Origin of the sequence: Methylophaga sp. UBA2689 (genome assembly GCA_002354555.1) — a bacterium.
Taxonomy (GTDB): domain Bacteria; phylum Pseudomonadota; class Gammaproteobacteria; order Nitrosococcales; family Methylophagaceae; genus Methylophaga.
This window is the reverse complement of the sequence record DELT01000094.1, coordinates 1-57,281: the sequence shown is the minus strand read 5'-3', so window position 1 is coordinate 57,281 and position 57,281 is coordinate 1. Positions and strand designations below refer to the sequence as shown.

The 57,281-nt window shown below is 44.6% G+C and carries 60 protein-coding genes, 1 tRNA gene and 1 pseudogene (1 of these 62 running past the window's edge); 38 read left to right on the top strand and 24 right to left on the bottom strand.

Annotated features, from left to right (window positions below; genetic code table 11):
- A protein-coding gene (gene folK / locus B3M51_RS11370) for a 2-amino-4-hydroxy-6-hydroxymethyldihydropteridine diphosphokinase (RefSeq protein ID WP_292483096.1) crosses the window boundary here: on the bottom strand, positions 1–383 show its 5' portion. The gene continues 145 nt to the left of window position 1, outside the view; only the first 383 of its 528 coding nucleotides appear in the window; the start codon lies at positions 381–383; the stop codon falls past the left edge of the window.
- Positions 380–733, bottom strand: a complete 354-nt coding sequence (gene folB, locus B3M51_RS11365; protein WP_292483098.1) for a dihydroneopterin aldolase — start codon at positions 731–733, stop codon at positions 380–382. The genes folK and folB overlap by 4 nt, the downstream gene beginning before the upstream one ends.
- 76 nt (positions 734–809) lie before the next feature.
- On the opposite strand from folB, the gene plsY reads away from it, so the two are divergent.
- Positions 810–1,406: a glycerol-3-phosphate 1-O-acyltransferase PlsY gene (gene plsY, locus B3M51_RS11360; RefSeq protein WP_292483100.1), complete on the top strand. Its 597-nt coding sequence runs from the start codon at positions 810–812 to the stop codon at positions 1,404–1,406.
- Here plsY and tsaD read toward each other — a convergent pair.
- A complete protein-coding gene (gene tsaD / locus B3M51_RS11355; protein WP_292483102.1) occupies positions 1,398–2,414 on the bottom strand; it encodes a tRNA (adenosine(37)-N6)-threonylcarbamoyltransferase complex transferase subunit TsaD in 1,017 nt (338 codons plus the stop codon). The genes plsY and tsaD overlap by 9 nt on opposite strands.
- Positions 2,415–2,566: 152 nt before the next feature.
- Between tsaD and rpsU the strand changes: the two genes are divergently transcribed.
- From rpsU to B3M51_RS11315, 8 genes are all read left to right on the top strand, one after another.
- Positions 2,567–2,782: a 30S ribosomal protein S21 gene (gene rpsU / locus B3M51_RS11350; RefSeq protein WP_014705573.1), complete on the top strand. Its 216-nt coding sequence runs from the start codon at positions 2,567–2,569 to the stop codon at positions 2,780–2,782.
- A gap of 23 nt (positions 2,783–2,805) precedes the next feature.
- Positions 2,806–3,267, top strand: a complete 462-nt coding sequence (locus B3M51_RS11345) for a GatB/YqeY domain-containing protein (protein WP_292483103.1) — start codon at positions 2,806–2,808, stop codon at positions 3,265–3,267.
- A gap of 68 nt (positions 3,268–3,335) precedes the next feature.
- Positions 3,336–5,060, top strand: a complete 1,725-nt coding sequence (dnaG, locus tag B3M51_RS11340) for a DNA primase (protein ID WP_292483105.1) — start codon at positions 3,336–3,338, stop codon at positions 5,058–5,060.
- A gap of 96 nt (positions 5,061–5,156) precedes the next feature.
- The gene (gene rpoD / locus B3M51_RS11335; protein WP_292483107.1) at positions 5,157–6,995 is read left to right on the top strand and encodes an RNA polymerase sigma factor RpoD; all 1,839 of its coding nucleotides are present in this window, start codon (positions 5,157–5,159) and stop codon (positions 6,993–6,995) included.
- Positions 6,996–7,005: 10 nt separating this feature from the next.
- Positions 7,006–7,082 (top strand) — tRNA-Ile (locus tag B3M51_RS11330).
- 146 nt (positions 7,083–7,228) lie between these two features.
- Positions 7,229–7,867: a hypothetical protein gene (locus B3M51_RS11325; RefSeq protein ID WP_292759306.1), complete on the top strand. Its 639-nt coding sequence runs from the start codon at positions 7,229–7,231 to the stop codon at positions 7,865–7,867.
- A gap of 26 nt (positions 7,868–7,893) precedes the next feature.
- Positions 7,894–8,109 carry a hypothetical protein gene (locus tag B3M51_RS11320; RefSeq protein WP_292759303.1) on the top strand — a complete coding sequence of 72 codons (216 nt, stop codon included), beginning with the start codon at positions 7,894–7,896 and terminating at the stop codon, positions 8,107–8,109.
- A 19-nt stretch (positions 8,110–8,128) separates the two neighbouring features.
- Positions 8,129–9,028, top strand: a complete 900-nt coding sequence (locus B3M51_RS11315) for a hypothetical protein (protein ID WP_292759300.1) — start codon at positions 8,129–8,131, stop codon at positions 9,026–9,028.
- A 119-nt stretch (positions 9,029–9,147) separates the two neighbouring features.
- On the opposite strand, the pseudogene B3M51_RS11310 reads toward B3M51_RS11315, so the two are convergent.
- From B3M51_RS11310 to B3M51_RS11280, 7 genes and pseudogenes are all read right to left on the bottom strand, one after another.
- A pseudogene (locus B3M51_RS11310) lies at positions 9,148–9,720 on the bottom strand (MvaI/BcnI family restriction endonuclease).
- Positions 9,638–10,042 carry a hypothetical protein gene (locus B3M51_RS11305; protein WP_292759488.1) on the bottom strand — a complete coding sequence of 135 codons (405 nt, stop codon included), beginning with the start codon at positions 10,040–10,042 and terminating at the stop codon, positions 9,638–9,640. The pseudogene B3M51_RS11310 and the gene B3M51_RS11305 overlap by 83 nt, the downstream one beginning before the upstream one ends.
- Before the next feature lie 211 nt (positions 10,043–10,253).
- Positions 10,254–11,330 carry an AAA family ATPase gene (locus B3M51_RS11300; protein WP_292759297.1) on the bottom strand — a complete coding sequence of 359 codons (1,077 nt, stop codon included), beginning with the start codon at positions 11,328–11,330 and terminating at the stop codon, positions 10,254–10,256.
- A 14-nt stretch (positions 11,331–11,344) separates the two neighbouring features.
- Positions 11,345–11,539 carry a helix-turn-helix domain-containing protein gene (locus B3M51_RS11295; protein ID WP_292759294.1) on the bottom strand — a complete coding sequence of 65 codons (195 nt, stop codon included), beginning with the start codon at positions 11,537–11,539 and terminating at the stop codon, positions 11,345–11,347.
- 146 nt (positions 11,540–11,685) lie between these two features.
- A complete protein-coding gene (locus B3M51_RS11290) occupies positions 11,686–12,375 on the bottom strand; it encodes a hypothetical protein (protein ID WP_292759291.1) in 690 nt (229 codons plus the stop codon).
- Positions 12,368–13,708, bottom strand: coding sequence for a tyrosine-type recombinase/integrase (locus tag B3M51_RS11285; RefSeq protein ID WP_292759288.1), 1,341 nt, complete (start codon positions 13,706–13,708; stop codon positions 12,368–12,370). Before B3M51_RS11285 ends, B3M51_RS11290 begins: the two co-directional genes overlap by 8 nt.
- A gap of 314 nt (positions 13,709–14,022) precedes the next feature.
- Complete coding sequence (locus B3M51_RS11280) at positions 14,023–14,907, bottom strand: LysR family transcriptional regulator (RefSeq protein ID WP_292483124.1); 885 nt, start codon at positions 14,905–14,907, stop codon at positions 14,023–14,025.
- A gap of 92 nt (positions 14,908–14,999) precedes the next feature.
- Here B3M51_RS11280 and B3M51_RS11275 point away from each other — a divergent pair, with 92 nt between their 5' ends.
- Genes B3M51_RS11275 through B3M51_RS11260 form a run of 4 tightly spaced genes read left to right on the top strand, consistent with a single transcriptional unit; the run spans position 15,000 to position 20,663 of the window.
- Positions 15,000–16,574, top strand: coding sequence for an NADH-quinone oxidoreductase subunit L (locus B3M51_RS11275; RefSeq protein WP_292759285.1), 1,575 nt, complete (start codon positions 15,000–15,002; stop codon positions 16,572–16,574).
- Positions 16,571–18,961 (top strand): YbcC family protein, encoded by a 2,391-nt coding sequence (locus B3M51_RS11270; protein ID WP_292759282.1) that lies wholly within the window; start codon positions 16,571–16,573, stop codon positions 18,959–18,961. The genes B3M51_RS11275 and B3M51_RS11270 overlap by 4 nt, the downstream gene beginning before the upstream one ends.
- Positions 18,958–19,878: a sulfate adenylyltransferase subunit CysD gene (gene cysD, locus B3M51_RS11265; protein ID WP_292759279.1), complete on the top strand. Its 921-nt coding sequence runs from the start codon at positions 18,958–18,960 to the stop codon at positions 19,876–19,878. Before B3M51_RS11270 ends, cysD begins: the two co-directional genes overlap by 4 nt.
- Positions 19,875–20,663, top strand: coding sequence for a DUF6671 family protein (locus B3M51_RS11260; protein ID WP_292759276.1), 789 nt, complete (start codon positions 19,875–19,877; stop codon positions 20,661–20,663). The genes cysD and B3M51_RS11260 overlap by 4 nt, the downstream gene beginning before the upstream one ends.
- A 134-nt stretch (positions 20,664–20,797) precedes the next feature.
- Here B3M51_RS11260 and tpiA read toward each other — a convergent pair whose 3' ends face one another.
- The 4 genes from tpiA to B3M51_RS11240 all read right to left on the bottom strand — a co-directional run bounded on the left by tpiA (position 20,798) and on the right by B3M51_RS11240 (position 24,648).
- Positions 20,798–21,673 carry a triose-phosphate isomerase gene (gene tpiA, locus B3M51_RS11255; RefSeq protein ID WP_292759273.1) on the bottom strand — a complete coding sequence of 292 codons (876 nt, stop codon included), beginning with the start codon at positions 21,671–21,673 and terminating at the stop codon, positions 20,798–20,800.
- 44 nt (positions 21,674–21,717) lie between these two features.
- Positions 21,718–22,722, bottom strand: coding sequence for a class 1 fructose-bisphosphatase (locus tag B3M51_RS11250; protein WP_292759270.1), 1,005 nt, complete (start codon positions 22,720–22,722; stop codon positions 21,718–21,720).
- Positions 22,723–22,802: 80 nt separating this feature from the next.
- Positions 22,803–23,873: a class II fructose-bisphosphate aldolase gene (gene fba / locus B3M51_RS11245; protein ID WP_292759267.1), complete on the bottom strand. Its 1,071-nt coding sequence runs from the start codon at positions 23,871–23,873 to the stop codon at positions 22,803–22,805.
- Between the two features lie 190 nt (positions 23,874–24,063).
- Positions 24,064–24,648 carry an ankyrin repeat domain-containing protein gene (locus B3M51_RS11240; protein WP_292759264.1) on the bottom strand — a complete coding sequence of 195 codons (585 nt, stop codon included), beginning with the start codon at positions 24,646–24,648 and terminating at the stop codon, positions 24,064–24,066.
- A 110-nt stretch (positions 24,649–24,758) separates the two neighbouring features.
- Between B3M51_RS11240 and B3M51_RS11235 the strand changes: the two genes are divergently transcribed.
- Entirely contained in the window at positions 24,759–24,932 is a 174-nt protein-coding gene (locus B3M51_RS11235) for a YqaE/Pmp3 family membrane protein (protein WP_014705602.1), read from the top strand.
- 94 nt (positions 24,933–25,026) lie between these two features.
- Here the strand turns inward: B3M51_RS11235 and B3M51_RS11230 are convergent, their stop codons facing one another.
- Positions 25,027–25,167, bottom strand: coding sequence for an entericidin A/B family lipoprotein (locus B3M51_RS11230; protein ID WP_292483142.1), 141 nt, complete (start codon positions 25,165–25,167; stop codon positions 25,027–25,029).
- 436 nt (positions 25,168–25,603) lie between these two features.
- Between B3M51_RS11230 and B3M51_RS11225 the strand changes: the two genes are divergently transcribed.
- From B3M51_RS11225 to B3M51_RS11215, 3 genes are read left to right on the top strand one after another with little or no spacing between them, the layout of a single operon-like run.
- On the top strand, positions 25,604–26,065 hold the full coding sequence (locus B3M51_RS11225) for a FecR domain-containing protein (RefSeq protein WP_292759261.1): 462 nt from the start codon (positions 25,604–25,606) through the stop codon (positions 26,063–26,065).
- Complete coding sequence (locus B3M51_RS11220; RefSeq protein WP_292483146.1) at positions 26,062–26,628, top strand: OmpA family protein; 567 nt, start codon at positions 26,062–26,064, stop codon at positions 26,626–26,628. The genes B3M51_RS11225 and B3M51_RS11220 overlap by 4 nt, the downstream gene beginning before the upstream one ends.
- A gap of 15 nt (positions 26,629–26,643) precedes the next feature.
- On the top strand, positions 26,644–27,990 hold the full coding sequence (locus tag B3M51_RS11215) for a TolC family outer membrane protein (RefSeq protein WP_292759258.1): 1,347 nt from the start codon (positions 26,644–26,646) through the stop codon (positions 27,988–27,990).
- Positions 27,991–28,301: 311 nt separating this feature from the next.
- Here B3M51_RS11215 and B3M51_RS11210 read toward each other — a convergent pair whose 3' ends face one another.
- Positions 28,302–30,425, bottom strand: coding sequence for a molybdopterin-containing oxidoreductase family protein (locus tag B3M51_RS11210; RefSeq protein ID WP_292759255.1), 2,124 nt, complete (start codon positions 30,423–30,425; stop codon positions 28,302–28,304).
- A gap of 451 nt (positions 30,426–30,876) precedes the next feature.
- Between B3M51_RS11210 and tpx the strand changes: the two genes are divergently transcribed.
- From tpx to B3M51_RS11180, 6 genes are all read left to right on the top strand, one after another.
- The gene (gene tpx, locus B3M51_RS11205) at positions 30,877–31,371 is read left to right on the top strand and encodes a thiol peroxidase (RefSeq protein WP_292483151.1); all 495 of its coding nucleotides are present in this window, start codon (positions 30,877–30,879) and stop codon (positions 31,369–31,371) included.
- Between the two features lie 133 nt (positions 31,372–31,504).
- On the top strand, positions 31,505–32,152 hold the full coding sequence (locus B3M51_RS11200; protein ID WP_292483153.1) for a hypothetical protein: 648 nt from the start codon (positions 31,505–31,507) through the stop codon (positions 32,150–32,152).
- Positions 32,153–32,309: 157 nt separating this feature from the next.
- A complete protein-coding gene (locus tag B3M51_RS11195) occupies positions 32,310–32,774 on the top strand; it encodes a (2Fe-2S)-binding protein (RefSeq protein ID WP_292483155.1) in 465 nt (154 codons plus the stop codon).
- The gene (locus B3M51_RS11190; RefSeq protein WP_292483156.1) at positions 32,771–35,089 is read left to right on the top strand and encodes a xanthine dehydrogenase family protein molybdopterin-binding subunit; all 2,319 of its coding nucleotides are present in this window, start codon (positions 32,771–32,773) and stop codon (positions 35,087–35,089) included. The genes B3M51_RS11195 and B3M51_RS11190 overlap by 4 nt, the downstream gene beginning before the upstream one ends.
- A gap of 2 nt (positions 35,090–35,091) precedes the next feature.
- Complete coding sequence (locus tag B3M51_RS11185; RefSeq protein WP_292483157.1) at positions 35,092–36,081, top strand: XdhC family protein; 990 nt, start codon at positions 35,092–35,094, stop codon at positions 36,079–36,081.
- Between the two features lie 4 nt (positions 36,082–36,085).
- Entirely contained in the window at positions 36,086–36,712 is a 627-nt protein-coding gene (locus B3M51_RS11180; RefSeq protein ID WP_292759250.1) for a nucleotidyltransferase family protein, read from the top strand.
- On the opposite strand, the gene B3M51_RS11175 is transcribed toward B3M51_RS11180, so the two are convergent.
- Both B3M51_RS11175 and B3M51_RS11170 read right to left on the bottom strand, forming a co-directional pair.
- Positions 36,709–37,440 carry a Crp/Fnr family transcriptional regulator gene (locus tag B3M51_RS11175; protein ID WP_292354283.1) on the bottom strand — a complete coding sequence of 244 codons (732 nt, stop codon included), beginning with the start codon at positions 37,438–37,440 and terminating at the stop codon, positions 36,709–36,711. The genes B3M51_RS11180 and B3M51_RS11175 overlap by 4 nt on opposite strands.
- A gap of 298 nt (positions 37,441–37,738) precedes the next feature.
- A complete protein-coding gene (locus tag B3M51_RS11170; RefSeq protein ID WP_292483160.1) occupies positions 37,739–37,903 on the bottom strand; it encodes a DUF1328 domain-containing protein in 165 nt (54 codons plus the stop codon).
- Between the two features lie 213 nt (positions 37,904–38,116).
- On the opposite strand from B3M51_RS11170, the gene B3M51_RS11165 reads away from it, so the two are divergent.
- From B3M51_RS11165 to B3M51_RS11115, 11 genes are all read left to right on the top strand, one after another.
- A complete protein-coding gene (locus tag B3M51_RS11165) occupies positions 38,117–38,302 on the top strand; it encodes a hypothetical protein (protein WP_292483162.1) in 186 nt (61 codons plus the stop codon).
- A 79-nt stretch (positions 38,303–38,381) separates the two neighbouring features.
- Positions 38,382–38,651: a DUF883 family protein gene (locus B3M51_RS11160; protein WP_292483163.1), complete on the top strand. Its 270-nt coding sequence runs from the start codon at positions 38,382–38,384 to the stop codon at positions 38,649–38,651.
- Positions 38,652–38,694: 43 nt separating this feature from the next.
- Positions 38,695–39,129 (top strand): phage holin family protein, encoded by a 435-nt coding sequence (locus tag B3M51_RS11155; protein ID WP_292483165.1) that lies wholly within the window; start codon positions 38,695–38,697, stop codon positions 39,127–39,129.
- Between the two features lie 75 nt (positions 39,130–39,204).
- Positions 39,205–39,561, top strand: coding sequence for a hypothetical protein (locus B3M51_RS11150; protein ID WP_292483167.1), 357 nt, complete (start codon positions 39,205–39,207; stop codon positions 39,559–39,561).
- 42 nt (positions 39,562–39,603) lie between these two features.
- Positions 39,604–39,795 (top strand): YjfB family protein, encoded by a 192-nt coding sequence (locus B3M51_RS11145; RefSeq protein WP_292354295.1) that lies wholly within the window; start codon positions 39,604–39,606, stop codon positions 39,793–39,795.
- 124 nt (positions 39,796–39,919) lie between these two features.
- Positions 39,920–41,308 carry a sodium:solute symporter family protein gene (locus B3M51_RS11140; RefSeq protein ID WP_292483169.1) on the top strand — a complete coding sequence of 463 codons (1,389 nt, stop codon included), beginning with the start codon at positions 39,920–39,922 and terminating at the stop codon, positions 41,306–41,308.
- 25 nt (positions 41,309–41,333) lie between these two features.
- Positions 41,334–41,594 carry a hypothetical protein gene (locus tag B3M51_RS11135; RefSeq protein WP_292483171.1) on the top strand — a complete coding sequence of 87 codons (261 nt, stop codon included), beginning with the start codon at positions 41,334–41,336 and terminating at the stop codon, positions 41,592–41,594.
- Between the two features lie 32 nt (positions 41,595–41,626).
- The gene (locus B3M51_RS11130; RefSeq protein WP_292759243.1) at positions 41,627–41,938 is read left to right on the top strand and encodes a hypothetical protein; all 312 of its coding nucleotides are present in this window, start codon (positions 41,627–41,629) and stop codon (positions 41,936–41,938) included.
- A gap of 111 nt (positions 41,939–42,049) precedes the next feature.
- Positions 42,050–43,345: a TolC family protein gene (locus tag B3M51_RS11125; protein WP_292483176.1), complete on the top strand. Its 1,296-nt coding sequence runs from the start codon at positions 42,050–42,052 to the stop codon at positions 43,343–43,345.
- Positions 43,346–43,349: 4 nt separating this feature from the next.
- A complete protein-coding gene (locus B3M51_RS11120; RefSeq protein WP_292483177.1) occupies positions 43,350–44,576 on the top strand; it encodes an efflux RND transporter periplasmic adaptor subunit in 1,227 nt (408 codons plus the stop codon).
- 9 nt (positions 44,577–44,585) lie between these two features.
- Complete coding sequence (locus B3M51_RS11115; RefSeq protein WP_292759239.1) at positions 44,586–47,708, top strand: efflux RND transporter permease subunit; 3,123 nt, start codon at positions 44,586–44,588, stop codon at positions 47,706–47,708.
- Between the two features lie 71 nt (positions 47,709–47,779).
- Here the strand turns inward: B3M51_RS11115 and B3M51_RS11110 are convergent, their stop codons facing one another.
- Positions 47,780–48,157: a DUF4168 domain-containing protein gene (locus B3M51_RS11110; RefSeq protein WP_292483180.1), complete on the bottom strand. Its 378-nt coding sequence runs from the start codon at positions 48,155–48,157 to the stop codon at positions 47,780–47,782.
- A gap of 205 nt (positions 48,158–48,362) precedes the next feature.
- Here B3M51_RS11110 and B3M51_RS11105 point away from each other — a divergent pair, with 205 nt between their 5' ends.
- A complete protein-coding gene (locus B3M51_RS11105) occupies positions 48,363–49,823 on the top strand; it encodes a sensor histidine kinase (protein ID WP_292483182.1) in 1,461 nt (486 codons plus the stop codon).
- Positions 49,820–51,247 carry a sigma-54-dependent transcriptional regulator gene (locus B3M51_RS11100; protein ID WP_292483184.1) on the top strand — a complete coding sequence of 476 codons (1,428 nt, stop codon included), beginning with the start codon at positions 49,820–49,822 and terminating at the stop codon, positions 51,245–51,247. The genes B3M51_RS11105 and B3M51_RS11100 overlap by 4 nt, the downstream gene beginning before the upstream one ends.
- On the opposite strand, the gene B3M51_RS11095 is transcribed toward B3M51_RS11100, so the two are convergent.
- Positions 51,244–52,377: a WG repeat-containing protein gene (locus tag B3M51_RS11095; protein WP_292483186.1), complete on the bottom strand. Its 1,134-nt coding sequence runs from the start codon at positions 52,375–52,377 to the stop codon at positions 51,244–51,246. The two genes, B3M51_RS11100 and B3M51_RS11095, sit on opposite strands and share 4 nt — an antisense overlap.
- Positions 52,378–52,526: 149 nt before the next feature.
- On the opposite strand from B3M51_RS11095, the gene B3M51_RS11090 reads away from it, so the two are divergent.
- Both B3M51_RS11090 and B3M51_RS11085 read left to right on the top strand, forming a co-directional pair.
- The gene (locus B3M51_RS11090; protein ID WP_292483188.1) at positions 52,527–52,934 is read left to right on the top strand and encodes a hypothetical protein; all 408 of its coding nucleotides are present in this window, start codon (positions 52,527–52,529) and stop codon (positions 52,932–52,934) included.
- A gap of 67 nt (positions 52,935–53,001) precedes the next feature.
- The gene (locus B3M51_RS11085; protein ID WP_292483190.1) at positions 53,002–53,868 is read left to right on the top strand and encodes an alpha/beta hydrolase; all 867 of its coding nucleotides are present in this window, start codon (positions 53,002–53,004) and stop codon (positions 53,866–53,868) included.
- Here B3M51_RS11085 and B3M51_RS11080 read toward each other — a convergent pair.
- The 4 genes from B3M51_RS11080 to B3M51_RS11065 all read right to left on the bottom strand — a co-directional run bounded on the left by B3M51_RS11080 (position 53,865) and on the right by B3M51_RS11065 (position 57,124).
- Positions 53,865–54,851, bottom strand: a complete 987-nt coding sequence (locus tag B3M51_RS11080) for an NAD(P)/FAD-dependent oxidoreductase (RefSeq protein ID WP_292483191.1) — start codon at positions 54,849–54,851, stop codon at positions 53,865–53,867. The two genes, B3M51_RS11085 and B3M51_RS11080, sit on opposite strands and share 4 nt — an antisense overlap.
- 121 nt (positions 54,852–54,972) lie before the next feature.
- Positions 54,973–55,044, bottom strand: coding sequence for a pyrroloquinoline quinone precursor peptide PqqA (gene pqqA / locus B3M51_RS11075; protein WP_081443609.1), 72 nt, complete (start codon positions 55,042–55,044; stop codon positions 54,973–54,975).
- A gap of 111 nt (positions 55,045–55,155) precedes the next feature.
- The gene (gene gorA, locus B3M51_RS11070; protein WP_292759232.1) at positions 55,156–56,511 is read right to left on the bottom strand and encodes a glutathione-disulfide reductase; all 1,356 of its coding nucleotides are present in this window, start codon (positions 56,509–56,511) and stop codon (positions 55,156–55,158) included.
- A gap of 88 nt (positions 56,512–56,599) precedes the next feature.
- Positions 56,600–57,124, bottom strand: coding sequence for a peroxiredoxin (locus B3M51_RS11065; protein WP_292354327.1), 525 nt, complete (start codon positions 57,122–57,124; stop codon positions 56,600–56,602).
- Positions 57,125–57,281: the final 157 nt, after the last annotated feature.

The window sequence follows — 57,281 nt, the reverse complement described above, 5'->3', positions numbered from 1 at the left end:
ATAATGGGGTAAAGAAAATACTCATCAGTAATACTGCTGACCGGGATATCAGCTTCTTCAGGCAAGCTCAGCTGTTTCAGAATATCGATATCGGCTGGTCGATCTTTGGTTTTGCTTAACGGATCATCCCGATCCCGGCCTAAACTAATTTCAATCTGATTGCAGAAGCGCTTTAATTCTATCTGGGACAAATCGGTTTCAACGAAGACGATGGTATTGAGGAAATCCCGATGACTATTCATGCCCACTGGCGGGATTTTTAATACTCGACTTAGTTTTAGCTCTTTAAACTCTTGCAGCAGCGCAATGACCATTTTTTCGGTATTTTGCTGAGGATTTATGTTGCTGCCTAAACCAAGCAGATAGCCTTGCCGCTGTTTCATTTGCTGGAGCGCTCAATCACAATTTGTGCTTGGTTTTCCCCATGCAATTGAACAGGTTTGGTTAAGGTGAGTTTGAGCCGCGGAATGTCAAAGGTCTTGAGTAAAAGTTGCGCGACCTCTTCAGCCAGGCTTTCAATTAACAGATATTGACTATTGCTGACAAACTCGACAACGACATTGGCAACCGCACCATAATCCAATGTATTGGTTATATCATCCGATGCAGCGGCTTTGCGGATATCCCAATCCATTTCAAAATCAAAGCGCAATGTCTGTAGTGTTTCGCGCTCCCAATCATAGATGCCGATAATCGTGTCAATTTTCAAATCATTTAGAAAAATTTTATCCATGATGTCGCTTCAATGTTGGCAAAAGTGGTAATGGTACTGAATAATACCGCTACATTTTCAAAGGTCGCATCATAACATGCCTGAATTAACTGCCATCGCGCTGCTTGCATTGCTCGGCGCCTACCTTATAGGCTCATTATCGAGCGCTGTCATGCTTTGCAAGGTCTCAGGTTTACCGGATCCAAGGACTCAGGGCTCAGGAAATCCCGGCGCGACCAATGTATTGCGGATGGGTAGCAAAAAGCTGGCGGCACTGGTCTTGCTCATCGATGTGCTAAAAGGCGTCATCCCGGTATTAATCGGACGAATACTAGGCTTTGATATCGATATCCTGGCTTTAATTGCTTTCTTTGCATTTCTTGGGCACTTATACCCTGTGTTTTTCCAGTTTAAAGGTGGCAAAGGTGTGGCAACGGCTTTGGGCGCGTTTCTGGCGCTGTCACCTGCGTTGGCTGGAGCGGCGTTACTGACTTGGATGGTGGTTTTTGCCATTACCCGGATTTCGTCTTTATCTGCCATTACCGCTGCGGCAATGACACCGGTTTATAGCTTATGGCTTATTGATACAGTGTTTGCACGTGCGGTTATTCTGTTAATTGCCCTGCTTTTGCTGTGGCGGCATCGTAGCAATATCCAGCGGTTGCTGGCCGGTGAAGAGAAGAAGTCAGGTTGAAGCTGGCGGCGTTAGCTCATCTAATGGCCAACGCGAACGCACATTAAATGTTGCTTCAGTTTCAGCAACCATGGCCTGGTGACGCATCGCTCCGGCAAACGCAATCATCGCTCCGTTATCGCTACAGAATTGTAATTGCGGGTAATAAACCTGCACTTTCGGTAATGCATCTAAAGCCGCGCGCAAAGATTTATTGGCACTGACGCCACCGGCCACGACCAAACGTTTATGACCACTTTGTTTTAATGCCCGGCGACATTTAATCACCAGGGTTTCCACCGCCGCTGTTTGAAATGCCAGCGCAATATCGGCTTTGGCCTGTTCACTCTGATCACTGTTATGCCAGGTGTTTAAAGCAAAGGTTTTCAAACCACTGAAACTGAAATCCAAACCCGGACGATTGGTCATCGGTCTGGGAAAGATATGGGCGCCCTCTTGGCCTTTTTCTGCTAAAGCCGCTAAGGCCGGGCCACCCGGATAACCCAGCCCCAACATTTTGGCGGTTTTATCAAATGCTTCACCCACCGCATCATCAATGGATTCGCCCATTAATTCATATTCACCCACGCCTTTAACATCAACCAGCAGGGTATGGCCGCCGGAAATCAATAAAGATACAAATGGAAATGCCGGTGGATTGGCTTCCAGTAATGGCGATAAAAGGTGCCCTTCCATATGATTGATTGGCAAAGCTGGAATATTTAACGCCCAGGCCAGACTGCGACCAATTGCGGCGCCCACCAGTAAAGCACCCACCAGACCTGGACCCGCTGTATAAGCCACCGCATCTATATCTTTACGCTGCAGACCCGCTTCATCCAAAACCTGTTGCATCAAGGGCAATGTTTTCTGAATATGATCGCGGGAAGCCAGTTCCGGCACCACACCGCCATATTCGGCATGCATTTCTATCTGACTGAAAAGTGCGTGAGCCAACAGCCCCTTTTCAGTATCATAGAGCGCAATACCGGTTTCATCGCAAGATGATTCAATTCCTAAAACACGCATAAATTTATTCTGACTGCATTAAATAAATGCCGATTATTATGCCTTGCCGGGGGTGGTCTCATCCAACTAATTAGCATTTAGTATTTTCTTTCCGAAATAGATCTCGTACAATTAAGGGCTTTTCCGTCATTGTCTGTTTAGGAATGTATTGAATGCCATCTGTTAAGGTTAAAGAAAACGAACCATTTGACGTAGCTTTACGTCGTTTCAAACGTGCTTGTGAAAAAGCAGGTACGGTTGCAGAAGCTCGCGCTCGCGAAGCTTATGAAAAACCAACAACTGTTCGCAAACGTGCTGCAGCAGCAGCTGTTAAGCGTCACCAGAAGAAACTGTCACGTGAAAACGCTAGCCGCGTTCGCATGTACTAATTGCTGATTAGAATCTTATTCTAATGCCTCAAGAAGCCAGTCCACTCAAAGCTCGAATTCAAGATAGCGTAAAAGACGCAATGCGCGCCAAAGACAAAGATCGTCTTGGCACATTGCGACAAATTACCGCTGCCATCAAGCAAGTTGAAGTCGATAATCGCCAGGATATGTCAGATGATGACATTGTCGTTGTGCTGACTAAAATGACTAAGCAACGCAAAGATGCCTTATCGCAGTTTGAGCAAGCTGGCCGTGATGACTTAGCCGTTATCGAAAAAGCTGAATTGGCGATTATTGAAGAATTCCTGCCAACAGCCTTGAGCGAAGCAGAATTGCAGGCAGCTATTGCTGATGCAATTCAACAGACAGGCGCTAGTACCCAGAAAGATATGGGTGCGGTGATGAATGTGTTGCGTCCGAAAGTTCAGGGGCGCGCTGATATGGGCGCAGTGAGCAGCCAGGTTAAGGCCGCGCTCAGTTCTTAAGCCAGCAATGCCAGGTCTTTTTTCAGACGTGGTTAACATTCAAGACAGACTTCGGCCATAATTGATTTATGGCCGGACAAATCCCTCCACAGTTCATTGACGAATTGCTCTCACGAGTCGATATCGTTGATATTATTGATGCGCGTGTACCGCTGAAAAAAGCCGGTAAAAACCTGCACGCCTGTTGCCCTTTCCACAACGAAAAAACTCCCTCATTTACTGTCAGTCCTGATAAACAGTTTTATCACTGTTTTGGCTGTGGTGCGCACGGCACGGCGATCGGTTTTCTGATGGAATACGACCAGCTCAGCTTTCCTGAATCAATTCAGGAGCTTGCGGACACAGTCGGTATGCAGGTGCCAGTCACGCAACAAGCTGCACTCACCCCCGCCAGACAAAACCTTTACGACCTGATGGATAAAGTCAGTCGCTACTACGTACATCAGTTGCAAAACCATCCGCAGCGCCAGGCTTTTCAGGATTATATCCAACAGCGAGGTCTTAGCGCTGAAACCGTAGCTGCTTTTGATATTGGTATGGCGCCGGATGGTTGGGACAATGTATTACGTACTTTTGGCAACAATCAGCAAAGTCAGGATCAATTGTTTGAAGCGGGGATGTTGATTAAAAACGATAAAGGTCGAACCTACGATCGTTTTCGTGATCGATTAATGTTCCCCATTCGTGATCGTCGGGGCCGCGTTATCGCTTTCGGTGGTCGTGTTATTGATGCCGACGGCACGCCAAAATACCTGAACTCTCCTGAAACCCCTATTTTTCACAAGGGGCAGGAGCTTTACGGTCTATATCAAGCTCGTAAAGCCAATCGTCGACTGGAACGCATCCTGATTGTGGAAGGTTATATGGATGTCATTGCGCTGGCTCAGTTTGGGATTAACAATGCAGTGGCAACGTTAGGTACGGCGACAACTTCAGAACACTTACGTCAGTTGATTCGCAGCGCACCGGAAATTATTTTTTGTTTTGATGGTGACCGTGCAGGAAAAGAAGCTGCATGGCGAGCCGCAGAAAATGCGATGCCGATACTCGGTGGTAATTTTGAACTGAAATTTATGTTTCTGCCGGAAGGTCAGGATCCCGACACCATGGTAAGGGAGCAGGGGGCTGCTACATTTCATCAGTTAGTCAGTCAGGCGCAAAGCTATTCGGATTTTTTCTTTGCGACATTACTTTCCCGGGTAGACAGTCAATCGATGGATGGCCGCGCCAGGCTGGTTGAAATTGCCAAACCCTATCTAAGACATATCCCTGCAGGCTTGTATCGCGATATGTTGGAGCAGCAGCTGGCAGATCATGCTAAAACCAATATTGCCACGTTAAACAAACATCTTGAAAAACCTGCGCCACCACCTCCAGCAAAAAACGCCAAGCAAAATGCAATGGCCAATATGACGCCCGTGCGCATGGCGGTGATGATTGTGTTACAGCATCCACAATTGTATGAGGCTGTTCCGGATACAGGTAATTTGCATCAGCTGGATATGCCAGGTTTGGCGATTTTAATTCAGCTACTTGAAACCATGCGTGAGCATCCCCATCTTAAAACCGCACAGCTTTTAGAGCGTTGGCGAGATACTCAACAAGCTCCCTATATGGAAAAACTCGCAATGCAACCGTTGAATTTGTCGCCAGAACAGCTGGAGCATGAACTCATCGGAATTGTAAGTCGTCTAAACAAACAAGCAAGAGATGAACGCTATACTTATTTGATAAATAAAGGACTCAGCAATTTAACTGAGTCTGAAAGAATTGAAATTAATTCCTATAAGTAGGTGTTTTGTAATCAAAAATGATGCAATAACGAAGTGCTTTCACTATAATATAGTGTTACCGCCAAAAATCAGCGTCACCATGCATAAAGAGGCCGAATGAAAGATCAGCAATCACGCGTTAAAGAACTTATCGCCCTTGGAAAGGAGCGCGGTTATCTCACCTACGGCGAGATCAATGACCACCTTCCGGAAGATTTGGTCGATGCGGATCAGGTCGAAGACATCGTTAGTATGTTCAGCGACCTGGGTATCATGGTCCATGAAGATGGCATGGATACCGATGAGATGGAACGTCTCGCCGAAGCTGTATCATCAAATGACGAAGTCTCTGATGAAGAAGCTGCTGCTGTCCTGGCAAGTTCCGATGGTGAGTTTGGTCGTACTACCGATCCTGTGCGCATGTACATGCGCGAGATGGGCTCTGTTGAATTATTGACTCGCGAAGGCGAGATCGTTATCGCTAAACGCATCGAAGCAGGCCTCCGTGAAAGTCTGCTAATGCTGTCAACTTACCCACCGGTTATTTCGTCATTCCTTGAATTTTACGATGCGGTTGAAGCTGGCGAAATGCGCCTGAATGAACTGATTCGTGGCTTTGTCGCGCCTGAAGAGCTGGTCGCCAGTGATGATGACGATGATGATGTTACCAGTAGCTCTGACTCTGATGATTCTGATAGCGACGGCGATGATGACGATGATGTTGATGGCGTAAGCGATGATGAAGATGATTCTGGAGAAATTGATCCAGAAGAAGCCCGCGCTCGCTTTACCGCATTGAAAGAAGCATACAAAACCGTTCTGGCCACCGAAGGTGATGCCATGATCGAATCTCGTGAACAGGCCAGTAACCTGTTTATGGAATTCAAACTGACACCAAAAACGCTGCTTTATTTAAATGGCTTGATGGCAGAAACCATCGCCGAAGTGCGTAAACAAGAAAAAATCATTATGGACATCGTTGTAGAGCAGGCGGGTATGAATCGCCGCGACTTTATCGATGCATTCCAGGGTAATGAAAGTAATCTTGAGTGGTCAGATAAATTCATTCGCGCTAAAAAACATTATTCATCCACCATCAAGAAAAATCTTGATGACATTCTGGCCGCACAAAGCAAATTAGCCGAAATTGCAGAAGATCGTGGACTGGATATTTCCGAGATTAAAGAAATCAGCCGTCAAATGTCGATTGCTGAAGCCAAAGCGCGTCGTGCCAAGAAAGAAATGGTCGAAGCCAACTTGCGTCTGGTTATCTCAATTGCCAAAAAATACACCAACCGTGGTTTGCAGTTCCTGGATCTGATTCAGGAAGGCAACATAGGTCTGATGAAAGCGGTTGATAAATTCGAATATCAACGTGGCTACAAATTCTCTACCTATGCAACATGGTGGATTCGTCAGGCAATTACCCGTTCTATTGCTGACCAGGCACGTACCATTCGTATTCCGGTACATATGATTGAAACCATCAACAAACTCAATCGTGTTGCCCGTCAAATGCTTCAGGAGATGGGGCGTGAACCGACTCCGGATGAATTGGCAGAACGCGTAGAAATGCCGGAAGACAAAGTACGTAAAGTACTGAAGATTTCCAAAGAACCTATTTCGATGGAAACACCGATCGGTGATGATGAAGATTCACATCTGGGCGATTTCGTTGAAGATATCAACGTAATGTCACCAGCAGACTCCGCTATCATCGAAGGCCTCAGAGAAGCCACTCAGGGCGTTCTGAACGGCCTGACCGAGCGAGAAGCCAAAGTACTGCGTATGCGATTTGGTATTGATATGAATACTGACCACACACTGGAAGAAGTCGGTAAACAATTTGATGTTACCCGTGAGCGTATTCGTCAGATCGAAGCCAAGGCGTTACGTAAGTTGCGTCACCCATCACGCTCGGATCAACTGAGAAGCTTCCTCGACTCAGACAGCTGATTACAAAATCGGGCCTATAGCTCAGTTGGTTAGAGCAGGGGACTCATAATCCCTTGGTCCCAGGTTCGAGTCCTGGTGGGCCCACCAATTAAATCAAAGCCTTAGCGGAATAATTGCTAGGGCTTTATTTTTATGTGCTACTTATGTGCTACTATTTAATAAAATAAGTAGTTTGAAGAATATTATTAGCTAGGCTATTCTCACTAATGTATAAAAATATGGATATGTATTAAATGCAGCCCATTAATAATGAATATTCGATCGTAGTCTTGGGTGCATGGAACCCATCGATATTTAGTCCTGAGTGGATTAAGAAATTTTTGGTAAATATCGAAGAAGGGGAAGAGATAGAGATTGCTTTCCCCCTGGATGACGCTACTGCACCAAGGAAAATATCATTTAAGGAAATAAGCATTTTTCCTGGCAGAAAAAAAATGGATTTAATTCCTATTGTGCCCAGTAAAGATAATTTAGAATTCTGTCAAAGCATCTTGGTTACGCTCTTTAATATTCTTCCTCATACACCAGTCTCAGGCTTTGGTATCAACTTTGGTTTTTTAGAGAGTAACTTATCTACAGAGTTGACAAATCTTTTTGAGTTGAGTGATGAAAACTCACTTATTGATAACTACGTCCCGAAGGGAACATCAATATCTCGTAATATTGTTAAGGAGGGGCAGAACTATATTATTAATTTAACTCTCTCAGAAGCAAACGGAAATGTATCTATAAAAATTAATTTTCACTTTAATATAGCTTCCACTGAGGAATGCAGAGAAATTCTCGAAACTGGTGCGGTAGAAAATTGTTTTAATGAGACATTAGAGCTTCTAGAAACTGTTTACGGTATTACTATAGAGCAAACTAATTGATTGACTCGTTCGTCAGGAGAATAATTATGAAGGATTCAGCTTCAACAACAAGCGACGTATCTAAAACTGATTACACTCACAGTTATTACAATGTCCAAGCTAGTACTGGAACGGAAGTGAAAAAGGATAAAATTGTGACTGCATACAGTACTTCTATGACTACTAAGTTTTCAAATAACCAGACTAGAAAAGAGAAAAATCTACAAAATTTGAATGCATTTTTGAGAAAAGCAGGACTTTAAAATATATACAGTCACTGACATGACGCATTTTACCTATGAAGAAAAGCCGAATTTATCTGCTTTGCAACAAGGAGATATCCTTGATAAGACAGATGAATTAATGGAGGTTATCAACGCCTACCATCCGCATTATGGCAATGATGGCTATACACATTTTCAGGTGCTTACACAAAGTTGTGATTTAGTCCGCAGAGGTAAAGAAAAGACTTGCTCCTCACGATACATTACTATTGCGGCGGTTAGACGCTTAGACTTGGTAATTTACAGGCTTTTGAGTGAGGATGTAGGGCCTCAAAAAGCTATATCAAATGGTGATAGTTTTATCTGTAATGGTAAAGAGAAGCCAAGGGTTCAGTCATTTTTAGAGTCACTATTTAATAACAACGATAAGAAACATTTTTTTCTCAAGGCATGTCCAGAGAAAGGTTTAAACAATGATTCTTGCACTTTTCTCAGCCTCGCTATAACAATAAGGGCTCATGAGCATTATGAAAAGTGTTTAAAAGCAAAGAAAATACAATTAGAAAGTAATTTTCAGTCAAAACTCGGCTGGCTGGTTGGAAATTTATACTCTCGAGTAGGAACAGAAGATTACTCAGATCAATTTTCTAAAAGGGAAGAATTTGTTTCCCACATTGAAAACGTAATGAATGGTCATGTACTATGGATTGAGCCTCACAACTTTCAATTTTTCAAAAAGTTTAAAAGCGAAAATCCAGATAAAAGTGTTACTGAATTGGCACAAGAGGCTGCGATAGAGAAAAAAAGAGTAACTAACGATAAGATCGTCACCATTGCAGATAAAATATACCGATCATTAGAGTTGGATGACCATGACCATCTAAGGAAAAAAATTGAGAACTTTTTAAAGTCATCAAAGGGTCAAGCTTTTCTGAGTGATGATCTGAAATTACCTTAATCAAACAAGCTAATTCAGCGATTGTCTTTTAAGTTTATAGATGAAAATATAAAATATAAATTCTCGATATTGTACGATTTTATTCTGAACTGGCTTCTTCGTTTAATTGTTGGTCTTCCTTAACTGACATTTTCCATTTTGATACCGAGATCGTAGTAAATTGCATTGGAGCTTACAGCTTTCAACAGCATACTGAAGTCTGTACCCTCGCCTAGTAATACCTGCTCTCCATACAAATATTCTCTCACAGGAATTTTATTTGATAATGAGGGTATATAGACTGCTTGGTTGTGTTTTACTTTCCAGTGAACGAGCAGCTTTGAAAAGTCCCATTTGGCAGCAATTACACCGCATTCAGAACTAAGAACGATCCCACCATAAGGATCAATAATTTTTCCTGTATCAGAGTCATATCCTTCAAGATAAATGATTAAACCTGTTGAAGCGTGTCTCACATTACATTTATGCACACCGCCGAAGTTAATTCGATCTGGCCGCCCAAGTTTGTCCTCATATTCAAATTGTCTAAGGAAGCCTTCAACACCTTTCTCAACATAAACTCATCCTGAAGGTTCAGGAGTCATTAGTGTTATTACTTTTGAAATTACTTTATCGAAAGATTGAACGCCGAACTGTTTGATTTCCCAACCAAGATAGTCGGGTTCGGCATATCCATCGGGGGTTATTTCCAATTCTGCTTCCAGTGTATAACCGCCACAATTTGAGCTTGAGCAGGGTAGCTCTATTCCAGCAGAGTATACTCTTACTTGGAATCCAACCTTTGCTGTGCATTTGCAGTAACTTTTCCAGCAATTCCTGCTTGGTGTCTTTGACGACTCTGTCTGAAAGACTTAATTCAATAAAAACATTTTCATGTTTGATAACTTCAGCATGACTAATCTCAATTGCCAATGGAAAGTCCGGAGGAATAAAATAAGCCACCACCGTTTCATCATCTGTTATTCCCAAGATTAATGTAGGGCCTTCTGAACGACCTTTTTTCTCCGGATTCATCCATGGCCCCATTTTTACTTTTGAACCTTGCAGAAAGCCAGAGAACCGTACTTCAGGGTATTGTGGATATAGAATTAGTTTTGCGTTTGGAGCTGGGTATCGTTCCCCGTTCGGTGATAGCCAAGAAAGTTCTACCGGCGCCCGAAAAATAATTGCTTAAAGAAATAGTTGCCAAGTTTCCTGACTAAGCGCGGAAACCGGGCAACTTTAATCACATTAAATTTTCATACTTTGCCCTGCTGATATATTTTGAAACTGTGGACTTGTTAACGCCAAGCTTCTCAGCGATATCCTTTTGGGACATACCTGCTTTATTAAAGCTGATTACTTTCTGGAAAAGCGAGTCTTCAAGATCTTCTATATGCCATTGAAATTTATTGTTCTTCTCTTCCAGTTGGGCAATAAATGATTCTGCTTCGTCACCGGAAAATCCCCGGGCTTTCTTGAAATCGACTATAAACCTTGCTCCCTCTTTGGGGCTGTAATCATCTGGATGTCTAAGTGAAATCACAGTATCCATTACATCCTCACGCTTGCTGGTGCCTCGCTGTTCCCCGCTTTTACCTGCATGATGAATAAATAATATAGTTTTACCGGCACTTTTTAGCCTTATTGCCCATTCTTGAACCACCTGCCAGCTTTCAGCGTCGTTTTCATTTCCAGTTCTGCAAAGCGTTGAAATATTGTCGACAATTATCAGTTCGGCTTTGTCACAAAACGTCTTTAAATGAGTATGCCATTCAGGATCGGAAAGATCCGGGCTGGCACCTTCCTGAAAATCCGGTGTTATAAATTCAATAAGTCCATTTTCCAGCCCATTTTCTCCAGCTATCTTTTGAAGCCTTGGCTGTAACTCAGTCGCACCCATTTCACCATCTATATAAAGAACTTTCCGGCATTTCCCCGTTGCCCAGGTTAAAAACGATTTGCCTTTGGCGACAGCGCAGGCTACTTCAAGTGCAAAAAAAGTTTTGCCTATACCTCTTGGCGCATAAACCATGGCAATCCCCCTTAAAGGGAGCCATGGACTCATTATCAACTCCTTAGGTGGTAGCTTCATGCTTATAAGCTCTTTGGCATCAATTGCTTTAACAGGGGAGCTCGGGTTTTGCTTTAAAGGAATTATGGGGTTGGCTGCTTCTTTATCAGAATTTTTCTTATAAGCAATTTTTTCTTTAGGCGAAATATCATAAAGATCTTCGTTATAAGGGATAAGGTCTTCCTCAGCCAGGGCTGATTCACTTAAAGAGATTCCCTTATAAGGGTTATCCAATGCATCATTGATCATAAAATCATCTCCTTTTAAAGCGAGATGGTTCTGGAGTCGACAAACTCCATCACATCAGCATAACGATATCTCACATAGCGACCAACCTTGATGTATTTAAGGTTATATCGTTTATTGCACCGCCAGATAGCAAGTGTTTGTATGCTTACGCCGAGCAGACTACTGACCTGTTTGGAATTCAGTAAATCGTTTGTTTGATATTGATTCATAAAATTGACTCTCCTTTTCTGTAGTTGTCGGAGAGAATTCTATAAATTGACCTCTTGAGTATGTGCTGAGTAACTTTTTAGTCTGCACGTACTAAAATTTAAAACTATATAAATTAGTGGTTTAGAGGTATACCTAATGTTAGGTTTTAATCATCCTTCATCTTTAGAGACTTGTTGATTAGATTTGCAATGCCTCTTGTAGAAAGTGGTAACTCATCATTACCAAACCAGAGCTGGCTTTTTTGTTCCATTACCTTGGCAATGGCAGCGCCATTAACTTTACCTTGGGATTTGCATTGATCAGGAAAATTGGCAAGTGCAGACAATGCGGCAGCCAGAATTTGTTCACGTTGTTGAGCAAACCTCTCTGCATTACCGTGATTGCTAATAATCTCTTTAGCCTTTTGTTGCTTTGTAATATGAAATGTAGTTTTCAGATGTTCATTAGGGCAAAGCTCTTTATTAATAAGCCAGTCAACGAAATCTGTTGGCTTTACCCGCCATAAACGTTCCTTGGCCTCAGGGTTGAGGATTTTTAATGAAATTCCGGCACTGGCCTTGATTTGGGTGCGAACATCGTTGGCCCAAAAATCATACTGCTTTTTAACAGTGGGCCAAGATTCTTTACTGGAGCCAACACAGAAGGGGATTGCTTCATCAAGTGCCAGCCAAGTATCCAGTTTCGATTTATCTGTATAGAACTTGATAAGTAATTCGTTATTATTTTTTAGAGCTTCGTGATTTTTTTCGTGCTGCTCTTGAGACTTTTGAAACTGGTTTCTCATTTTGTGAATCGTATTCATGACATCGTGGTTGCCTTCATTTTCTTTACTCACTTGTTTTCGTTTCCTCTGCCATGTTTTCAGTCAGTGAAGTAATAAGTTTCTTTTTTTGCTCATCACTCAAATGCTCAATCAAGTATGCCAATTTTTTATTCAGAGACTCGTCTGGATCCTTGATTCCAGCCTGAACCAAGAGTCTATCCTCTATTTTTTGGGCAGGCTCTCTCAGTTCTTCTGGTGTGAGAATGGTATAGCCAGCTGTAACATCATCTCTTCTAGTTCGATGGTTTAACATTCTTTTAATGGTGTATGTTCCAAGATTGAGGGCTTCTGCTGTAGTGGTGAAGGTCCGTCTTAAATCATGTAAATTGATATCACAACCCGATAACTCACGAATTTTGATAAGGACTTTTTTTGGTTCTTTGATTTGCCCGTATTTGTTGGGCGCATTGAAAACAAAAGGGCTTGTGTCCTTGTTCAGATCTCTTCTGGAAAGCAAAACATGCAAGTGGCGGCTTATAGGGAGTTCAAGCCGATCTCCATTTTTGGTTGTGCTTATAAAAAAAGTACTTTCCTCGAGGTTAACTCTGTCCCAGGTCAGTGAAAGCAATTCATTTTTCCTCAACCCTGTTAAAAGAGCCATTTCCACCATGTCACAGACCGATTTCGCAAAAATATCACCTTCCTCACGGATCGTTTCAACTGCCTTAAACCAATCCGGTAGTTGCCCCTTTGTCAGTCGGGTGTTTCGTCTTTCAACCTTATTCCAGAGTTTTTGATGGCTAAGAATGTGAACAGGATTATGTTCGAACAAAAAAATGTTCTCTGGGCCACGGTATTCATATTTGGCGAAATTAAAAAGCGCTCGTAAGACTCGCATGGTTGCATCGGCTTGTGCAGGACTCAAAGCTGAAATTCTTCGGTGCTCTGTCTTTACGTCTTCTTCTGTAAATTTGATCAATGCCCTGTTGTTGTAGGCTTTAAGATAGCTTTTGATATTGCGTTTATAGCTGTATAGGGTCGAATCACTAAAAGATTTTACTCTGATATAGTCTTCATACACTTCAAGGAGAGTTATTCGGGCTAATTTTTTGATTCTTTCGTTTTCGTTGGGATTTTGGCCGCTGGTTATAGCATTGAGAGCATCGAGTGCTTGTTTGCGTGCATTTTCAATGGACATTGCTGGGTATTTTCCCAATGTCACTGTCACCGGGCTGGTTTGTCCTTTTATCTTTTTATACACACGAAAGGTTTTTGTTCCTGATGGAGAATGCTCAAGGATTAGTCCATCTACTCCATCATCTCTGTAACGAATTCTTTTGGCAGGAAGGGGTAAACCGTCTATATGTCTTTTATTGAAGCGAAATCGAGTCTGTGTGCTTTCCAATTGTGCTACCTATGTGCTACTTATAAGCGGAAAATACAGCATACTTTGGAAAGGTAAGTAAAACAAGGCAAAGAGTTAAACTATTGATTTATATAAATTTGTAAGCATTAATCGGTTTTGATGAATTTTGGGAAATTTATGACCATTCTAACTCATAATCCCTTGGTCCCAGGTTCGAGTCCTGGTGGGCCCACCAATTACTTGAAGCGGTTAGTCGATTTTCGACTAGCCGTTTTTTTATGCCTGAGGGATTTTGTGGGGATTACACCGGAAGTTGCATACTATAGTTCGGGCTGTTCTCCAGACTAGGATTTTTAAGCTACTATATTTCTGTTAAGGAGACTTTTAACAATATCTGGAATATAGGTGCGGCGGATTGTTATGGCATAAAAGTTTTCGAAAACACCAGGTAATACCTGATACTCAGCTAGTCGGCCGCTACTAATTTCATCTTTGACTACGACCAGGGGGAGTGCTGTGACGGCACCACTATCCCTGACCAATAATCGTAACATCGCCATATCATCAGCATCAGCAACCACTTCCGGGTTGTAACCTACAGCGGAACAATAAGCATTGAATCCTGAACGGATTTCTGTGATCCCCGTTGGTAAAACCCATTTAAAGTCATCATAACCATGCGGAAAGTTACTGTTTGGTTTGTATTCGGCAGGTCCAATGATTGAGACAGACTGCCTTGAAACCAATTGATTCTGCCAGATGGCATCGTCATTTTGCTGATTTACTGAACGGTTGGTGAGTACCAAATCGAATTCATGACTGGTCAAGCCATTGAGCAAATTTGTCATACCCCGCGTCGATAGGGTGAAGCTGACATTGGATTCTTTCAATAAAGGGCTAATGAATGCTTCGGTAAAATTTCTCGACAGCGTCGTTAATACGCCAATGTTGATATGCCGTTGTGTTACTGACTCACCTTTATTCAAGAATGATTGCAGTTCTTCCCCTGTGGTAAAGATTTCATCTGCATAGTTAAGTACTTTTCTACCCATATCAGTTAATACGAGTTGCCTCCCAACTCGCTCAAATAACTGGACGTTCATGGTGTTTTCAAGCTGTTTAATTTGTTGCGACAGAGCTGATTGTGAGACATGACATTCTTCAGCTGTACGAGTAATGCTGCCTGACAGTGCGACTCGCCAGAAATAGTAGAGGTGGTGATAATTAATTTTAGCCATAGTTAACTTTAACTTATCAATTTGTTAATAAATATCTATTTTATTTATATTATCGCGTTTGGCATACTGCCGCCAACTAAGGAGGTATGTCCGTGAGTCAATTATTTTTCACCCACTTTTCCATTGTAATTCCGTTGGTTTTAATCTTTGGTGCGTTACTCGCGGGCAAGGCCACGCTCACTGAAATTAAGCGCCGAAAAGTATTGAGGGTTACTTCAATTACTTTAGGTATAGCAACGCTTATTGTGGCAATTACTTTTTTTAATACTCCTGAACAAAGCTCAGAAAGCCTGTTAACTCTAAACAATATTAATCTTACCGTGCTGTTCCTGATCAGCTTTATGGCAATAATTCTCATCCGGTTTTCTGAGCGTTACTTGCAGGGGGAAAAGAGAGCACATCAATTTTGGCAATGGTTATTATTAAGTCTGGCTTCAGTTTCTGTAGTTGTTTTAAGCAATCATCTCTTACTGTTGTGGTTAGGCTGGGTGGCTATCAGTTTATGTTTTCACCGTTTGCTTTTGTTCTATCCAGACAGGCCCCGAGCAGTGCTGGCAGCGCATAAGAAATTCATACTGGCACGATTAGCAGAGCTGAGTCTCCTAGGGGCTGTGATATTACTTTATGCGCACCATGGCTCATTCCAGCTCAACGTCATCTTTGACCATTATCTCGGACTCTCTGAAGGTGCCGAACTGAGTTTTGTTGAAAAACTGGCTGCTTTTCTGATTGCTCAGACAGCATTAATCAAATGTGCTCAATTGCCCCTGCATGGTTGGTTGATACAAGTGGTTGAAGCCCCTACTCCAATCAGCGCGCTGTTACATGCCGGAATTATCAATCTTGGTGGTTTTTTGTTGATCAGTTTCGCGCCCTTGATGGTGCTGGTGCCACTCGCCCAATGGACACTGATTGTTGTTGCTGGTTTGAGTACGGTGATTAGTGCATTGGTCATGCTGACCAGAATCAGCATAAAAGTGCGACTAGCCTGGTCTACCTGTGCTCAGATGGGGCTTATGCTGATTGAGTGTGCGTTGGGGCTTTATGAACTGGCGTTATTGCATTTGCTAACCCACTCACTCTACAAAGCCTATGCATTTCTGAGTACAGGTGAAGCCGTTCAGGATTACAGTCTCAAGATGTTAGCACCGCAAAAAACAATTACGCTGAGTGGCGCTTTAATTTGTATATCACTTGCATTCGCAGTGACAGCTGCTATCGCTTTGTTTACCAATTATGAAGGGCCGCTCAGTGTCTGGTTGTTAGTCAATACTGCGCTGGCTTTATATTTGATTTCGGCAATTAGTCATAGTGGTTTATCGGGCTCATTACAAGCACTTTTCATCTCTACTGCACTGGTGGGTTTCTATCTAGCCGGAAAATTGCTGATTGGAAATTTGATTCCGTCTTTAGCAACGACCGGAATGCTTGATGCGATGGATGTTTGGCTGATGTTTCTGTTTCTTTTCTTGTTTGTACTGACGGTGCAGATCCGGCTTTTCCCTCAGGCCAAACAGACACAAACGCTATATCGCTGGTTATTTTCCGGCTTATATCTGGATGAAGTAATGACGCGTTTGACCTTACAGTTATGGCCAGTCGTACTGCGCCCAACGCTTCATCAAAGCAAGGCAAAACAAAAATCTATTAAGGAGTCTTGGGTATGATTGAAGCAAGATCTGAATCAATCAGTGAATCTAGTGCTGAGCGGTTTTCAGCCATACATACTGCGTGCGCGCTAATCGCACCCAGTTGGCCTCTGGATCGTTTCATAGCCGTCAATGCTTTATGGGAATATCGTCATTATCCCATTGAGTTGGTATCTGCAAGATTGGCTGCACTTGCGGATGTCAAAACCACGCTATCAGCAGATGAGCTGATGACCAATTACGATAAAGGCAACATTTCAGATTCATCATTGGTTACAGCTGCAAAAGCCTATAACGTTACTGCAGACATAGAATCTCTGAAAGCCGGTCTGAAACAACCTCAACCAGGCATCTGGCTGAGTATTGCAGAAATAGCAGATCTAAGTCGAGATCGCCATAAGATGCGTTGGCAAGATGAAATAATTCATCAAATAAGCCAGTTCTGTGGTGAATTTATTAATCAGCATCCGAATAACTTGGAAAGCCTTTATTCGAACTGGCTGGATTTCACCACACATGATTACGGTATGTCATTGCTGATGGGCGAAAGACATCTCCGGGAAGCCTTTATTGCTTTACCGCATGACTTTGAAAGCTTGTTTGCTCTTGTTACTGATGAGCTTGGGCTCGATGCTTACGAACTGGAAATGTATGCCCATAAACTGTTATTGAGTATCAACGGTTGGGCTAGTTATTTCTCCTGGCAACGGTGGGAGAAAAATTTAAAGGGTCAGGATAGTCGATATGTCGAATCTTTACTGGCTGTCAGGATGGCCTGGGATCTCATCGTCTGGCGTCAGTTAAAAACCAAAAAGGCAACAACAGACTTTAGTGCACTGAAAACTGGCTGGACACAGCAGAAGCTTTATATCAATGAACTAATTGATGAGCACATTGAGCAGCTTCGCTACTTCTGGATATGGACTCATGCATTCGAGCTCGAATATCAAAAGAAACTACATGGAATTTTAAAGAAAACACCTGAGACTGTTGATACAGAGCCACGCTTACAGGCTGTATTCTGTATCGATGTGCGCTCTGAGCGCTTCAGAAGGGCATTGGAAAATCAAAATCCAAGCATTCAGACCATTGGCTTTGCTGGATTCTATGGGCTGCCCATCAGCTATCAACCCGCAGATACAATGACGGAGCGCCCTCAGTTGCCTGGCCTAGTTGCTCCGGCATTCAAGGTTACTGAAAAGTCAGTTCGCCAGAACAAGTTAATAAGACTGAACACTCAGAGCCACTGGAAAGGCTGGGCTAACTCTTCTATTTCTGCCTTTACTATGGTGGAAACCGCAGGTTGGGCCTACGCACTTAAACTCATTAAAGACAATTTTTTCAGCAACAAAAAAGAAAAATTGATTGATTCTCTAAGCCACCATGATAACTGGCTGTTGATCGGTGATGATCAGCCATTGAGTCTCGATGAGAAAGCAAAACTGGTCACTGGTGTTTTAAAAGGTATGGGGCTGATACAGCAGTTTGCACCAACCATTCTCTTACTTGGTCACGGAAGTGAAACACGAAATAATTTGCATGCATCCGGGTTGGATTGTGGCGCCTGTGGTGGACAGACTGGAGAGGTCAATGTGCGTGTACTGACCAGCTTACTTAATGATAAGGAGATCAGGCAGAAAATATTGGAACAGGGCATTGATATTCCAGAGCAGACCCGGTTCATTGCCGGTCTGCACAATACAACAACCGATGAAGTCAGTTGCTTTGATTCGCTCGCTGATGCTGAAATTGATACCTGGTTGAGTCAGGCAGCCAATGAGACGCGTCATGAACGTGCCTTAACAATGGAGTCCTCTTTACACCAACTGGATGACAAAAAACTGAAAAAGGCATTGGCAGACAAGGCAAAGGACTGGTCAGAAGTCCGCCCTGAATGGGGGCTTGCCAATAATGCGGCGTTTATTGTGGCACCGCGTGAAAGAACACGCTCAATGTCGCTCGATGGTCGGGTATTTTTACACGATTACGACTGGCGTCATGATCCAGACTCAGCCTTGCTTGAACAGATTATGACGGCCCCGATGATTGTGACGCACTGGATAAACATGCAATACAACTTGTCAGTGACCGATAATGTTTTTTTCGGCAGTGGCAATAAGTTGCTGCATAACGCAGTAAATCAGCACATTGGAATATTTGAAGGTAACGGTGGCGATCTACGTATTGGCCTGCCGCTCCAATCGATACATGATGGCCATCAGTGGCGGCATCAACCACTCAGACTCAACGTATATATAGCTGCCCCCAAGGAGGCTATCGAGAAGATTATCTCTGCCCATGAAACTGTTCGGCAGTTGGTGGATAACAACTGGCTGTTCCTATTTTCCTGGAACGATAGTGTGATAGAGCGTTATCGACCGGGCTTGTGGGAGGTTGTGAGATGAAAACACTCAATCATCTTGAGCAATTAGAGGCCGAGAGCATTCATATCATGCGCGAAGTCGCTGCTGGCTTTGAAAATCCCTGCATGTTTTATTCAATCGGCAAGGATTCGACCGTAATGTTGCATCTTGCCCGCAAAGCATTTGCACCGGGTAAAGTCCCATTCAAACTGTTGCATATTGACACGACTTGGGAGTTTGCCGAAATGGCGACTTTCCGTGATCGACTGGTTAAAGAACATGATCTGGATCTGATCGTTCATATCAATGAAGCCGCACTAGCCGAGGGCGTCCATCCGATTGAGTCAGGGTCGGTTATCTATAACGATCAGATGAAAACAATAGCACTCAAGCAAGCAGTGGATAAACAGGGTTTTGATGCGGCATTGGGTGGGGCTCGCCGTGACGAAGAGCGCTCAAGAGCCAAAGAAAGAATCTTTTCTATCCGAAGTGCCGGGCATCGGTGGGATCCGAAATCGCAGCGGCCCGAACTCTGGAACATCTACAACACTCGTATTAACCCCAAGGAAACGGTGCGGGTATTTCCCTTATCAAACTGGACTGAACTGGATATCTGGATGTATATCTTCAGAGAAAATATCGATATCGTTCCGCTCTATTTTGCTAAACCCAGACTTTCATGGGTGGATGAGGGAACAGGGCAGATTCTGGGCCTCGATGATGAGCGGATATTGTCTTATCTCACCGATTCAGAAAAAGCCAGCATTGAAGAACGCTGGATACGCTTCAGAACACTGGGCTGCTATCCACAGACTGGGGCGGTTGAAAGTCATTCTGAAACGGTGGCAGACATCATTATTGAAATGATGAACTCTCGAACCAGTGAGCGGCAGGGCAGATTACTGGATAAGGACCAAGCTAACTCGATGGAGAGAAAAAAACAGGAGGGGTATTTTTGAAAAACGCAGCTCTCTTGACCAAGCATCGGAAGTCTCAACAACTGGCACCGGTTCTCTACGATATTGGTATCGAGTTAGTAGAAATCGACTTTTTTGATACCGATGAGCTTGGTACTTTCTCTGGGGAAATAGAAAGAAAGTTATCTCCCAAGGACTGTGCACTAATCAAAGCAAAAAAAGCTGTTGAACTGACTGGTCTTAACGTGGGGTTAGGTAGCGAAGGTAGCTTTGGTGGTGGTCCCTTGGCAGGCTTTATGAACTGGAATCAGGAAATTATCTGTCTTTATCAGAAAGAGCCTGAAGTGATAGTGTATGCATTAGCAGAGGGGCCAACTCCACTTAAGGGGGTGAAAGCTGAATCATTCGATGATTTGAAACAAAAATTGTCGAGCTTTGACAGGCAGAAATGGATGCTTAGGTGCCCAGATGGAATTCTGAAGGGGTTATCAGATAAAGAAGTTATCACTATTCATCAACCCCCCTATACCGAGTGGCCCGTTTACCTAGAGCCAGATCTTAGAGCGATGAACTCACCACTCAGACAAATTATGCTTCAAAAGGCTGCACTAAACCTGGCTGAGCGGCTACAAAGCAAATGTCCGAATTGTGCTGAAATGGATTTTTGGCCTGACGGTAGAGAATTTGGACCGACTTGTGAGCTATGCGGTCAGCCTACCAATGAAGTCAAGGCGCTGGTGAGCTGTTGTAAATCATGTGGTTATATTGAGTCAGAACTTAAAAAATTAAATGGAAACCCAACCTACTGTACTTACTGTAATCCATAGAGTGAAGAGTCAAACTAATGGACACTAATTGTGCATAAATTTTGAGTGATAATAGAACACGACACTATTACTTATTACAAGAAGTCAGGACAAACCCACCTTAAAACAGGATTCATGAAGCTTTATTCTCAAGCTCATAATCCTTTGTTGATTCCAGATTCGAGTCCTGGTGGGATATTTATATGGCCAGGCTGGCAAGTGTAGGATTGAGTCGCGGCAAAACAGATTTGGATAAACTCCTCGGCGTCGAGTGAGGCGCCACCGATAAGACCGCCGTCAACATCTGCCTGGCAGAAGATTGCTGCAGCATTATGGGCTTTGACGCTACCACCATAAATGATTCGTACGGTTTCACTGCTGGCCTGGTCATGTTTGGCAATTCGCTGACGCATAAAGTTATGAACATTCTGAGCCCATTCCGGAGTGGCAGATTTGCCGGAGCCGATAGCCCATACAGGTTCATAGGCCAGAACTACATTGGCTAATGCTTTTGGGCCTTTATGGGTAATTAAAATATCCAGTAAGCGAGCAATCACTTCCTCTGTTTTCCCCGATTCGTAATCATCTTCTGTTTCACCGATACAGATAATTGGAGTGAGATCATTGTTGATTGCCTGGGCATATTTTTCAGCAACAATCTGATCTAAAACGTATTGATCAAGTTCCAGCTTTTCATACAGGCAACGTCGTTCTGAGTGGCCTATTAAAACGTAGTGACAGCCGAAGCCTTTAATCATCGAAGCAGAAATCTCTCCGGTATAAGGCCCTTCATCGTAGGCAGAGACATTTTGGGTGCCCCATTGAAGCCTGGAACCGGACAGCACTTCCTGTGCCTCTCTGAGATACACCGATGGCGGAAACAGAGCGATATCTATTGGTAAAGCGTTCTCACTGCTGGACAGAATGCTGTCGAGCATATGGGCGCTGTGTAAAATATTCTGGAGTAATGTTCGTGGGCTTTCGGTTGGATTGTTCATTTTCCAATTTCCGGCCACTAATGGTTTACGCATAATGTTTACACCTTAGATAAAACGGTTTCGGACAATGGATTTGTTTACGCTTGCTGATGGTAATCAATCACCCGTTCAACTTCATTTTTTGAGCCGAAAATGACCGGTACACGTTGATGAATACTCTCAGGCTGAATATCCATAATGCGTTGTCGACCCGTTGAGCAAAGACCTCCGGCCTGCTCAATAATAAAGCCAATAGGATTGGCTTCGTACATCAACCGCAATTTGCCGCCTTTGTCAGGCTCACGCTGATCAAGTGGGTAAAGAAAGATACCGCCACGGGTCAGAATTCGATAAGCCTCGGCGACCATGGATGCGACCCAGCGCATATTAAAATCCTTACCGCGGGGACCTTGCCGGCCTTGCATGCATTCATCAATGTAACGTTGCACAGGGGCTTCCCAGAAACGCTGATTGGACATGTTGATGGCAAACTCCTGCGAATCTTCGGGAATGCTCATATTGCGATGGGTCAGCACGAATTCCCCGATATCCGGATCCAGCGTAAAGCCATTAACGCCATGTCCGGTAGTAAGAATCATCAGGGTTGAAGGACCATATAAAACAAAACCCGCACAAACCTGCTGACTGCCTGATTGCAGAAAATCTTCCAGGCTGGCATTACAGCCTTGGCGACCCTTTAATATTGAAAAGATAGTACCCACGGTCAGGTTGATATCGATATTGGAAGATCCATCCAACGGGTCAAACAGAGCGAGATATTTTCCCTTGGGGAAGTGCTCTGGTATGGCAATCGGCTCATCAATTTCTTCAGAGACCATACCACTCAGGTGGCCTGTCCACTCCAGCGCATCAATCATGATGTCATTGGTAATAATATCTAACTGTTTTTGAGTTTCACCTTGCACATTTTCACTCTCGGCACTGCCAAGCTGACCAGTCATCGCACCACGACTGACGGCATGTGCAATACGCTTGCAAGCACTGGCAATATCACTCAGTAGCATGGTGAAATCGCCAGATGCGTTGGGAATGCTGCGTTGTTGCTCAATAATAAATTGGGTCAAGCTGATATGTGGCTTCATGGTTGTTATCCTTAAAAAACGGTTACGCCATTTACTGCCAATGCCAAAGAAAAAAGGCAGAGATTTGTTACGGAGAGAAATCAGATACCTTTGGGGGAAAGTTCTCCGGAGGCATAACGTTTGACCATTTTTTCCAGTGAAATCAATTTGATTTTGCTGGCATGCCCGGCACTGCCGAAAGCTTCATAGCGGGATTGGCAAATAGCCTGCATTGCGGTGGTAGCAGCTTTATAGAATTTACGGGGGTCAAAATCGCTGGCATGTTCCGGCTGGCCCAGATACTGTCGAATTGCACCAGTGGTAGCCATACGTAAATCGGTATCAATATTGACTTTGCGTACGCCAAATTTAATACCGGAGACGATCTCGTCAACCGGCACACCATAGGTTTGAGCAATATCGCCACCATAATTATTAATGATTTGCAGCCAGTCCTGCGGGACTGAACTGGAGCCATGCATTACAAAATGGGTATTTGGCAGACGTTGTTGCAGCTTTTGCAGATGACTGATGGCTAACACATCAGCAGTCGGTGGCTTGCTGAATTTATAGGCGCCATGGCTGGTACCGATGGCTACTGCAAGGGCGTCGACATGGGTCTGTTTGATGAATTCAACCGCTTCATCTGGATCCGTCAACAGCTGACTATGATCCAGTTTTTCATCGGAACCGTGGCCGTCTTCTTCACCCATCATGCCGGTTTCCAGGGAGCCCAGACAGCCAAGTTCGCCTTCTACAGAAACACCACAGGCATGGGCCATTTCAACCACTCTCCGGGTAACGTCAACGTTATAATCAAAAGACGAAGGTGTTTTCATATCACTCATCAGTGAACCATCCATCATCACTGAGCTAAAGCCGGATTGGATTGAACGTGCACAGACCGCAGGCTCGGCTCCGTGATCCTGATGCATCACAACAGGCAAATGTGGATATTGTTCTATCGCAGCCAGAATCAGATGGCGAAGAAAGGGTTCACCGGCATAGGAGCGGGAACCGGCCGATCCCTGCAGAATAACAGGGCTATCGACGGCATCAGCTGCCTGCATGATAGCCTGAACCTGTTCCATATTGCTGACATTGAAAGCCGGAATCGCGAACTGTTGTTCAGCAGCATAATCCAGCAGTTGTCGCATTGATATTAACGCCATAAGCCTACCTTTTTATCTTGTAAATCAGTGGGTTTTGAAGCAGGGCTGGAGCTGAAACAGATTTAAGCCAGCATCGACCTTGCCTGAATAAAAACCATAGGCAGTTTAGGCATATTTTTTTGATAAAAAGAAGTTAGATGTTTTTATGAAGCGTATAAGAAAAAGTTATGTGTATGCGAACGTGCAAGGGCTAACGATTGGACAATAGTCGAATACTGTCCTGAGCATTCATTGATTGCGCCAGACTCATTGCCGTCATGCCATCGGCTGACTGTAAATCAGCATTAGCACCATGAGACAGTAATAACTCCATGATTGCTGTTTGGTTAAACATAGCCGCATACATCAGTGGTGTTTTTCCATCAGGAGTGGTGGCATTAACATCGGCACCATGTTCTATCAGTATTTGAGCGATATCTACATAACCTTTAAAAGCCACTCCCGCCAGTGGTGTTTGGTGGCGTAAATTCGCGAGTTCAGGATCCGCGCCATGTTGCAGTAAAAGTCGAGTCATCGCTGCGTGACCATTATAGGTTGCCAGCATTAACAGACTGTTGCCATTACTGTCTCGAATATTCGGTGCCAATCCCAGTTCCAGTGGTTTTTCCAGTGCTTCAGTATTACCTTGTCGTGCAAGCTCAAACAGTTGTTGTGCCAGTTCGAGTGTTTCATCATCAAGTGAAGGTTTTTGATTATCTTCCGGTTTATCCAAGAGATTATCCTTATCGATTTCAGTCTGATAAAAAAGGGCAATATTGTGTCGATCTTTAGCCAACGATGTAATGTCCAGGTTTTGATTAAACACAGGTTAATGTGGATTAATGAAGTGTGTCTATAATTGATCTCAGTGGAATAAATCTACGAAGCAAAACAAAGGAAATGAATATGGCTTTTACCGCGACCGATCCAATCAAAATTCTGTTCGCTATTTTACTGCCACCTTTAGGGGTGTTCCTGGAAGTTGGTTTTAAAGGACATTTTTGGTTAAGTATTTTGCTGACATTGCTCGGATTCATTCCCGGCATTATTCATGCTTTATATGTGATTTTGAAACATTAAAAATCGCGCAAATAAAAAGCCCTGCTTACATAAAGTTCAGCAGGGCTTTTTTCATTTAACTTAACTAAGTAGATTAGTTAAAAAGCACGTAATACTAGTAGTTTTTATTTTCTTTTGCAGATTCTTCGACTGCACTACCAGCAGCCTCTACATCTTTACCAGCACCTTCAATCGTATTGCAAGCCGCTAGTCCAAAGATAAAAAATAAAGATAAAAATACAGCTGTAATTTTCATGTTAATTCCTTGAAAAATTAATGTGTAAAAACAATTAGGGGAAACCCAATCTTTAAGACCAGAGCAAGCTGACCTAATTGCCGGGTAAATTTTTACCGTCAATTAAACCGCCTACTCTGTTTGAAGCTACATTTTGTTATTGTATTTTTTCTTCACCCAGATGCTATTTATGCCGATAATGTGGTTAACAGTCAATCCAAAAGAAACGATTATTAACTGATGTCCGCTTTATTTGGTTTGAAGAAATTGAATTCATAAGCTTTTTTTCTATTAAATATAGTCATCTCGAAAAAAATGTGACAGAGTTCACATTGTGTTGGCGGAAGCTTTTGAATAAAACATGGATCTGACTAGAGCAATCTAGCCTTTTATAGTGTTTAAAACAAACGTTAAACTGCGTGATACCAGCTGCGACCAATGGATGGTTCTGAGAGATATGGTGCCTAAAAAAATAGTTTTAGCTTTATTATCATTTACCCTGCTTTTTAGCTCGACAGGCTATGCTCAAAGTGTGGGTGTAGTAAAGACACTGCTGGGTGATGTGCAATTAAGTCGTGCTGGTGAATTTGTTAAAGTTGGCTTGGGAGATGAAGTCTTCATTGATGATGCATTACACACCGATAGCAATAGCAGTGTAGGAATTTTGTTTAACGACAATACCCGTATCGGTGCTGGCCCCAACACCCGTTTTTCGATTGACAGTTATCATTTTGATAACCAGTCACAACAAGGACAGGCAGATTTATCTATTGTTAATGGAACACTGGCATTAGTTGGTGGCCAATTGACAGCCAAAAGACTGGATGCAGTAAAAGTCCATACACCAACGACGACGCTGACGGTTTCATGCTCAACATTATCAGTAAAAGTCGAACCACTTACTAAAGAAGCGCCATGATGCTGACACATATATTTCGAATTTTATCTTTTTTGTTACTTTCCGTATTAATCACCGGATGTAGCGGTTACAGCAGTGCTGTCAATTCGTTTGGTCCGGAAACGCCTACTTCCGAAATGCGAGAAGAGATTGAAGCGCCTTTGGTGCTGGCTGAGGGCGAATCAGCGTTTTGTGCCAAACCGGTAGAGGCAGATCCCGAAATGGAGCCTGCGATAGCCGCTTTACCTGCAGAACCATATCGCGCCCGTCTCTATTTCATCTTTGACACCAGTACGTTTACAGCAGAATCAGAAGCAGCGGCTCAAAAAGTATTTGATGAAATAAAAGCCAGACAAATTGCTGAAGCGATTGTGATCGGACATACTGATACTATGGGGTCTGAACAATATAATATTGGTTTGTCAGAACGCCGCGCAGAGAGGGTTCGTCAGGAACTTATACGGCGTGGCATTCCGGAAAATATCATTACAACCAAGGGTATGGGCGAATCGGAGCTGTTAATTGATACTGCCGATGAAGTTGCTGAAGCAAGAAATCGACGTGTTGAAATAGACGTTCGCTGATGGAGTGTTGGATAGATGAACAAAAAAATTAAAGTACTCGCGCTAAGCACCACTTTGTTGACGGGTGTAACGGCCTTTTCTCCGACAATCCTCGCGCAGACGCTGGTTCAGGCCGTCGAACAGACCATTCAAAGCAATCCTGAAGTTCTGGCCGAAGCATACCGCCGGTTGAGTGTGGATAAAACGATTGATCAGGCGCGTGCAGGTTATGCTCCCAAAGTTGACCTGAATTTGGGATATGGTCGGGAATATACCAAGAATCCTGCGACACGCCCCGACAGCGAGACGCTGACGAGAGGCGAGGCCAGCATTACCGCAAAACAAATGTTATATGACGGCTTTTATACCAAAAGTGAGGTTGATCGTACCTCCGCAGCTGCCGACTCTGCCGGGTATGCCGTAACGGATATTTCTGAACGCACCAGCTTGCAGGCAATCGAAGCCTATCTTGATGTTCTGCGTCGTCAGGATCTTTTGGAACTGACTCAAACCAATCTGCAATCGCATGAAACGATTTTTTCTCAGATCCAGCAACGAGCCGAGAGCGGGGTAGGCCGTCAGGCCGATGTTGAACAGGCCCAGGCACGTTTATCTCTGGCACAGTCAAATCTCGAATCACAACTTGGCAATATCGAAGATGCCCGAACCAACTTTCAGCGGGTTGTTGGCATCATGCCGGAAGATATCAGTAATCCAGGTGATGATTGCTGCGACAAAGCACCTGCCACGCTGGATGATGCGATAAACATTGCCTACTACCAGCATCCAATGCTACGCAGCGCACTGGCCGATCATGAAGCCTCTCTGGCTCAGGAAAATGCGGCTAAATCTGCGTTTCATCCTCGTATAGATCTGGATTTGGGTGCATCAGCCGACAATAACATTGATGGTTTGTCTGGCCATGATAAAGGCCTTTATGCGATGTTTCGCCTGCAATATAACCTGCTGAATGGCGGCGCAGACATGGCCCGCGTGGAACAGATTGAACATTTGAGTGAACAGCAAAAAGAGCTGATTAATCGGGCAAAACGGGAAATTGCGCTGGAGGTTCGCCTGGCCTGGAATGCATTGGAAAATGCTAACAATCGTTTACCCGGCTTAAAGCAACGTGTTGAAGCTGCCGAAAAAACCCGTGAAGCTTATGCGTCTCAGTTTCGCGTGGGTCAACGCACCTTAGTTGATTTATTAGATACTGAGAATGAATTGCTTAGCGCCGGTATTGAATATACCGAAGTCTATTATGACCGGATCTACGCCTGTTACTGGCTGATGCAATCAATGGGTAAACTGTTGGAAACCATGGCTATCGAACAACGTGAAGAAGCGATTACTGTAGCCAATCAGGAAGCTGATACGGAATAATAAAAAAGCGGATATCTGACTGAATCAGGATATACGCTTCTAGGGCTTGTTGATCTTTCATCTCCACCACTGCTGGAGGCTATTTTTTCGTCCTACAAGGCGGAAATGATGCGATGTAGTTGTTCTACATAAGTCATTTCCAACGCCATAGGGCGGAAAAATAGTCCCAGCCCCGCGGGTTGTGACTGAAAAAGCGCCACTCTGCGTTGCTCGTCGTTTATTTAGAATAACTAAAAGGCGCTCCTCGTGCCTTGATTGACGCTTTTTCAGCTCACAACCGAGGCGGAGATGAAAGATCAACAAGCCCTGGACTATCTAATAGCCTCGACCTGCACCAGGTTATCGGTGAAGGTTGGCGCATGCCCCATATCAACAAATTCTGCTGAACTGACACAGTTCACGGTGCCATTATTGCGTTGACGCCAATATCCGAGTGTAGCCACAACAATACCCGGGCTGACATCTTCGGTGATTTGTGCCTTGGCATCAAAACCACCCCGGTCATTAAATACCCTAACAGTATCTCCCTGCTGGATCTGCCGGAGATCAGCATCAGCAGCACTGATCATCACAAACTGATCGCCTTGTGCTTTGAGCTTGTTGTCCATATTGGCGTAACAGGAGTTTAAAAAGGCATGACTTTTCGGTGAAATGATATTCAATGGAAACCGCTTAGCCAGTTCCGGATTGGTTTGTGGCGTTTCTCTTGAAGCCACATAATCTGGCAGACTATCCAGCGGTTCACCGGGCTGAAAACCGTCATACATTTGTCTGAATGGGCCGGCAACAAAGTTGGTAGCATTATCAATACGGAAATGACATTTTCCGGAGGCCGTTGGAAAATTACCGGCCTTATGTGGTGCCCGATTATCTCTGGTACCGACATTAAGTCGGGCATATCCATGTTCACGCAGATAAGCTAAATCAATTCCTTCACAGGCTGGAGAATCCCAGTCAACATAGTTTTCCAGACACTCACTATCATTCCATTTGAAGTTTTCTTCTTCATAACCCATTTTGGCAGCGAGCCGGCGGAATATTTCATTGTTCGGAATGGCTTCACCGGGAGACTCAACACATTTTTCATTGTAGGTGAGATAGAGATGGCCCCATGACAACACCATATCTTCCATTTCTGCGCCCATTGATGCTGGAAGCACAATATCGGCAAATGACGCAGTATCCGAAAGAAAATGTTCGGCCGATACCAGGAATAAATCTTCCCGCATAAGCCCTGCCACGATTTTGTCTGTTTCAGCCGCCTGGGTAACAGGGTTGGCATTCCAGCACATCATCGATTTGATCGGAATATCCAGATTCATTTCATTGGTTAATGCCCGACCAATCTGAATGGCATTAATCACCCGTGTACCTTCAGGGATTAAATCGGGACGGCAGATAACATCAAATTTATAGGGATGTTCCCACACCGGAAATTGTAAAGCGCCACCGCCAACATGCCGCCATGCACCGACTAATGCCGGTAAGGAGCTGATTGCCCGAATCGCCTGACCACCACCATAATTACGTTCCAGAGCAACACCCAGACGGATGGCTGCAGGTTGTGTCGTCGCAAATTCACGAGCTAACTGACGAATGTCGTGAGCGCTTACTCCGGTAATTTCTTCGGCCCATTCGGGTGTCCGTTGTTTGGCTCGTTCGGCTAGTTCTTCGTACCCGACAGTGTAGTTATCAACATAATCCTGATCTACCAAGCCTTCCTCGATGATGGTGTGCATCATTGCCATAGCCAGAGCACCATCGGTGCCAGGTCTTGGGGAAATATGCCAGTCAGCTTCTTTAGCGGTTTTGGATTTGTAGGGATCGATGACAATCACTTTAGCGCCACGTTTCTGGGCATCTTTAACAATATGCCAGTGATGCAGATTGGTGCTGACGGAGTTACAACCCCAGATGATGATGTATTTGGAATGAATAAAACTTTCGGGATCCACACCTGCCGTCGGACCGACGGTTAACAACCATGCGGTGCATGAGCCTTCACCGCAAAAAGTCCGCTCACAAACGGTGGCGCCCATTTTGTTGAAGAAAGCATCGCCACCGTTTAACCCATGTACCAGGCCCTGATTGCCGAGATAGCTATAAGGGATAATGGCTTGTGGTCCATATTCTTCAATTATCGCTTTCCAACGGTCGGTAATTTCGGTCAGCGCATCATCCCAGCTGATTTGTTCAAACTGGCCACTGCCTTTAGGACCGACTCGTCGCATCGGATGTAACACTCGCTCGGGATGATAATGACGTTTTTCATAATCTTTGAGTTTGACGCACAAGCCACCTCGCGTCATCGGATGATCGGGATTGCCACGTACTGAGACTAACTGACCATTTTCGACTTCATATACCATCGAACAGGTATCAGGACAGTCATGCGGACAGCCGCCGTGATGGGTGGTTTTCATTACACTGGCCATGGCTATTTGCCTCCCAAGCTCATTATCAACAAGATTTTTTGACTATACACCAGACTGCCACGGGAATTTTGCCCGCTCTTAAGGTTAGTTTTGAGCTTACACCCTATTGTTTACATTGGAAAATTTAAACATGAACCAGACTATGTATGGCTTACTGATTTGAGATTTATGGCGGTATATTTTGAGGGGGTGGATCAATCGTCTATCCTTTAAAATGTACACCTAGACCATTAAGCCAAATATGTCAGTATGCTTAATTAGAAACCAAGCCGGTTAACTAAGGTTAACGACAGTAATATTCTATCCATCTAGGGTAGAAACACTTTAGTGTGGCGGGTCCAACATAGGTGTCTGCAAGTTGGTATTTCTTCTGCCGATACGCATAGATTTGACTTCCCAATGCTTGGGTGTAGGCTCGCTGTTCTATTTATAACTAGTAAGGAGGAACCTCATGGCAACAGTTACATTGAAAGGAAACCCATTTGAGACCGTGGGTAATCTGCCAAAAGTTGGTGATAAAGCGCCTGACTTTTCAGTAGTAAAAGACGATCTGTCTGATCTGAATTTAGCTGACATAAGTGGCCGCATAGTACTGAATATTTTTCCATCTATTGATACTGACACCTGTGCAATGTCAGTTCGTCAATTTAATCAAAAAGCGACTGCGCTTGATAACACCACGGTAGTTTGTATTTCAAAAGATTTGCCTTTCGCTTTGGCCCGCTTTTGTGGTGCTGAAGGCCTTGATAAAGTTGAGGTGGGATCAGCATTTCGTTCAAGTTTCGGTGAAGACTATGGCGTTACAGTTAAAACTGGTCCGTTAAAAGGTCTGTTATCCCGTGCTGTAGTAGTCATTGATGAAAACGGTAAAGTTATCTACACCCAACAGGTGGCTGAAACCGCTGATGAACCAGATTATGACGCTGCACTAAATGCCCTGAATTGATTAACTTTTAGGGATGAATATTAAAATCCCGATGTTCGGCATCGGGATTTTTTTATGATTGCTCCCTGCATCTGCTGAACATTTTTAGTTATTGTTCTGTCCCAGCAATAGTGATTATTAGTGAGCGGGCGATATGGATAATCTGGATCAACTTTTTGCCTCAGTGGCGGTGATCGCGGAGTTTCATCCGAAGCTGAAGGCTATCCGTTTCTGGCAGAACAGCAATACTTTACAGTTCCATTCATCAGTTATCTTTTATGACAGAGCGCTGGAACCCCGCGAAGAATTGGAGGCAGATATCGCTAACATAGCGACTCAACTGTCATTGGCCGCCTTACCCGATTATCATGCATTTTGTGTGGATCTCGAACATTTGTTTGATGGCGCGCAGCCTTCTGGGCCAATAGCACAACTGACCGAAGTGGATTGGCGTACCTTTCGTAAAATTTCTTCATATGCCCAGTACTGGAAACAACGCAGTCCCAGAGAAGTCAACAAACTGATTACCTTTGTTATGGCCGTTCCGGTATTCAGTCGTCTGGCTGGGCAATTAATTGTGCAAAGTGATAATGCCACTGAAAACCAGATTTTTGAGCAGATAGCCCAGCAGCAAGGTTCTTTTATTATGGGCGGTAAGCGTTTCCGGGAGCTATTTCGTCAGGAAATTGATACCGCTTACAACGAAGCCAAATTATTGGTCTCAACATTTCGTGGCACCAAAACCGATGAAGCTCCTCGTATTGTGAACGGTATGTTGGAGTCGATGGTGACTAAATCTTAGCGAGCCCGACAGCTTTTATATGCAACTTTACGATAATTTCGTATCGTTAATCTAACCATAATATGCAGCTGATAACGTTGTCAGCAGATACAAGGACTTGAGACTTAACAAGCTCTAAGGCCCGTTACATTTATCATTAATTACAGGAAAAGCCCTCATGAAATTATCAGTCAATGGCGAGAGTCATGAAGTTAATTTGCCTGAAGATATGCCCATTCTTTGGACTTTACGCGATGTGCTGGGCATGACCGGCACTAAATTTGGTTGTGGCAAAGCACTATGTGGTGCGTGCACGGTAATGCTCGATGGCCAGCCAATTCGTTCCTGTTCAACCCCGATAAGTGCAGCACAAGGCAAACAAATCACTACTGTGGAAGCAGTCAGTAAAGATAAAGTTGGCCAGGCAATTCAGCAGGCATGGGTAGAGCTGGGTGTGCCGCAATGTGGTTACTGTCAGTCTGGCCAGGTGGTCTCAGCTACCGCTTTATTGCGTGACAACCCGAACCCCAGCGATGCTGATATTGATAATGCAATGAGTGGCAATATCTGTCGATGTGGTACATATAATCGAATACGAGATGCAATTAAATTGGCCGCTACCAATAACGGAGGTGCTCAATGAACACCTCACTGAAAAATGAAAGCCTGCAAACTGAAATCACCAATATCAGTCGCCGTAATTTGTTAAAAGGCTTTGCCTTAACAGGTTTTGTACTAGCCGTGGGCATGCCTTTTAGTGGCTTTGCAGAGGATGAAGAAGCCCCCAAATATGGACGAGATGCCATGCCTCATGGCTGGGTTGATAATCCATTGATATTTGTTGCGATAGCGGAAGATGGCAGCGTAACGATTGTCAGCCATCGCTCAGAAATGGGGCAGGGGGTGCGGACCAGCCTGCCGATGGTCGTGGCCGATGAGCTTGAAGCTGACTGGGAGAAAGTCAAAGTTATCCAGGCCCCCGGTGATGAAGAACGTTATGGAAATCAGGATACGGACGGTTCGCGTAGTGTAAGACACTTCTTTATGCCGATGCGAAATGTCGGTGCAGCAGCCAGAATGATGCTGGAGGCGGCTGCGGCAGCTCATTGGGGTGTGGGAGTAGATGAGGTTTTTGCTGAAAATCACCAAATCAAACATCGGCCTTCCGGCAAAGTACTGGGATACGGAGAGCTAGCAAAAGCCGCTGCAGCACTGGATGTTCCTGAACGCGAAACCTTACGCTTAAAAAACCCGGATCAGTTCCGTTATATCGGTAAGCAATCCACCAAGTTGATTGATGGTGAAGATATTGTTACCGGTAAAGCTATCTACGGTATTGATGTGCAAGTTGACGGAATGGTTCACGCAGTGATTGCCCGTCCACCGGTCTACGGTGGCAAAGTGAAGTCTTTTGATGACAGTGAAGCTCTGAAAGTCCCCGGTGTAATTAAAGTCGTGCTCTTGAAAGGCAGCCCACCACCTGCTGTATTTAATCCGTTAGGCGGTGTGGCCGTGATTGCGGAAAATACCTGGGCGGCCATGCAAGGGCGTGAAAAGCTGAAAATCGAGTGGGATCATGGTGAAAACGCCAGTTATAACACCGATGAATACCGCCAGAAAATGCTGGAAGCCGCTTCAAGCTCGGGTGGCAAAGTGCTCCGTAGCAGCGGTGATGTGGCAAAAGCGTTAGAAACTGCAGATAAAACCTACAAAGCAGATTATTACATTCCACATCTGTCTCAGGCGCCGATGGAGCCACCCGTTGCAACAGCCAGAATTCAGAATGGCAAGTGTGAAGTCTGGGCCCCCACCCAGGCACCGCAAGCCAGTAAAGACACCGTTGCCAAATGGCTGGAAATGTCACCCGAGGATGTCACCATTCATGTCACATTATTGGGCGGTGGCTTTGGTCGTAAATCCAAGCCTGACTATTTAGTCGAAGCCGCATTACTTTCCAGGGCAATGCAGGGACGTGCTGTGCAGGTCACCTGGTCTCGTGAAGACGATATACACAATGGCTACCTGCATACTGTCTCAATAGAACATCTTGAAGCCGCGGTGAATGCTGATGGTAAAGCCACGGCATGGTTACACCGCACCGTAGCGCCATCGATATCGTCAACCTTTGATGCTTCTTCAGTTCATCAAATGCCGATTGAGCTGGGCATGGGGGTAATGAATATCCCGTTTGCCATCGACAACGTGCAAATAGAAAACCCGGAAGCCAAGGCCCATACACGGATTGGTTGGTTCCGTTCGGTGGCCAATATTCCACGGGCGTTTGCGATCCAGTCCTTCATTGCTGAAATGGCCCATGATTTGGACCGTGATCACAAAGCATTTTTATTGGAACTGATTGGTCCGGCACGCAAAATTAATCCGGTAGAACTGAACGATGAATGGAACTATGGGGAATCACCGGAAAAATATCCATTAGATACAGGCAGATTACGCCGGGTAGTCGAAGCCGTTTGTGAAAAAGCCAACTGGGGACGCGACTTGCCGGCTGGGCGAGGACTCGGGCTGGCAACACATTACAGTTTTGTCAGTTATACCGCTGCTATCGTAGAGGTGGAGGTGTCAGAAGATGGTGAGTTAACTATTCCGAGAATGGATATTGCTGTGGATTGTGGGCCTCAGGTAAATCCAGAGCGAATACGCTCACAGATGGAAGGGGCCTGCATCATGGGTGTCAGTCTGGCAACCGTCGGTGAAATCAGTTTTAAAGACGGTGCAGTCGAGCAGGATAATTTTGATAGTTATCAAGTGACTCGAATGAATGAATCACCTCGCGAAATCCATGTGCATTTACTACCTGCAGATGATTTTAATACGCCATTAGGTGGCGTGGGCGAACCTGGTCTACCACCGATTGCACCGGCAATATGCAATGCTATTTTCGCTGCGACCGGTAAGCGGATCCGCAATTTACCCATTCGCTATCAACTGGAAAGCTGATTATGGACAGTGTCGATCTTTCAGTCTTTAAAACACTGCAGAAATGGTTGGAAGCCGATTTGGCGGTATGGTTGGTGACGGTGGTGAAAACCTTCGGATCCAGCCCACGTCAACCGGGAGCCATGCTGGTATTACGCAGTGATGGTGTGTTGGTCGGATCGGTTTCTGGAGGCTGTATTGAAGATGATCTGGCCAGTAAAGCTGTGTCCGGTGAACTGCCAGCAGAGCAGGCCAAATTGATGGTGTATGGCGTAACCCGGGATGAAGCCCAACGCTTTAACTTGCCTTGTGGCGGAACATTGGAGCTAGTAGTTGAGCCTGTTAAAAATAGCGTCTGGGTAGCTGAAATTCTCAATGCAATAAATGGTCATCGATTAATAAAACGTGAATTAAACCTTTCTTCACTTCAGTCGCATTGCAGCGATGCCAAAGTAACTGATACTGCAGTGAAAATCACAGATCAGCACCTATCTGTAGTCTATGGACCAAGATGGCGGTTATTGATTATCGGTGCAGGCCAGACATCGGCTTATCTGGCGGATATGGCCCAGTCGCTGGATTATCAGGTGTCAATTTGTGAACCGCGTGATGCAATGCGGGAAAGTTGGGACGTGGATGGAGTAGAGCTGCTCAACCTTATGCCGGATGATGCAGTGCTGGCCATGCAACCGGATGCACATACCGCCATTGTGGCACTAACACATGATCCCAAACTGGATGATATGGCGTTATTGGAAGCGCTCAAGTCAGCTGCTTTTTATGTCGGTGCTCTGGGTAGCAAAAAAAATAATGCCAATCGCCGTCAACGTTTGGCGATGTTTGATTTGTCGGCTTTGGAAATTGAGCGATTGCATGGACCGGTAGGTTTATCCATTGGTAGCCGAACGCCGCCTGAAATTGCTATCGCCATATTGGCTGAGTTAATTCAGTTAAGGCGATCAACATTGACCAGAAAAGCCAGTCAGGCTGCAGAAGTTCAATCCGTCATTTAGTTAAATGAACCAACAAACCTCTCCCACTGGGATCATTCTGGCCGCAGGACAATCATCACGTTTTGGTGCTGACAAACTGTTACATGAGCTAACGATAGCGAATAAAAGGCAACTATTGATTCAACATACACTGCAATTGTGGTGTTCTGTTTTTGACGAATTATGTATTGTCATCCGGCCGCATAACCCATTGTTAAAAGACGCGATTATTAGCTGGTCGGATCAACGACATCAAAAACTTAATCTGATTGAAGCCGAGCAGGCAATGTATGGCATGGGCTTCAGCCTTAAAGCTGCTATAGACTCTACAGCGGAAGCTAACGGCTGGGTCATTGGTCTGGCCGATATGCCATTAATTCCACAAGCCGTGTTACAGCAGTTATGTCTTAATCTAAAGCAGGGTGCCGACATTACGGCACCCTATTGTGACGATCAACGTGGTCACCCGGTTGGGTTTAATAGTGTTTATAAAGATGAGTTGTTGGCGTTAGAGGGGGATACAGGTGCCAAAAACCTGTTACAGCGAGAGGCGGATAAGATTCACAAAATTAAGACAAATGATAAAGGGGTTTTAACAGATGTTGATTCCATTGATGATGTGACTGTTATCGAGCGTTTAGGTAAGATTTAGTCCTCTCTGGCCCAGTTGGAGTGACTTTCTAAATAATTACGATCAAACCCGGAAATATCAATAAGACCTTCCAGATCCAGAATATGAATATCGCCATTATTGGATTCAAGTAAACCCTCATCACGTAGTACTTTAAAGGTACGACTTACATGGACCGAAGACAGACTTAATGTGTCTCCAATAATCGTTTGATTCATGGGTAATTCAAATTTATCAGCTTCGACATTGAGCCTTACTTTCATTTCCACAATAAAGTGGGCCAGCCGCTCAACGGCGCTGCGTCGGCCGATATTAATGACCCGCTCAATCAGCATGGATTGCTCCCGGGCAAGGATCAAAAAAAACAAATCGGTCAAACGCGGAGCTTGATCGAAGATTTCAGTCAGACGCTGGCGGGGAAAAGGGCAGGCTCTTACTTCTGTCAATGTACGGAATTCTGAAAGGTTTCGATCAAAACTGATTTCTCGCAGACCAAGAATCTGGCCTGGCAGGAAAATATCCAGTACCTGGCGTTGTCCATCAGCAAGTGTGCGCATGGCACAGGCCCAGCCTGACTGGAGGGTGAAAAAACGTTCGGCTTTACCGCCTTCTATGGCCATTGGCTGATCGGCCTCAAAATTTCGGGGATCTTTTTCCAATGCCTGCAATAAACTGATTTCATGTTGGTTGAGATCAGCGAATTTTTGAAACTGATGAACTATACAACTCTCAGTCAAAGGGGAGCTCATAAGCGTTCCTAATATCCACTAAGAAAATATGATGGGAATGAAATATACCCCGGAAATATGCGAAGTCAATCTAATAAATTATCGTTAATCCAAAAAAAAGACACTACCCGAAAAACGGGCAGTGCCAAAAGGTAACCATTTAACTATTTGGTAGGCAAAGCCAACCAAATAAATTAAATGGCTGGGGTGACTTTATCTCATTTCAATCCTGCGTTAATGATGAGCCTAGATTTATAATCTTGGCCTTGTTTGATTATTTTAATTAATTAATTTTAGAAACTTTTAATAATGAATTGCGTTAAAGCGGAGGTCTGCGTCCGGTGATAAAAAATATTAATGCAAGTACTAAACCCACCACAAATAGAATCCAGGCAATACTGCTTGCAGTTCCTGCAACGCCACTGAAGCCTAAAACACCTGCAATAATTGCGATAATCAGAAATGTTAACGCCCAACTAATCATGGTATATCCTTGTTAAAGTTGAAAGGACTTACACCATAGGATTTTTAAAAAAAAAGCTCCTTAACACAGGTTAAAGCGAAATTTAACTCAAAAAGTTAGCTTGAGAGTACACTTGAAAAAGTGAGTCAAAAAATGTTTCACTAATTCAAAATTAATAACCGATTTATACATTTTTTCCGATGTTTAATTTCTTCAAGTATGAGGTAAATGATTATGTTCAAAAATACTGATTCAAATCCATTTCGCTTTTTATCCAAAGTCTTATTAATGGCTTTTGTTTTATCGGGTGCCGGTTTTCTCACAGCATGTGAAGATCAAGGTCCAGCAGAAGAAGCAGGTGAAGCCATCGATGAAAGCGTAGAAGAAAGTGGTGACGCGATAGAAGAAGCAACCGATTAATTTTGAAGTAATTGGTTTAACACTGGTGTCAAAGATTAAACAGTTTTAATCAGTAAACTTTATTCAAGGAGATAGTCAAATGGCAACTCAAGCTAGCAATCAGGAACTTCAGGAACAACTGGATACTTTACGTAAGGATTTTGCAGAAGTCACAAAGACATTAAGAGAGATGACCTCCGCTTATGCCAAAGATAGCCAGGATCGTGTTAAAGTCGCGGCAGGACAGGCTCAGGACCAGGTGAAAGAATCGTTTGGCAAAGTCCAAAGCGAAGTAGAAAGCCACCCTTACAGCAGTATGGCTGTCGCATTTGGTGTTGGTTTGGTTCTTGGTAAAATCCTGGATCGGTAATTCCATCTCATTATAATATGGAAACAAGCCACAGGAGATATATATGGGCTGGCGATCAAGAGTACAAATTAATACCGTAGCACTAGCAGTGGCAACTCTGTTAGGCATATTTGCGCTTGGCTTCGCTGGTTATGCCGTCTATCTTGCGTTATTGACTCATTACCCTCCAAATATTGCTGCCGTCATCACCGCTGGTGGTTATGCTCTTACTGCCATCCTGGTGATGTTGGTAGCAAAATTTGCAGTTTACCGCACAAAACAGGCATCCTCGGGCGTACAGAGGTCCAATAAACCGGATGTGGATGATTTGGAAAATGTTCTGCAAGCAGTTATTACACCTGCACTCAGCAAGATTGTACATCAGCATCCTGGCAAATCGGTTTTAGCGACTTTACTTGCCGGGTTGGTTGTCGGTTACAATGAAGACACGCGTAATACGGCGAAAGACGTGTTTAAGCGTTTCTTTGAAGAAAAATAATGCTTTTCTGACCGCTAATTGGCTGGTCATCAAAAGTTATTAACATTCAGTTCATTGACGTCAGGCAGGTGTGCTGTGGGAAAAAAACTGAATCGTACTGCTGGTAAAGTGCGGATTGAAGCCTTGCAAAACCAGCGTAAGGAACGGATCAGCAAAGCGGGTCTGTTACTGGAAAGATGGGGACAGCAGGATAGAATGCCGGTAACCGGTGAGCTGGAGCTAAGTGAAGTAGATCCTGAATTTATAGAGGATCAAATGACAGCAGAAGTGCTTAGTTCATTAACGGCTGAAAAAATGCGTATTGTCCGTCAACATTGGTCTGAAGGTCACTCAGCTGCTGAGATTGCTGAGATGGAAGATCAGCCACGAAATGAAATACGGCAGGTATTGGGGTTTGTTGTTGAACAAATTGCTGATAAAGTTTTGAAATAAGCTGCCGATATAACATTTAGAATAAGTTTTAGGGAGGCATAGATGGATACAACGAATGTTGCTGCAATGGCAAGTCAGTTGTCCGTTCAGCAGTCAGCCCAGCAACAAATGGTTGCGACGCTTAAACTTAGCAATGATCAGATTGAGGCCCAAGGCCAGGCAGTATTGAAATTACTGGATGCTGTTCCGGTGCCTCAGGGAAATTTAGGCAACATCATTAACGTAAAAGTGTGACAAGAATTTAACGTTTCATAGTACAAGTTTTATTGAAACCACCCCAGACATTGTCTCGGGTGGTTTTTTAATGCCTGAAAAACACGTAAGCTTCTACCAGACTTCATTTCTTGGATAAGTGGATATGGAAACCCTTGTTGTAATTATTTACCTGTTTTTTGTGCTGCTTATAGGCTTGTGGGCCGGACGTGGCATAAAAACCATGCAGGATTATGCTCTGGCAGGGAAATCTTTTGGCATGCTGGTGATATTTGCCACTTTATCGGCATCGTTTATCGGTGGTGGATTTTCCATGGGAAATGCCGAAAAGGTATTTCTGGTTGGCATCAGTAATATTGTTGCGTTATGGGGCTTTAGCATAAAAGAAATTCTGGTCGCCCGCTATATTGCACCGCAAATGATGCGTTATCCAAATGCCATTTCAGTAGGCGATATTATGGATGAACATTACGGTAAAGGGGCCCGGCTATTCAGTGGTGTATTTTCGCTCGCCCTGTGTGCGGGGATCCTCGGCGCCCAAATTGGTGCTATGGGTTATGTGTTTAACCTGTTTCTCGATGTTGATCGGGTGTGGGGCGTATTGATTGGTTGCGGCATTGTTATCGCATATGCAACGGTTGGTGGAATGCGTTCCGTGGTCTGGACCGATATTATTCAGTTTATCGTGCTGGCCTTCGGCATCCCGATGACATTGTATTTTGGTTTACAGCATGTTGGCGGCTGGCAGGCCATGCAAAACAATTTACCTGCAACGCACTTTACCTTACCCACAGAACCATTGGCAGTTATTGCATTATTATCGTTATTTATGACATTCATGCTGGGTGAAACGTTGGTACCACCCTATTTGCAACGGTTGTTAATTGGTAAAAGCAGTAAAGATGTTATTCGTGGGTCATTATTAAGCGGATTGTTTTCGATTCCGTTTTTTGCCATTACCGGTTTGATTGGTTTAGTGGCATTAGCCATGCAGCCGTCACTAGATGCTAATTTAGCGATGCCTTATGTTATTCAACAGGCTGTGCCGCCAATCCTGCAAGGTATTGTGGCAGCAGCCATTGTTTCTATCATTATGTCTTCAGCAGACTCGTTTTTAAATTCGGCATCAATTGCCTTCAGTAATGATATTGTCAGGCCATTACGAAAAACACCATTAACCGCCAAAGCAGAATTAATGCTCGCTCGTGTGGTCACATTGTTAGTGGGCATTGCATCAATGGTTTTTGCTTTATCGATTGATAGCGTAATCGATATTCTGATTTATGCGTATAACTTTTGGGCCCCAACCGTGTTAGTGCCTTTGACGATGGCAATTCTGGGCTGTTATGTGAGTCGTAAACGTTTTATTGCCGGAGCGGTGGCTGGAATCGGCTCTGCCATTGTCTGGAATGTGGTTTTACAGCAGCCATGGCAGATTGATGCTTTGGTGGTTGGTTTTTTTGCCAACTTAATTGCCTTTACTTGCGTTGATAGACCTGCTGCAAAAGCCGCCAAACTGGCAGATGCTCAATAGCCAGACATTGCTGAGGAATTACAAGATGAAATTATCGATAACCTGTCTTCAACGACTACTGATATTGCCGATACTGGCTGCTATGAGCAGTTGTGCTGCTTATGGTGTCGTCAACAGCGATCGTTATTCGGGATCATCCAGCGCAGTACCTGCTGAATATATTCCGTCACCGGGTTTTTGCCGTATCTGGTATAAAAACCGTACTCCAGAACAGCAACCGGCCCAGGGTGACTGTGAAACGTTAAAACAGGATATTCCTGAAAATGCCGTGTTGTTAAAAGGCTGACTTTAACTATGCAATCACGCTAGAATTGATTAATGACTCACCGCTTACGCATACTGACGGCTATATTTGTAATCATCAATTTATTGATGGTCAGTGGCGTTAGTGCATCTGTGGCTCATCTCCCCGACGATCATTATTCAGCCCATTTGAGTATTGCGCATAGCCATGCTGATCATCACTATCAGCATGAGGATATTGATCATGATCATCAGCTGCATTTGCACCTGGTTGCGGATTTAGTCAGTTATTCACTATTTTTTCAGGCTCGGACGGCTGATGCCGTTGCTAACACCAGCAGCAGTCGGCTGATGCCGTTGCTAACACCAGCAGCAGTCAGCTGGTGACTTTGTATTATTCCCCTCTTTTACCGCCCCCCAACGCTTAACTTCATAACGTTTTAAACAATTTAATGTTTAGCTGCCGGCTTTTCAGCAGGTGGTGTTATGGAGTTCATCATGAATTATCAACTAAATTCGCTCGCCGACAGGGTATTGATAGCGCTGTTGCTGACCTCTTTATTGTTAGCGACGTCAGCAGTGCATGCGGATAACCAAACGAGTCTGAATCTGGCCACAGCGCTAGAGCGCACGTTATTACTGAGTCCGAGATTACAACAATTTCCTTATCAACAGCGAGCGCTTGAAGCGCAGAAACTGCAGGCTGGGTTGCCACCCAATCCGCAATTACAGGCAGATTTGGAAAATGTGCTGGGCACCGGCAATAGTCGGGGTCTTTCCGGTGCGGAATTCACGTTATCGTTAAGCCAGCTTGTTGAAATGGGCGATAAACGGCAGAAACGCGTCGATCTGGTCGATGCCAAATCCAGTCAATTGCAACAGCAATTTGAGATCCAGCGTCTGGACACGCTTTCTGATGTGACCGCTAAGTATCTGCAGGCGTTACGGATAGATGCATTAGTAAGCTGGAATCAAAGGCGTATTCAGATTGAGAAGCAGGCCTTGGAGGTTATACAACAACGGGCTGCTGCCGGAGCGGTTGGTCAGGCAGATGTTTTACGTATGCAATTGTTGCTTGAACGCTCTGAGTCCAGACAGCAACAGCTAAATGGACAACGCAAACTTGCTTATCAGCAAGTTGCAGCCAGTTGGGGAGAAGAAGTCGATTTTGCCCAGTTGGAAGGGCAATTACAGCAACTGCCAACTTTGCCGGAACAGGATACGTTGGAACAGGCCATTCTGCATTCCCCGACATTTTTACAGAGCCATAGCTTAATCCGCTTACGTGAAGCCCAATTACGTCTGAGTGAAGCTAAATCCAGATCTGATTTCAGCTTCGGCGCCGGTATTCGTCGTCTGGAAGGCCAAAACGACAATGCTCTGGTGTTCAGTTTTTCAATGCCGCTGCAGTTATACGACCGCAATCAGGGCAATATCGCGGCGGCACATGCGGAATATGAAGCTGGCTTATTGCAGCAACAGCTGACGCAAACCGAATTGCGGATGGCCTTATTGGAAATCTATCAGGCCATGCTGAATAACCATCAACAAATCGATCGGCTGCAAAAAACGCTGACGCCTTTGACGCATGAGCTGTTGAAACAGACGGAAGCCGGGTATCAATCAGGGCAATACAACGTCTTGCAATGGATTGATGCACAACGCGAAGCCTTCACTGTTGAACGAGATCTGATTGAAGCACAAACCGCTGTACATACCCAGTTACTTGAACTTGAACGGTTAACCGGAATGCCTTTAAGCCGCTCAATCTTTACTGCCAGTTATCAGGAATAGTCCGATGAAATTAAGCACCTTATTTTTTAGCCTGCTGGCACTGTCGAGTTCAGTGGTTCTAGCGGCGACCGATCATGCTCATAAAGAACAGCATGATCACGAAGAAACCCTCGAAGGACCGCATGGTGGACGGTTATTGGAAAATGAAAACTTTGCGGTGGAAATAACCATTTATGAACAGGGCGTACCACCGGAAATGCGGGTTTATGCCTATGAACATGGAAAGCCAGTCGATCCTCAGCAGATCAATTTAACGGTAACGTTAACGCGGCTGGACGATGAGCAGAATCTTATCGACTTTACGACCGAAGCTGATTATCTGTTAGGGGATACGGTTATAGACGAACCACATTCATTTGAAGTGGTTGTGGAAGCAGAATATCAGGGTAAGTCCCATCATTGGCACTATGAAAGTTTTGAAGGTCGCAGCACGATAGCGGATCGCATGATAACGCTATCAGGAATAGAAACTGAGTCAGCTGAACCACAAACCTTATCAATAACCAATTCCCTCTATGGTGTAGTAAGTGTAGCGGAGGACCGCCAGTATCGGGTGCATGCGCCGTATCCCGGCATTATTGAATCGGTGATGGTCAACACCGGCGATAAAGTCAAAAAAGGTCAGGTGCTAGTGACCGTGCGTAATCAAACCACTTTACAAAGCTACTCTATCCGTAGTCCAGCCAACGGTGAAGTCACCCGGCGTATGGCCAATGCCGGTGATCACAGTGATATGGGCAGTTTGCTGGAAGTTAGTGATTTATCCCGAGTCTGGGTTGAGCTGTCGATGTTTCCAGCCGATATCGAACAATTACGGGTCGGTATGCCGGTCAAGGTGAATGATTTACATCAACATGAATCAGCTGAGGGAAAAATCAGTTACATCTCCCCCAAAATGACCGGAGGTCACATTGCCCGGGCCCGTGCGGAAATTACCAATGCAGCGGGGCATTGGCGTCCTGGTATGCATGTTAATGCTGAAGTGACAGTTGAACAATACCCTGCTGAACTGGCTGTAAAACACAGTGCTATTCAATCCTATCGGGATATGCCGGTGGTGTTTGTTCGTTATGGCAATACATTTGAAGTCAGAATGCTCACATTTGGCAAACAGGGAGCGGATTATATCGAAGTGCTTTCGGGGTTAAAACCAGGCAGCCAGTATGTGACGACAAACAGTTTTCTGCTCAAGGCAGAGGTGCTTAAATCCGGCGCCACCCATGATCACTAGGAGCAGAAGATGATTAACTTTATTGTAAAATTTTCTGTCGAACGCCGATGGTTAGTTCTTTTTATAACACTTCTTATTGTCGGAGTGGGCGCTTACAACGTTTTCCAGCTTAATATTGATGCTGTGCCGGATATTACCAATGTTCAGGTGCAGATTAATACTGAAGCAGAAGGTTATTCACCGTTGGAGGTTGAACAGCGAATTACCTATAGCGTCGAAAATGCGATGGCCGGCTTACCCAATCTCGATTACACCCGTTCTTTATCACGCTATGGGTTATCTCAAGTCACTGTGGTGTTTGAAGAAGATACGGATATTTATCTTGCCAGGCAGTTAATAAACGAACGCCTGCAGGGCATTCGCAGCGAATTACCTGTTGGCATAGAACCGCAGATGGGACCGATCGCCACTGGTTTGGGAGAGGTGTTTACCTACAGTGTGCGTGCGAAATCGGATGCGTTGAAAGCCGATGGCACTGAATATACGGCAGAAGATTTACGCACTATACAGGACTGGATTATCCGTCCCCAGATGGTAAAAGTGCCTGGCGTTACTGAGATCAACAGTATCGGTGGTTATGAACGTGAATATCAGGTGGCCCCTGATCCAGCCAAACTACTGGCCTATAAAGTCAGCCTGGCCGAACTCAGCGAGGCATTAATTCGCAACAACCAGAATGCGGGTGCTGGATATATTGAACGTAATGGCGAACAGTGGCTGGTACGTTCGCCAGGCCAGTTAACTTCTCTGGAAGATATTCGAAATGTTGTGATTACTAAACGTGATGACACGCCGATCCGGATAGCGGATGTGGCCGAGGTATTTTACGGAAAACAGTTACGCACCGGCGCTGCGACCCAGGATGGAAAGGAAACTGTGTTAGGTACGGCGTTTATGTTGATTGGCGAAAACAGTCGAGTGGTCGCCAGAGCAGTTGCTGAACGCCTGGAGCAGGTAAATCGGAGTTTGCCGGAAGGTATTGTGGCTGAAGCGGTATATGACCGGACCACATTAGTGGACAAAACACTTAAAACAGTCCAAAAAAATCTGTTCGAGGGCGCTTTGCTGGTCATTGTAGTGTTGTTTTTATTGCTGGGAAATATTCGGGCAGCATTAATCACAGCACTGGTCATTCCATTAAGTATGTTATTTGCCATTACCGGCATGGTTAGTAACAAAGTGTCGGGCAATTTGATGAGTCTGGGAGCGATTGATTTTGGACTGATAGTCGATGGTGCGGTGATCGTCGTGGAAAATGCCTTGCGGAGATTGGGGCTGGCACAGCAACGTCTTGGGCGTTTATTAAGCTTGCAGGAACGCCTGGCGGAGGTGATTGAGAGTACCCGTGAAGTGTTTAATCCGGCGGTATTTGGCATGTTCATTATTATGCTGGTGTATCTGCCGATTTTTGCCCTTAGTGGTGTTGAAGGCAAAATGTTTCATCCGATGGCGTTTACTGTGGTGGCTGCGTTAACCGGGGCTTTGATATTTGCAGTAACCTTTGTGCCGGCTGCGGTGGCGGTATTGATCACCGGCAAGGTGGCCGAACAGGAAAATCCCATTATGCGAGTGGCGCGCTGGGTTTATCGGCCAATGTTAAGTCTGTCTTTACGTCTGCCTTTTATCGTTGTGTTACTGGCCACGGTGATGGTCAGTATCACAGTTTATTATGGTTCGCGTTTAGGCAGCGAGTTTCTGCCCCAACTGGATGAAGGTGACATCGCTTTGCACGCATTGCGTGTCACCGGCACTGGACTGGAACAATCTGTGTCGATGCAAAATCAGCTTGAGTCCGTGATCGCCGAGTTTCCTCAGGTCAAACATGTTTATTCGAAAATTGGTACGCCAGATATAGCTACCGACCCGATGCCACCAAGTGTTGCGGATACCTTTGTTATTTTGCACTCAATTGAACAATGGCCTGAACCTAAATTGAGCAAAGCGGAATTCCTGGCGGAACTACGTGAAGCTGTGGAAGCGGTGCCGGGAAATCTCTATGAATTCACCCAGCCGATTGAAATGCGTTTTAATGAATTGATTGCCGGGGTTCGTGCAGACGTGGCATTACGAATTTATGGCGATGATTTGGAGACGCTTTATCAATTGGGAGGTCAGGCTGAGCAAATGTTGTCAGGTGTTACTGGTGCTTCAGATGTAAGGATGGAGCAATTGACAGGTTTGCCGATGTTATCCATTGAGCCACAACGTGATCATCTGGCTCTGTTGGGCTTGGATATCGCCAGTCTGCAGCAAAGCATTCAAACGGCGATTGGCGGTACCTCTGCCGGCTTGATTTATGAAGGGGATAAACGTTTCCGAATCGTGGTTCGCTTAAAAGATGAGATACGTAAGCATCCCGACCGATTGGCGAAACTGCCGATCGCATTACCTGACAGTGATGATCCAGATTTATCTTATGTGCCGTTGGGTGAAATTGCCGATATTAAAGCGATTAGCGGCCCCAATCAGATAAACCGTGAAAGCGGCAAACGTCACGTCATTATCAGTGCCAATGTGGTGGATAGGGATCTGGGATCTTTTATAGCGGATGTACAACAGAATGCACAACAGCTCAATTTGCCAGCCGGGTATTGGCTGGAATATGGCGGAACCTTTGAACAATTGGAATCGGCCAGCAAGCGACTTATGGTTGTGGTGCCCGTAACACTGTTGCTGATCCTGATGTTATTGTTCAGTGTGTTTAATTCATTAAAAGATGCTTTGCTGATTTTTACCGGCGTACCAATGGCATTAACCGGTGGACTGATTGCACTGATGTTAAGGGATATGCCGTTATCCATTTCTGCGGCAGTGGGATTTATTGCTTTATCGGGGATAGCCGTCTTAAACGGCGTGGTGATGTTGACTTTTATTCGACAGCTGCGTGAACAGGGTTTGGTATTGCTGGAAGCTGTTTTCGACGGTGCTATGCAACGGTTAAGACCTGTATTGATGACTGCCCTGGTAGCCGGTTTAGGGTTTCTGCCGATGGCATTGAATACGGGAACCGGTGCTGAAGTCCAGCGTCCATTAGCTACGGTTGTGGTGGGAGGAATTATTTCTTCAACGTTATTGACGTTGATGGTGTTACCCGCCTTGTATTTTTTAGCCTATCGATTCAAATCCAAATAAGGCCGGTTGGCTAAAAACGAAAAGGCCGGGTGAGCCCCGGCCTTTTAACGTCATACGTAGCTAAAGCATGTTTAGTTCAGCATAGATTGTACTTTGTTGCGTAATTGAGCATCGCTTTGGATAGCTAAAGCGATATTGCTATATGTCTCAACATCCAGACCTTCATCTTGAACGGTTTGAACCATTTTCTGGCTGGCTTCCTGTTGTAACTGGGCGGCTTGGTCAGGATCTTCAGTACTTTCCAGACGACCTGAATATTCATCACGAATTTCTTCAAGATCATCTTGAACATCGGCAAATTTTTGCAACTCAGTATCACTGAAATCAGTTGCTGGAGCAGTTTCAGGCATTGGAGCTTGAGGAGCTGCCTGTTGTGGTTGTTCTGCAAAAGCAGGAGCGCTTAGACCTAAAGCCATTAAGATTGAAGCAAAAATAGCTGTTTTTTTCATGGTGTTTTCCTTTATTGAGTGTGGAACACATACATGCGATTGCGACAATCATGCCAGAAACCAAACTATTTTTAAGCTTCTGTATTTATTAAATAAAATATTTTTTGTTACATCTTATTAAGCCTATTTGAAGCTTGACGAGTGCTTTGGTGTGTGTCAATTTGGCCCATGTGCCATAAATTCAAGTTTATTAAGAGAACATTTAATGCGTTTTCCATCCATTTTCAGCAACCTGCGATTAGTGTTGATCATGCAGGTTGCATTGCCTGTGTTACTGGTACTGGCGATGATCCTCGCGATTGGTCTATCAATGGTGGGCCAATTTATAGAGGAAAGAATGCAGCGGGACTTACAGCAAGTGGCCCGAACCATTCATTTACCGGTTTCTCAGGCGCTGGAACGGCAGGATCTGGATCAGTTACAAAACAGTATGGCGTCGGTTTTTGGTATTACCGAGGTATATGGAGCCTATTTATTCGATGCTAATGGTAAGCGGTTAAGCAGTTTTGGTGTCGTTAATCCGACAAAAGAACAGGCAACGGATGCACTTGAACAAATCGTCGAAGGTGAATTTGCACAATATGAACGGATACGTGGACGTAATGTGTATTCCTTTTTTATGCCTATATTTGATGCGACTGGCCAGCCTAATGGCCTATTACAAGTGACACGTCGGCGTAGTGATATTGATCGTGAGTTGACCGAATTAAAATATTGGGCCTGGGGCGGCTTTGGACTGGTGTCATTAATCATTCTTGGAGTGATTACCTACTCCCATCAACGTGCCATTGAAACGCCATTGCAGAAGTTGGTTGAGAGCATGCGGCGAGTGAGCCAGGGGGATAGAGAACACCGGGCAGCAGAACAGGGCCCAATTGAAATAAGCCAATTGGCAAAAGGACTCAATGGCATGCTCAATGCGATTGAAGCTGCAGAGAAAAGCGAAGCTCAGCAACGATCAGCACGAGAGCAAATGGCAGAAAGACTCAGGCAAACTGAAACCATGGCAGCGCTTGGACAATTATCGGCCGGTGTGGCTCATGAATTAGGTGCACCGCTCACAGTGGTTGATGGACGAGCCAGCCGATTATTAAGGCGCCTGGAAAACGAAAGAGACGTAAAAGAGTTAAATGAAATTCGTCAGCAAGCAGCCAGAATGACCTCGATTATTCAACAATTACTTAGTTTTGGCCGTTCATCACGTACTGAAATTCGTGAGCTTGATGTGACTTCATTGGTCGAAAGGGCAGAAGCTTTGCTGTCGAATCAAGGTTATAAAGTTAATCTTGTTAAGGGGCCCATATCGACAATTAAAGGCGATTCATTGAGCCTGGAACAGGCTTTGATCAATTTATTACGCAATGCCTGTCAGGCCTGTCCTGATGGGCCGGTTGAACTCTCCTGGGAGCAGGATGGAGAACAGTTACAAATCCATGTAGATGATGCTGGCCCTGGCATTAACGAGGAGCAGAAAACTCAGATTTTTGATCCATTTGTCACGACCAAAACACCGGGTGAAGGCAGTGGTCTGGGGCTGGCTATTGTGAAACGGATCTTGCGAGAACATCAGGGGGAAGTAGTGTTGAGTCATAGCCCACTGGGTGGCGCCAGGTTCAGTCTGATTTTACCGTTGGTTTTAACAACAGATTCCGGAACAACCGCATGACGATAAAACAGAATAAAAATTTGCCTATCTTGTTGATAGAAGATGATCAGGCGTTAGCCAGACTGATTTCGGATGAATTGGAAGCTGAAGGCTGGAATCTGGAGGTACACCATCAGGTTCAATCGGCTTTGGACTGGCTTACCATTAATCAACCAGCTTTGATTGTCACTGATTTGCGCTTGCCGGATGGTAATGGAATGCAGGTAGTTGAGCAGGTTGTCACCCACTGGCCGGAAGAACAACGACCTGGACTGATTGTTATCACGGCATTTGGCAGTGTGCGTCAGGCAGTACAGGCTTTACAGGCGGGGGCCGATGACTTTCTAACCAAACCGCTGGATTTGGAACATTTTCTGCTGGCGGTCGAGCGGGTGGTCGCTACCCGTAAATTACATGATGAGCTGTTTCAATTTCGTAAACTCAATCGCCAGCCCGCTTTTCATCAGATGTTTGGTCGCAGTGAAGCCATGCGTAATTTGTTTGAGCAGATTAAAGTTATTGGCCGGGCTCAGGGGCCTGTTTTGATTAATGGTGAGAGTGGAACCGGTAAAGAACTGGTCGCCAAAGCATTACATGCAGAAAGTGATCGTGCTGATGGACCATTTTTAGCGGTGAATTGTGCCGGCATTCCGCAAGAGTTATTGGAAAGTGAATTTTTCGGTCATGCTGCTGGCTCATTTACCGGTGCCAAAAAAGCCCGAAAAGGATTATTGCAGGAAGCCAATGGTGGCAGCCTGTTACTTGATGAAATTGGTGAAATGCCAATGGCACTACAGGCAAAACTATTACGCGCTTTACAGGATGGATCGATTCGGCCGGTGGGCCATGATACCGAAGAAAAAGTGGATGTCCGTATTATTGCGGCCACCCATCGGGATTTGAAACAAAAAGTTATTGAAGGCAGTTTTCGGGAAGATTTATTCTATCGTATGGAAACCTTTGCTTTGTCGGTTCCTCCTCTACGTGACCGTGAAGAGGATAGGGAGATTTTAGCGCAGCAGTTTTTACAACAACTGGTGGTTGCTCAGGGACGTAAAATTCAGGGTTTTAGCGATAAGGCACTGGAGATTATTCGTGACTATGCTTTTCCTGGTAATGTCAGAGAGCTACATAATGTCGTAGAGAGAGCGTTTGCCTTTTGCAACGAAGAATGGGTGCAACCGCAGCATTTACCCGCTCGCTTACTGGAAAATCAACCGACACAACCGGCGATGGCAAGCCCTGAAACAGATAGGCACAATGATGAGTTATTGGCCGGCGCTGTATTGCCAACTCTGGATCAGTTACAAAAACGTTATGTAAATATGGTTTTAAAAGAGGTGGATGGTAATAAACGTCGTGCCGCTGCTTTACTGGGAATCGGTCGTCGTACTTTGTATCGCTGGCTCGATGAAGAAACTGATGAGGCGGAGGATACGGCTTAATCCTTCGAAATATAACCCCATTTATTACGAATTTTTATTGCCGCTAACCCTTCATTAAACGGTTGAGCATGTTCAAATTGGGGTTCGATAACCACTTCACCTTGCCGATTAATATAACCATACTGACGATAGTTATAGGTTATCACCGCCAAACCATCCGAAAATGAATATGCCCAGACATATTCCGGTTCAATCTCAATCTGGCCTTCGGTATTGATATAGCCAACCTTGGCGTTTTTCTCCACCCGGGCTAAACCTTCGCGGAAATTCCAGGCATCATCAAAATAAGGCTTAACCACTATTTCTCCACTGGAATCAATAAAACCGTATAGCCCATTTTGTTTAATGACGGCAAAACCCTCACCAAATGCTTTGGCCTGATCAAATTGAGGACGGATCAGCCAGTCACCTTCTTTATCGATATACCCCCACTTACCATCAACAAATACGGCAGCATAACCCTCACGAAATACCCGACTCTGGGCAAATGCTGGCGTGATTAATTGTTTTCCCTCGGCATCGATATATCCCCACTCTTCACCCACTCTAAAGGCCGCACGTTGTTCGCTGAAGATCTGAATTTCATCAAATTGTGCCTTAATGACTTCCTCTCCCTCAGTATTCAGATAGCCCCATTGATCATTGACTCTGAAACCGGCCAGACCTTGAGAGAAAACCCCAACCTTGTCATATTTGGCCGGGATTACTTCCTGACCAGAAGTATTAAGAAAGCCCCAGGAGCCATCCTTGATAAAAGCAGCATATCCCTGTTTAAAAGATTGAATTTTCGGGTAGGTGGGCTGCAGTATTATTTTTCCATTTCGATCTACAATGCCCCATAGATTATCATTGCGATAGGCGGTGACGCCGCTATCCAAATCATTGATTTCATCAGCGGTGAAAAGAATTTCACCATCGGGATTGATCATGGCAAATTGTGCAATGCCCTGATTGGCAATCATTACCGCCGCTCGGTCATTTTTAAAACTGCCAGCATCATCAAAAATAAGATCAATCTTCAGATTTTCTACATAAGCCATGGTAGGCTGAACAGCATGACTGGCAGAGAAGCCGGCGAATGTCAGCGCTGACAGAATATATCCCAATGTTTTAAATAGTTTTCTACTCATAACGTCACCCACCTTACGGGAATTATTCCCATGATAAGTCTGTTCTTGATTGGGTGAAAACCTTGTGAAAATAAACTGTTGTGATAACAGGCCCTAGGTCCCCACTGCAGCTTAAGCGATAGTGAATCAACAATGTTGATGGAGTATGTATGGAAAAGGATGAAGATACCTATACAGCGCTGAAAATGATGGCAGAAACCATTGATCTGAGTTCACGCAATGATAATGACGAGATTATTGGTCTGGAATACTATGTTAATTTCAATGTGTTGACTGACGATGAGCTGGCCGAACTGATTCAGCTTTGGGAGCAAAGATTAACGACCTGCCGCAAAGAAAAACTGGCGTCGCAATTTACTGTAATCCAAGTGTTTGGCTTAATTGGACTGGCGATGCTTATTGCCTGGTTATCGGGCGGGATTGCCGGGGCGATTGCCAGTATGATTGGCGTTGTCGGTATGATTGCGATGATTGAAGATAAGCGGGTCAAGAAAGCGAAACGTAACTTGAAAGATGCAGAGAAAGTCTGCAATAAGCTTCATTCCTATGCTCGTTAGTCCGTTACAAGGAACCTCCGGCTCGCTTAGTCAGTCTGGTTAAGCTATCAACTTCAGGAATGTTTGCGTGCTTCGCCAGTTTATTCAAAGTTTATTAGGTAGTCTCTCGGCGCTTTCATTAAGTGCTTGTTCACCGGTAACCGTATTAAACGCCATGGTGCCGGAGTCAGGTTATCAACATCAAGCAGATCTCATTTATGGCGATCATCCGCGCCTGAAACTGGATATCTATCAGCCAGTGAATTCAACAGCAACCAGAAAACCAGCCACTGTCATTTTCTTTTATGGTGGCGGCTGGGAAGACGGTGAAAAAGCTGATTATAAATTTGTTGCAGAAGCACTGACGTCACAGGGAGTCATTGTGGTTATTCCTGATTACCGAGTCTACCCTGAAGTTGTATTTCCTCAATTTATCGAAGATGCTGCTCAATCAGTGGCCTGGACCAGACAGCATATTGCAGAGTTTGGCGGTGATCCTGAGCAACTGTTTATTGCCGGACACTCTGCCGGAGCACATATTGCTGCCATGTTGTCGGTGAATCCGCTTTATTTGCAGCAGGTTGATATGCAGCCACAGCAGTTGCAGGGAATGATTGGTTTAGCTGGACCCTATGATTTCCTGCCACTGAAAAGTGAGACCTTAAAACAAATTTTTGGCAATGAAAGCAGTCAATGGCAAAGTCAGCCAGTGAATTTTGTCACCAACGATCATCCCCCGATGTTATTGCTGGTAGGCACTGATGATCGTACTGTACTCCCACGTAACAGTTATCGACTGGCAGATAAACTCAAGCAGCATGGTAATTCAGTAGAATTGGTGGAATTTGATGGGTACGGCCATGTGGCTATGGTTGCCAAGCTGGCAAAACCTCTGCGTGGAGAAGGTGCTTTACTTGCTCCAATCACAACATTTATTGAAAAATATCGAGATTAGCTTAACTCCAGAATGAGTTGCTGTGCCAATGTATCGGCACTACTGAAAGCCGACTCAACTCGACCCTGAATGCACCAGTCACCGCAAGCCGCCAGTTTTAGTGTGTTATCCAGATAAGCCTGTTGACCAGTTTGAGCAGGAATATTGGCGTAGACCCAGCGTTTTAAATCAATATGACTGACTTTATCAATATCCAGTCCACTGACACGATGCACTTCATCAAGCATCTGTTGTTTGATTCGCTCATCATCGACTGCCAGGTTTTCTTCTGCCCAGACATTATTGGCTTGTATCACCATTGAAAACCCACCGGAGCGAGAAGGTTTAGAGCTGTTAACCGACATCCAGCTTATTTTTGCATTGCGAACTAACGCTGCTTGCCAGTCGGGTGTGGGGGCATCATTAAAGCCCAGCATTAACGCGTAACAGGCCAGCATTTTTGTGTGCTCAATAGAGTGGTGGCTGGCAAACTCCTTTGGTAAAAGATCGGCGGTTTGTCTCGCTGGCAGACAGCTGATCACCCAATCAAAATCATTCGCAATTTGCGTCTCCTGATGCAATAAGCACCATTTCCCATTCTGTTGCTTAAGATGGGTGATTTGCTGATTAAACTGAATATTCAAGGGCGCAGCGAGTGCCTGAGCAAACGCCTGCATATCAGGACTGCCAACATAATGTGGATAGTCTGCATTCCACTGGCGTTCTACTACTTTTTCAGTTCCGGCGAATTCTGCGAAATATGCATCCCAGCGTTGTATCACCTGCTTTTTGATTAATGGCTGAATAAATTCGGCAAACCGTGGCGTTTTAACTGTAAAAAATTGGGCACCGTGATCAAACTGAAATGGGCCCGCGGTGCGTGATGCCAATCTGCCGCCAGCACGGCGAGCTTTTTCGAACAAATGAATGTCCGCATAGGGCTGAAGCTGATGAGCCAGTGTGAGTCCTGCCAGTCCGCTGCCAATAATTGCAATTTTGCTCATGTGGATCCGAGGAGGTAATGAATTCGGCAATCAGACCAAAGTGGTTATGAAGAGGTTTCTGACAGGCGAAAAAAAACCCCAGTCCGAAGACTGAGGTTTTTTATTTTTTTATAACTGCGTATTAACGGTTGCAGATATACATTGTTACTTCGAAACCGAAACGCATGTCTGAATATTCTGGTTTAGTCCACATAATCATTCTCCTCAAATTTGATATCAGCGTTTGCTGACTTAGGTATAGATTAACGTGTTCAAACAACTAAAACCTCAGTGATACACCCGAATGGACTCAGGATTTTCCTGATTAATCACTTACCGGGGTGCGCATAGTGACAAACTCTTCCGCTGCAGTTGGATGAATGCCAATCGTTGCATCAAAATCTGTTTTGGTTGCCCCGCATTTAATCGCAATGGCTATGCCCTGCATAATTTCCCCTGCTGAGTCTCCCACCATGTGTGCTCCTAACACTCTATCAGTATCACCGTCGACCAGTAACTTCATTAAAGTGCGTTCCTGCGAGCCACCCAAGGTGTGTTTCATCGCGCGAAAGTTTGAGCGATATTTCAATACATTTGAATATTCCTTACGTGCCTGTTCTTCCGTCATACCGACAGTACCGATATTGGGCTGACAAAACACTGTGGTGGCAATATTGCTGTAATCCACTTTACAAGGTTGCTTATCAAACAGATAGCCAGCCAATGCCATACCCTCGGCTAATGCTACAGGTGTTAGTTCCATACCACCTGTTACATCGCCCAGGGCGTAAATACTGGGTTCAGACGTCTGAAAGGTTTTATTAACCTCGATATGTCCACTTTTACCAAGCTTGATGTCAACATTTTCCAGTCCCAATCCATCGAGATGTGGTTTCCTGCCGGTGGCAAATAACACGGTATCAACCGTTAAATGATGACCATCCGACATGGTTAAATATAAACTGTCATCTTTTTGTTTCTTAATTGATTTCACTTCGGTATTAAAGTGAATATGCACACCATTTTGTTGAATCTGCTCTGCAGCAAATTCAGCCGTCTCTTTATCAAAACCGTTCAGTAATCCGCCACCACGGACAATTTGTGTGACTTGAGCACCCAAGCCATGAAAAATACCGGCAAACTCCACGGCGATATACCCCCCGCCCACAACCGCCAGGCGTTTAGGGAATTCTGCCAAATCAAAAATTCCATTGGAATCCACTGCATGGGTTTTACCGGGTATATCCGGGATAAATGGCCAGCCGCCCGTAGCAATTAAAATTCGTTCTGTGGTGAATTTCTTACCATTTACTTCCACCGTATGGGCATCAATTATTTTGCCTCTGCCATCGATTATCTCAACGCCGGCACGATCCAGAATGCCTTCATAGACACCATTCAAACGACTGATTTCATCTGTTTTGTTATCACGTAACGTCGCCCAGTCAAAAGCCGGTTTACTGACTTGCCAGCCAAAGCCTTTGGCATCGTTGAAATGGGCTGAATATTCAGAAGCATAAACATAAAGTTTTTTAGGTACACAACCGACATTTACACAAGTTCCGCCCAGATAACGATCTTCGCATACTGCGACTTTTGCACCATATGATGCCGCCATGCGGCTGGCTCGAACGCCACCTGAACCGGCACCAATAACAAATAAATCGTAATCGTATTGCATCTAAAAAACTCCTGTCTGCCATTTAACTTTACAAAAAAATACCGGACCTGAATGGTCACAGGTCCGGTGTAATGTGGCTAATACAGCATTATTGTTTATTCAAATAATCCAGCATGGTATCCACGCCGCTGACTTCAAACGGGTCATCAGGGCAATTATCCATCTTGCCTGGCTCAGCAAAAAGTTTTTTCACTTCACCATCCACCACATGCATTGAGTAACGCCATGAACGCTCACCAAAGCCCAGGTTTTCTTTTTTCACCAGCATGTTCATGCCACGGGTAAATTCACCATTACCATCCGGCAGCAATTTGACTTTTTTCACGTCCTGACGTTTGCCCCATTGGAACATGGTGAAAGCATCATTTACGGACAGACAATAAACTTCATCAATGCCTTTTGCTTTCAGCTCATCATAGTGTTCTTCATAACCTGGCAAGTGGGTACTTGAACAGGTCGGGGTAAACGCACCAGGCAATGCGAAGACGATGACACTTTTACCTTTGAAAATTTCATCGGTCGTAACATCCTGCCAGCGGAAAGGGTTATCGCCACCAATACTTTCATCTCTTACACGGGTTTTAAAAACGACATTAGGTACTCGTTGAGTCATGTTGTTAATCTCCTTTTTTGGGGTAGTGGTTTCCTGAACATTTATTCAGTTATGAGCAGTGTAGCGGAACAATAATGATTAATAAAACAACTTATTTCGGTTTTATTAATCGGTAAAAGCGATTAATCTTGGGTCTGACTATTGATATCAATCGCCA

Bases quoted from the DNA above. Each gene is read 5' to 3' on its own strand.
- B3M51_RS11235 (WP_014705602.1), top strand. From the start codon at position 24,759: ATGGCTTTTACCGCGACCGATCCAATCAAAATTCTGTTCGCTATTTTA.
- B3M51_RS11250 (WP_292759270.1), bottom strand. From the start codon at position 22,722: ATGAAGCCACATATCAGCTTGACCCAATTTATTATTGAGCAACAACGC.
- B3M51_RS11155 (WP_292483165.1), top strand. From the start codon at position 38,695: ATGGGCTGGCGATCAAGAGTACAAATTAATACCGTAGCACTAGCAGTG.
- B3M51_RS11305 (WP_292759488.1), bottom strand. From the start codon at position 10,042: ATGAATCCGGAGAAAAAAGGTCGTTCAGAAGGCCCTACATTAATCTTG.
- folB (WP_292483098.1), bottom strand. From the start codon at position 733: ATGGATAAAATTTTTCTAAATGATTTGAAAATTGACACGATTATCGGC.
- fba (WP_292759267.1), bottom strand. From the start codon at position 23,873: ATGGCGTTAATATCAATGCGACAACTGCTGGATTATGCTGCTGAACAA.
- B3M51_RS11225 (WP_292759261.1), top strand. From the start codon at position 25,604: ATGGTGCCTAAAAAAATAGTTTTAGCTTTATTATCATTTACCCTGCTT.
- tpx (WP_292483151.1), top strand. From the start codon at position 30,877: ATGGCAACAGTTACATTGAAAGGAAACCCATTTGAGACCGTGGGTAAT.
- B3M51_RS11325 (WP_292759306.1), top strand. From the start codon at position 7,229: ATGCAGCCCATTAATAATGAATATTCGATCGTAGTCTTGGGTGCATGG.
- B3M51_RS11200 (WP_292483153.1), top strand. From the start codon at position 31,505: ATGGATAATCTGGATCAACTTTTTGCCTCAGTGGCGGTGATCGCGGAG.
- B3M51_RS11270 (WP_292759282.1), top strand. From the start codon at position 16,571: ATGATTGAAGCAAGATCTGAATCAATCAGTGAATCTAGTGCTGAGCGG.
- B3M51_RS11125 (WP_292483176.1), top strand. From the start codon at position 42,050: ATGAATTATCAACTAAATTCGCTCGCCGACAGGGTATTGATAGCGCTG.
- rpsU (WP_014705573.1), top strand. From the start codon at position 2,567: ATGCCATCTGTTAAGGTTAAAGAAAACGAACCATTTGACGTAGCTTTA.
- B3M51_RS11190 (WP_292483156.1), top strand. From the start codon at position 32,771: ATGAACACCTCACTGAAAAATGAAAGCCTGCAAACTGAAATCACCAAT.
- B3M51_RS11230 (WP_292483142.1), bottom strand. From the start codon at position 25,167: ATGAAAATTACAGCTGTATTTTTATCTTTATTTTTTATCTTTGGACTA.
- gorA (WP_292759232.1), bottom strand. From the start codon at position 56,511: ATGCAATACGATTACGATTTATTTGTTATTGGTGCCGGTTCAGGTGGC.
- plsY (WP_292483100.1), top strand. From the start codon at position 810: ATGCCTGAATTAACTGCCATCGCGCTGCTTGCATTGCTCGGCGCCTAC.
- B3M51_RS11095 (WP_292483186.1), bottom strand. From the start codon at position 52,377: ATGAGTAGAAAACTATTTAAAACATTGGGATATATTCTGTCAGCGCTG.
- B3M51_RS11195 (WP_292483155.1), top strand. From the start codon at position 32,310: ATGAAATTATCAGTCAATGGCGAGAGTCATGAAGTTAATTTGCCTGAA.
- B3M51_RS11215 (WP_292759258.1), top strand. From the start codon at position 26,644: ATGAACAAAAAAATTAAAGTACTCGCGCTAAGCACCACTTTGTTGACG.
- dnaG (WP_292483105.1), top strand. From the start codon at position 3,336: ATGGCCGGACAAATCCCTCCACAGTTCATTGACGAATTGCTCTCACGA.
- B3M51_RS11145 (WP_292354295.1), top strand. From the start codon at position 39,604: ATGGATACAACGAATGTTGCTGCAATGGCAAGTCAGTTGTCCGTTCAG.
- B3M51_RS11170 (WP_292483160.1), bottom strand. From the start codon at position 37,903: ATGATTAGTTGGGCGTTAACATTTCTGATTATCGCAATTATTGCAGGT.
- B3M51_RS11100 (WP_292483184.1), top strand. From the start codon at position 49,820: ATGACGATAAAACAGAATAAAAATTTGCCTATCTTGTTGATAGAAGAT.
- tsaD (WP_292483102.1), bottom strand. From the start codon at position 2,414: ATGCGTGTTTTAGGAATTGAATCATCTTGCGATGAAACCGGTATTGCG.
- tpiA (WP_292759273.1), bottom strand. From the start codon at position 21,673: ATGCGTAAACCATTAGTGGCCGGAAATTGGAAAATGAACAATCCAACC.
- B3M51_RS11210 (WP_292759255.1), bottom strand. From the start codon at position 30,425: ATGGCCAGTGTAATGAAAACCACCCATCACGGCGGCTGTCCGCATGAC.
- cysD (WP_292759279.1), top strand. From the start codon at position 18,958: ATGAAAACACTCAATCATCTTGAGCAATTAGAGGCCGAGAGCATTCAT.
- B3M51_RS11185 (WP_292483157.1), top strand. From the start codon at position 35,092: ATGGACAGTGTCGATCTTTCAGTCTTTAAAACACTGCAGAAATGGTTG.
- B3M51_RS11110 (WP_292483180.1), bottom strand. From the start codon at position 48,157: ATGAAAAAAACAGCTATTTTTGCTTCAATCTTAATGGCTTTAGGTCTA.
- B3M51_RS11165 (WP_292483162.1), top strand. From the start codon at position 38,117: ATGTTCAAAAATACTGATTCAAATCCATTTCGCTTTTTATCCAAAGTC.
- B3M51_RS11090 (WP_292483188.1), top strand. From the start codon at position 52,527: ATGGAAAAGGATGAAGATACCTATACAGCGCTGAAAATGATGGCAGAA.
- B3M51_RS11080 (WP_292483191.1), bottom strand. From the start codon at position 54,851: ATGAGCAAAATTGCAATTATTGGCAGCGGACTGGCAGGACTCACACTG.
- B3M51_RS11140 (WP_292483169.1), top strand. From the start codon at position 39,920: ATGGAAACCCTTGTTGTAATTATTTACCTGTTTTTTGTGCTGCTTATA.
- B3M51_RS11345 (WP_292483103.1), top strand. From the start codon at position 2,806: ATGCCTCAAGAAGCCAGTCCACTCAAAGCTCGAATTCAAGATAGCGTA.
- B3M51_RS11295 (WP_292759294.1), bottom strand. From the start codon at position 11,539: ATGAATCAATATCAAACAAACGATTTACTGAATTCCAAACAGGTCAGT.
- rpoD (WP_292483107.1), top strand. From the start codon at position 5,157: ATGAAAGATCAGCAATCACGCGTTAAAGAACTTATCGCCCTTGGAAAG.
- B3M51_RS11315 (WP_292759300.1), top strand. From the start codon at position 8,129: ATGACGCATTTTACCTATGAAGAAAAGCCGAATTTATCTGCTTTGCAA.
- B3M51_RS11175 (WP_292354283.1), bottom strand. From the start codon at position 37,440: ATGAGCTCCCCTTTGACTGAGAGTTGTATAGTTCATCAGTTTCAAAAA.
- B3M51_RS11280 (WP_292483124.1), bottom strand. From the start codon at position 14,907: ATGGCTAAAATTAATTATCACCACCTCTACTATTTCTGGCGAGTCGCA.
- B3M51_RS11300 (WP_292759297.1), bottom strand. From the start codon at position 11,330: ATGATCAATGATGCATTGGATAACCCTTATAAGGGAATCTCTTTAAGT.
- B3M51_RS11160 (WP_292483163.1), top strand. From the start codon at position 38,382: ATGGCAACTCAAGCTAGCAATCAGGAACTTCAGGAACAACTGGATACT.
- B3M51_RS11220 (WP_292483146.1), top strand. From the start codon at position 26,062: ATGATGCTGACACATATATTTCGAATTTTATCTTTTTTGTTACTTTCC.
- B3M51_RS11320 (WP_292759303.1), top strand. From the start codon at position 7,894: ATGAAGGATTCAGCTTCAACAACAAGCGACGTATCTAAAACTGATTAC.
- B3M51_RS11180 (WP_292759250.1), top strand. From the start codon at position 36,086: ATGAACCAACAAACCTCTCCCACTGGGATCATTCTGGCCGCAGGACAA.
- B3M51_RS11130 (WP_292759243.1), top strand. From the start codon at position 41,627: ATGACTCACCGCTTACGCATACTGACGGCTATATTTGTAATCATCAAT.
- B3M51_RS11065 (WP_292354327.1), bottom strand. From the start codon at position 57,124: ATGACTCAACGAGTACCTAATGTCGTTTTTAAAACCCGTGTAAGAGAT.
- B3M51_RS11135 (WP_292483171.1), top strand. From the start codon at position 41,334: ATGAAATTATCGATAACCTGTCTTCAACGACTACTGATATTGCCGATA.
- B3M51_RS11120 (WP_292483177.1), top strand. From the start codon at position 43,350: ATGAAATTAAGCACCTTATTTTTTAGCCTGCTGGCACTGTCGAGTTCA.
- B3M51_RS11105 (WP_292483182.1), top strand. From the start codon at position 48,363: ATGCGTTTTCCATCCATTTTCAGCAACCTGCGATTAGTGTTGATCATG.
- B3M51_RS11115 (WP_292759239.1), top strand. From the start codon at position 44,586: ATGATTAACTTTATTGTAAAATTTTCTGTCGAACGCCGATGGTTAGTT.